The organism is Methanofollis liminatans DSM 4140, assembly GCF_000275865.1.
Lineage (GTDB): Archaea > Halobacteriota > Methanomicrobia > Methanomicrobiales > Methanofollaceae > Methanofollis > Methanofollis liminatans.
The window spans coordinates 1,736,077-1,793,293 of sequence record NZ_CM001555.1; the positions used below are offsets into that span (position 1 = coordinate 1,736,077).

General features: G+C 60.5%; 55 protein-coding genes and 3 tRNA genes (2 of these 58 running past the window's edge). 26 read left to right on the plus strand and 32 right to left on the minus strand.

The window, feature by feature from the left end; translation table 11 throughout:
- Positions 1-1,114 carry the 5' portion of an AMP-binding protein gene (locus tag METLI_RS08560; protein WP_004039487.1) on the minus strand. The gene continues 587 nt to the left of window position 1, outside the view, so only the first 1,114 of its 1,701 coding nucleotides appear in the window; its start codon is at positions 1,112-1,114; the stop codon falls past the left edge of the window.
- A 97-nt stretch (positions 1,115-1,211) separates the two neighbouring features.
- Here METLI_RS08560 and METLI_RS13195 point away from each other — a divergent pair.
- A tRNA-Trp gene (locus tag METLI_RS13195) sits at positions 1,212-1,381 on the plus strand.
- Positions 1,382-1,650: 269 nt separating this feature from the next.
- Positions 1,651-2,832, plus strand: coding sequence for a bifunctional 5,6,7,8-tetrahydromethanopterin hydro-lyase/3-hexulose-6-phosphate synthase (locus METLI_RS08565; protein WP_004039488.1), 1,182 nt, complete (start codon positions 1,651-1,653; stop codon positions 2,830-2,832).
- A 559-nt stretch (positions 2,833-3,391) separates the two neighbouring features.
- Here METLI_RS08565 and METLI_RS08570 read toward each other — a convergent pair.
- The 3 genes from METLI_RS08570 to METLI_RS13200 all read right to left on the minus strand — a co-directional run bounded on the left by METLI_RS08570 (position 3,392) and on the right by METLI_RS13200 (position 6,216).
- A complete protein-coding gene (locus tag METLI_RS08570) occupies positions 3,392-4,324 on the minus strand; it encodes a mechanosensitive ion channel family protein (RefSeq protein WP_004039489.1) in 933 nt (310 codons plus the stop codon).
- Entirely contained in the window at positions 4,325-5,038 is a 714-nt protein-coding gene (locus METLI_RS08575; protein ID WP_004039490.1) for a DUF432 domain-containing protein, read from the minus strand.
- 563 nt (positions 5,039-5,601) lie between these two features.
- Positions 5,602-6,216 (minus strand): hypothetical protein, encoded by a 615-nt coding sequence (locus tag METLI_RS13200; RefSeq protein ID WP_004039491.1) that lies wholly within the window; start codon positions 6,214-6,216, stop codon positions 5,602-5,604.
- Positions 6,217-6,444: 228 nt separating this feature from the next.
- Here METLI_RS13200 and nifS point away from each other — a divergent pair, with 228 nt between their 5' ends.
- Entirely contained in the window at positions 6,445-7,611 is a 1,167-nt protein-coding gene (nifS, locus tag METLI_RS08580) for a cysteine desulfurase NifS (protein ID WP_004039492.1), read from the plus strand.
- Positions 7,612-7,652: 41 nt separating this feature from the next.
- Positions 7,653-8,036, plus strand: a complete 384-nt coding sequence (locus METLI_RS08585) for an iron-sulfur cluster assembly scaffold protein (protein WP_004039493.1) — start codon at positions 7,653-7,655, stop codon at positions 8,034-8,036.
- A gap of 36 nt (positions 8,037-8,072) precedes the next feature.
- On the opposite strand, the gene METLI_RS08590 is transcribed toward METLI_RS08585, so the two are convergent.
- Positions 8,073-8,726, minus strand: a complete 654-nt coding sequence (locus tag METLI_RS08590; RefSeq protein ID WP_004039494.1) for a metal-dependent hydrolase — start codon at positions 8,724-8,726, stop codon at positions 8,073-8,075.
- A 53-nt stretch (positions 8,727-8,779) separates the two neighbouring features.
- Entirely contained in the window at positions 8,780-9,388 is a 609-nt protein-coding gene (locus METLI_RS08595) for a hypothetical protein (protein WP_004039495.1), read from the minus strand.
- Positions 9,389-9,820: 432 nt separating this feature from the next.
- Between METLI_RS08595 and glyS the strand changes: the two genes are divergently transcribed.
- Together glyS and METLI_RS08605 are read left to right on the plus strand one after the other, a co-directional pair.
- Complete coding sequence (gene glyS, locus METLI_RS08600; protein WP_004039496.1) at positions 9,821-11,542, plus strand: glycine--tRNA ligase; 1,722 nt, start codon at positions 9,821-9,823, stop codon at positions 11,540-11,542.
- Positions 11,539-13,755, plus strand: a complete 2,217-nt coding sequence (locus METLI_RS08605; protein ID WP_004039497.1) for a DEAD/DEAH box helicase — start codon at positions 11,539-11,541, stop codon at positions 13,753-13,755. Before glyS ends, METLI_RS08605 begins: the two co-directional genes overlap by 4 nt.
- On the opposite strand, the gene METLI_RS08610 is transcribed toward METLI_RS08605, so the two are convergent.
- Entirely contained in the window at positions 13,746-14,075 is a 330-nt protein-coding gene (locus tag METLI_RS08610) for an Sjogren's syndrome/scleroderma autoantigen 1 family protein (RefSeq protein ID WP_245529349.1), read from the minus strand. The two genes, METLI_RS08605 and METLI_RS08610, sit on opposite strands and share 10 nt — an antisense overlap.
- A gap of 100 nt (positions 14,076-14,175) precedes the next feature.
- Here METLI_RS08610 and METLI_RS08615 point away from each other — a divergent pair, with 100 nt between their 5' ends.
- Entirely contained in the window at positions 14,176-14,439 is a 264-nt protein-coding gene (locus METLI_RS08615; RefSeq protein ID WP_004039501.1) for a UPF0147 family protein, read from the plus strand.
- Positions 14,440-14,468: 29 nt separating this feature from the next.
- Here METLI_RS08615 and METLI_RS08620 read toward each other — a convergent pair whose 3' ends face one another.
- From METLI_RS08620 to METLI_RS08655, 8 genes are all read right to left on the minus strand, one after another.
- A complete protein-coding gene (locus tag METLI_RS08620) occupies positions 14,469-14,885 on the minus strand; it encodes a secondary thiamine-phosphate synthase enzyme YjbQ (RefSeq protein WP_004039504.1) in 417 nt (138 codons plus the stop codon).
- Between the two features lie 45 nt (positions 14,886-14,930).
- Positions 14,931-15,671, minus strand: coding sequence for an MIP/aquaporin family protein (locus METLI_RS08625; protein ID WP_004039505.1), 741 nt, complete (start codon positions 15,669-15,671; stop codon positions 14,931-14,933).
- Between the two features lie 5 nt (positions 15,672-15,676).
- On the minus strand, positions 15,677-15,883 hold the full coding sequence (locus METLI_RS08630) for a DUF2180 family protein (RefSeq protein WP_004039508.1): 207 nt from the start codon (positions 15,881-15,883) through the stop codon (positions 15,677-15,679).
- Positions 15,884-15,893: 10 nt separating this feature from the next.
- Entirely contained in the window at positions 15,894-17,393 is a 1,500-nt protein-coding gene (locus tag METLI_RS08635) for a DUF2193 domain-containing protein (protein WP_004039509.1), read from the minus strand.
- 350 nt (positions 17,394-17,743) lie between these two features.
- Positions 17,744-19,687: a methyltransferase domain-containing protein gene (locus tag METLI_RS08640; protein WP_004039511.1), complete on the minus strand. Its 1,944-nt coding sequence runs from the start codon at positions 19,685-19,687 to the stop codon at positions 17,744-17,746.
- Between the two features lie 223 nt (positions 19,688-19,910).
- Positions 19,911-20,435 (minus strand): ferritin, encoded by a 525-nt coding sequence (locus METLI_RS08645; protein ID WP_004039513.1) that lies wholly within the window; start codon positions 20,433-20,435, stop codon positions 19,911-19,913.
- Between the two features lie 86 nt (positions 20,436-20,521).
- Positions 20,522-21,361: a thiamine pyrophosphate-dependent enzyme gene (locus tag METLI_RS08650; RefSeq protein ID WP_004039514.1), complete on the minus strand. Its 840-nt coding sequence runs from the start codon at positions 21,359-21,361 to the stop codon at positions 20,522-20,524.
- Positions 21,361-23,004, minus strand: coding sequence for a 2-oxoacid:acceptor oxidoreductase family protein (locus METLI_RS08655; RefSeq protein WP_004039516.1), 1,644 nt, complete (start codon positions 23,002-23,004; stop codon positions 21,361-21,363). The genes METLI_RS08650 and METLI_RS08655 overlap by 1 nt, the downstream gene beginning before the upstream one ends.
- A 96-nt stretch (positions 23,005-23,100) precedes the next feature.
- On the opposite strand from METLI_RS08655, the gene METLI_RS08660 reads away from it, so the two are divergent.
- Complete coding sequence (locus METLI_RS08660; RefSeq protein ID WP_004039518.1) at positions 23,101-23,598, plus strand: hypothetical protein; 498 nt, start codon at positions 23,101-23,103, stop codon at positions 23,596-23,598.
- Here METLI_RS08660 and METLI_RS08665 read toward each other — a convergent pair.
- A complete protein-coding gene (locus METLI_RS08665) occupies positions 23,584-24,288 on the minus strand; it encodes a 2,5-diamino-6-(ribosylamino)-4(3H)-pyrimidinone 5'-phosphate reductase (protein WP_004039519.1) in 705 nt (234 codons plus the stop codon). The two genes, METLI_RS08660 and METLI_RS08665, sit on opposite strands and share 15 nt — an antisense overlap.
- Before the next feature lie 156 nt (positions 24,289-24,444).
- Here METLI_RS08665 and METLI_RS08670 point away from each other — a divergent pair, with 156 nt between their 5' ends.
- Positions 24,445-25,878 (plus strand): sensor histidine kinase, encoded by a 1,434-nt coding sequence (locus tag METLI_RS08670; protein WP_004039520.1) that lies wholly within the window; start codon positions 24,445-24,447, stop codon positions 25,876-25,878.
- Positions 25,868-26,245, plus strand: a complete 378-nt coding sequence (locus tag METLI_RS08675) for a response regulator (protein WP_004039534.1) — start codon at positions 25,868-25,870, stop codon at positions 26,243-26,245. The genes METLI_RS08670 and METLI_RS08675 overlap by 11 nt, the downstream gene beginning before the upstream one ends.
- A 189-nt stretch (positions 26,246-26,434) precedes the next feature.
- Here the strand turns inward: METLI_RS08675 and METLI_RS08680 are convergent, their stop codons facing one another.
- From METLI_RS08680 to METLI_RS08705, 6 genes are all read right to left on the minus strand, one after another.
- On the minus strand, positions 26,435-28,123 hold the full coding sequence (locus METLI_RS08680) for a radical SAM protein (RefSeq protein ID WP_245529350.1): 1,689 nt from the start codon (positions 28,121-28,123) through the stop codon (positions 26,435-26,437).
- Positions 28,124-28,193: 70 nt separating this feature from the next.
- Positions 28,194-28,835 (minus strand): class I SAM-dependent methyltransferase, encoded by a 642-nt coding sequence (locus METLI_RS08685; RefSeq protein ID WP_004039542.1) that lies wholly within the window; start codon positions 28,833-28,835, stop codon positions 28,194-28,196.
- Positions 28,832-29,638, minus strand: a complete 807-nt coding sequence (locus METLI_RS08690; RefSeq protein WP_004039543.1) for an ABC transporter ATP-binding protein — start codon at positions 29,636-29,638, stop codon at positions 28,832-28,834. The genes METLI_RS08685 and METLI_RS08690 overlap by 4 nt, the downstream gene beginning before the upstream one ends.
- Positions 29,639-29,640: 2 nt before the next feature.
- Positions 29,641-30,747, minus strand: a complete 1,107-nt coding sequence (locus METLI_RS08695) for a FecCD family ABC transporter permease (RefSeq protein ID WP_004039545.1) — start codon at positions 30,745-30,747, stop codon at positions 29,641-29,643.
- Positions 30,747-31,832 (minus strand): ABC transporter substrate-binding protein, encoded by a 1,086-nt coding sequence (locus METLI_RS08700; RefSeq protein WP_004039547.1) that lies wholly within the window; start codon positions 31,830-31,832, stop codon positions 30,747-30,749. The genes METLI_RS08695 and METLI_RS08700 overlap by 1 nt, the downstream gene beginning before the upstream one ends.
- Before the next feature lie 1,199 nt (positions 31,833-33,031).
- Positions 33,032-33,105, minus strand: a tRNA-Phe gene (locus tag METLI_RS08705).
- Positions 33,106-33,192: 87 nt separating this feature from the next.
- Here METLI_RS08705 and METLI_RS08710 point away from each other — a divergent pair.
- Positions 33,193-34,158, plus strand: a complete 966-nt coding sequence (locus tag METLI_RS08710; RefSeq protein WP_004039549.1) for a DHH family phosphoesterase — start codon at positions 33,193-33,195, stop codon at positions 34,156-34,158.
- Here the strand turns inward: METLI_RS08710 and METLI_RS08715 are convergent.
- Positions 34,151-34,933 carry a hypothetical protein gene (locus METLI_RS08715; protein ID WP_004039550.1) on the minus strand — a complete coding sequence of 261 codons (783 nt, stop codon included), beginning with the start codon at positions 34,931-34,933 and terminating at the stop codon, positions 34,151-34,153. The two genes, METLI_RS08710 and METLI_RS08715, sit on opposite strands and share 8 nt — an antisense overlap.
- Before the next feature lie 50 nt (positions 34,934-34,983).
- Here METLI_RS08715 and METLI_RS08720 point away from each other — a divergent pair, with 50 nt between their 5' ends.
- On the plus strand, positions 34,984-35,856 hold the full coding sequence (locus METLI_RS08720; protein ID WP_004039551.1) for a GNAT family N-acetyltransferase: 873 nt from the start codon (positions 34,984-34,986) through the stop codon (positions 35,854-35,856).
- 46 nt (positions 35,857-35,902) lie between these two features.
- The gene (gene metG / locus METLI_RS08725) at positions 35,903-37,903 is read left to right on the plus strand and encodes a methionine--tRNA ligase (protein ID WP_004039552.1); all 2,001 of its coding nucleotides are present in this window, start codon (positions 35,903-35,905) and stop codon (positions 37,901-37,903) included.
- A 343-nt stretch (positions 37,904-38,246) separates the two neighbouring features.
- On the opposite strand, the gene METLI_RS08730 is transcribed toward metG, so the two are convergent.
- The 4 genes from METLI_RS08730 to METLI_RS08745 form a co-directional block, all read right to left on the minus strand.
- Complete coding sequence (locus tag METLI_RS08730) at positions 38,247-38,726, minus strand: hypothetical protein (protein ID WP_004039553.1); 480 nt, start codon at positions 38,724-38,726, stop codon at positions 38,247-38,249.
- Positions 38,727-38,767: 41 nt separating this feature from the next.
- A tRNA-Arg gene (locus METLI_RS08735) sits at positions 38,768-38,842 on the minus strand.
- A gap of 53 nt (positions 38,843-38,895) precedes the next feature.
- The gene (locus tag METLI_RS08740) at positions 38,896-39,294 is read right to left on the minus strand and encodes a DUF473 domain-containing protein (RefSeq protein ID WP_004039554.1); all 399 of its coding nucleotides are present in this window, start codon (positions 39,292-39,294) and stop codon (positions 38,896-38,898) included.
- 6 nt (positions 39,295-39,300) lie between these two features.
- A complete protein-coding gene (locus METLI_RS08745; protein ID WP_004039558.1) occupies positions 39,301-40,056 on the minus strand; it encodes a proteasome assembly chaperone family protein in 756 nt (251 codons plus the stop codon).
- 179 nt (positions 40,057-40,235) lie between these two features.
- Here METLI_RS08745 and METLI_RS08750 point away from each other — a divergent pair, with 179 nt between their 5' ends.
- On the plus strand, positions 40,236-40,547 hold the full coding sequence (locus METLI_RS08750; protein WP_004039559.1) for a DUF5611 family protein: 312 nt from the start codon (positions 40,236-40,238) through the stop codon (positions 40,545-40,547).
- Positions 40,548-40,659: 112 nt separating this feature from the next.
- On the plus strand, positions 40,660-41,370 hold the full coding sequence (locus tag METLI_RS08755) for a DNA alkylation repair protein (RefSeq protein ID WP_004039560.1): 711 nt from the start codon (positions 40,660-40,662) through the stop codon (positions 41,368-41,370).
- Positions 41,371-41,715: 345 nt separating this feature from the next.
- Here the strand turns inward: METLI_RS08755 and METLI_RS08760 are convergent, their stop codons facing one another.
- Genes METLI_RS08760 through METLI_RS08780 form a run of 5 tightly spaced genes read right to left on the minus strand, consistent with a single transcriptional unit; the run spans position 41,716 to position 48,238 of the window.
- On the minus strand, positions 41,716-42,216 hold the full coding sequence (locus METLI_RS08760; protein WP_004039561.1) for a GNAT family N-acetyltransferase: 501 nt from the start codon (positions 42,214-42,216) through the stop codon (positions 41,716-41,718).
- A gap of 60 nt (positions 42,217-42,276) precedes the next feature.
- The gene (leuS, locus tag METLI_RS08765; protein WP_004039562.1) at positions 42,277-45,069 is read right to left on the minus strand and encodes a leucine--tRNA ligase; all 2,793 of its coding nucleotides are present in this window, start codon (positions 45,067-45,069) and stop codon (positions 42,277-42,279) included.
- A 27-nt stretch (positions 45,070-45,096) separates the two neighbouring features.
- The gene (locus METLI_RS08770) at positions 45,097-47,046 is read right to left on the minus strand and encodes a PINc/VapC family ATPase (RefSeq protein WP_004039563.1); all 1,950 of its coding nucleotides are present in this window, start codon (positions 47,044-47,046) and stop codon (positions 45,097-45,099) included.
- Positions 47,047-47,073: 27 nt separating this feature from the next.
- Entirely contained in the window at positions 47,074-47,436 is a 363-nt protein-coding gene (gene hisI, locus METLI_RS08775; protein WP_004039564.1) for a phosphoribosyl-AMP cyclohydrolase, read from the minus strand.
- Positions 47,437-47,440: 4 nt separating this feature from the next.
- Positions 47,441-48,238: an A24 family peptidase C-terminal domain-containing protein gene (locus tag METLI_RS08780; protein ID WP_004039566.1), complete on the minus strand. Its 798-nt coding sequence runs from the start codon at positions 48,236-48,238 to the stop codon at positions 47,441-47,443.
- A 108-nt stretch (positions 48,239-48,346) separates the two neighbouring features.
- On the opposite strand from METLI_RS08780, the gene METLI_RS08785 reads away from it, so the two are divergent.
- The 11 genes from METLI_RS08785 to METLI_RS08835 form a co-directional block, all read left to right on the plus strand.
- On the plus strand, positions 48,347-48,592 hold the full coding sequence (locus METLI_RS08785) for a 4Fe-4S dicluster domain-containing protein (protein WP_004039567.1): 246 nt from the start codon (positions 48,347-48,349) through the stop codon (positions 48,590-48,592).
- A gap of 8 nt (positions 48,593-48,600) precedes the next feature.
- Positions 48,601-49,155 carry a hydrocarbon binding protein (contains V4R domain) gene (locus tag METLI_RS08790; protein ID WP_245529352.1) on the plus strand — a complete coding sequence of 185 codons (555 nt, stop codon included), beginning with the start codon at positions 48,601-48,603 and terminating at the stop codon, positions 49,153-49,155.
- A gap of 6 nt (positions 49,156-49,161) precedes the next feature.
- Positions 49,162-50,079, plus strand: coding sequence for an NADH-quinone oxidoreductase subunit B family protein (locus tag METLI_RS08795; RefSeq protein WP_004039569.1), 918 nt, complete (start codon positions 49,162-49,164; stop codon positions 50,077-50,079).
- On the plus strand, positions 50,076-51,479 hold the full coding sequence (locus METLI_RS08800; RefSeq protein WP_004039570.1) for a Ni/Fe hydrogenase subunit alpha: 1,404 nt from the start codon (positions 50,076-50,078) through the stop codon (positions 51,477-51,479). The genes METLI_RS08795 and METLI_RS08800 overlap by 4 nt, the downstream gene beginning before the upstream one ends.
- Before the next feature lie 9 nt (positions 51,480-51,488).
- On the plus strand, positions 51,489-51,836 hold the full coding sequence (locus tag METLI_RS08805; protein ID WP_048104189.1) for a roadblock/LC7 domain-containing protein: 348 nt from the start codon (positions 51,489-51,491) through the stop codon (positions 51,834-51,836).
- 34 nt (positions 51,837-51,870) lie between these two features.
- Positions 51,871-52,521 (plus strand): roadblock/LC7 domain-containing protein, encoded by a 651-nt coding sequence (locus METLI_RS08810; RefSeq protein ID WP_169313810.1) that lies wholly within the window; start codon positions 51,871-51,873, stop codon positions 52,519-52,521.
- A complete protein-coding gene (locus METLI_RS08815; protein WP_004039575.1) occupies positions 52,522-53,115 on the plus strand; it encodes a hypothetical protein in 594 nt (197 codons plus the stop codon).
- Between the two features lie 123 nt (positions 53,116-53,238).
- Positions 53,239-54,024 carry a cell division ATPase MinD gene (gene minD, locus METLI_RS08820; RefSeq protein WP_004039577.1) on the plus strand — a complete coding sequence of 262 codons (786 nt, stop codon included), beginning with the start codon at positions 53,239-53,241 and terminating at the stop codon, positions 54,022-54,024.
- A 115-nt stretch (positions 54,025-54,139) separates the two neighbouring features.
- On the plus strand, positions 54,140-54,766 hold the full coding sequence (locus METLI_RS08825) for a hypothetical protein (RefSeq protein WP_004039579.1): 627 nt from the start codon (positions 54,140-54,142) through the stop codon (positions 54,764-54,766).
- A complete protein-coding gene (locus METLI_RS08830) occupies positions 54,759-57,122 on the plus strand; it encodes a type II/IV secretion system ATPase subunit (RefSeq protein WP_004039581.1) in 2,364 nt (787 codons plus the stop codon). Before METLI_RS08825 ends, METLI_RS08830 begins: the two co-directional genes overlap by 8 nt.
- Positions 57,115-57,217, plus strand: the beginning of a protein-coding gene (locus METLI_RS08835) for a type II secretion system F family protein (RefSeq protein WP_004039582.1). 821 nt of this gene lie beyond the right edge of the window; only the first 103 of its 924 coding nucleotides appear in the window; its start codon is at positions 57,115-57,117; its stop codon lies beyond the right edge, outside the window. Before METLI_RS08830 ends, METLI_RS08835 begins: the two co-directional genes overlap by 8 nt.

Here is a 57,217-nt window from a genome sequence, read left to right on the forward strand (position 1 = left end):
CCCGCTTTTCCAGGGGGTCGTCCACGGTGGTCATCGTCACGCCCGGCGAGAGTTCGGTCTGGCCGTAGACGATGACGATGTCGCGCATGTTCATCAGGACGTTGACCTTCTTCATCACCTCGATCGGGCAGGGCGAGCCGGCCATGATCCCGGTGCGCAGGGTCGAATAATCGTATTTGCCGAAGTTCGGGTGGGAGAGTTCGGCGATGAACATCGTCGGCACGCCGTGCACGGCGGTGCACCGTTCGTTCTGGAGCGCCTGGAGCACAGCCTCGGCGTCGAAGACCGGGGAGGGGATCACCATCGTGGTGCCGTGGGTGACCGACGCCATGTTCGAGAGGACCATACCGAAGCAGTGGTAGAAGGGCACCGGGATGCAGAGACGGTCCTTCTCGGTAAAGCCCATCCCCTCGCCGATGAAGTAGCCGTTGTTCATGACGCCGTGATGGGTGAGGACGACACCTTTCGGGTAGCCGGTGGTGCCGCTCGTATACTGGATGTTGATGGCGTCGTCGAAGTTGAGCGACGCCTCGCGCTCCCTGAGTTCGTCCGGGCTGATGCCGGCGCCCTTCTCGATCATCTCGTCCCAGGTGAACATGCCGTTGTACGGGATGTCGCCCATGAAGACGACATTTTTGAGGAAGGGGAATTTTTCAGAGGATATCCTGCCGGCGCGGGCGTCGATCGCCTCGGGACAGGCCTCGTAGAACATCCCCACGTAGTCCGAGTTCTTGAATCTGCCCTGCACGATCAGGGTAGAAACCTCGGCCTGCTTGAGGGCGTACTCGAATTCATAGACCCGGTAGGCCGGGTTGATGTTCACCAGGATGGCGCCGATCTTTGCGGTGGCGAACTGCGTAAGCGTCCACTCGGCATAGTTCATCGCCCAGATCGCGACGCGGTCGCCGCGCTCGACACCGAGGGCCATGAGGCCCCTGGCAAGGGCGTCGGCCCTCTCGCAAAACTCCCTGTATGTCCAGCGGATGTTCTGGTGGACCGAGACCATCGCCTCGTTGTCCGGGTATCTGGCGGCGATCCGGTTCAGCATATCGCCGATGGTCTCCCCCATCAGCGGTTTGACCGAGTGTCCGCATGCGTAACTGCCGGTGACCATATGATTCGAAGTACATGGGGAAGGGAGACCATATATGATTACTGTTCTGGAAACGTAATCATTAAATCAGGGAAAGCCGATTCTATAAGGTACGTAAGGGGTCGTGGCCTAGTCCGGAATGGCGACGGGCTCCAGCGGTCTTTGCGTGTGATGAACAATGGGTCTGCTGATGATGATGATGACCCGTTGGAGCACTGATGCGAGTCATGCTCCCCGCGCATGTTCGGAGAGACCCGTCGATCGTGAGTTCAAATCTCACCGACCCCACGTTTCTGTAACATCGTCTGCTTTTGTCTGTCTGTTCTGCTGACCGTAAGGGCAAGATACCCCGTTGCTCCCGGCCGGTTTGCCGCCATATCCGCCTGTTGACTGCCAGGAGGGAGCGGTCGCCGGGACGAACTACCCGGGGTAGAACCGGAAGATTTTCCCCGCAAACCAACGGTTTTCCCGTGTCGCCAACCGGGCGGGACCGGCGGCTCCCGTCACTTTATCTATCAGCCCGCCCCATCTTCATACAGCATTTGAAGGGATTGTCCATGTATCTGATAGGTGAAGCTCTCGTAGGAACCGGTGCCGAACTTGCGCACATCGATCTCGTGATGGGCGACAAGGAAGGGCCGGTCGGGATGGCCTTTGCGAACAGCATCTCGCAGCTCTCCGCAGGCCACACCCCGCTCCTCGCCGTTGTCCGCCCCAACCTTCTCACCAAGCCCGCCACCCTCGTGATCCCGAAGGTGACGCTGAAGAAGGGCGAGCAGGTGAAGGAGATGTTCGGCCCGGTGCAGGCGGCGGTCGCAAAGGCGGTCGCCGACTCCGTGGAGGAAGGCGTGTTTGAGGGTATCGATATCGAGAATACCGTCATCCTCGCAAGCGTCTACCTCGCACCCGAAGCACAGAACTACAATATGATCTACCGCTACAACTACGGCGCCACCAAGCTCGCGATCCGCCGGGCCCTCCAGCAGTTCCCCGACGTCGACACCCTCGTCTACGAGAAGGACCGCGCCGCTCACGCCGTGATGGGATTCAAGGTCCAGCGGCTCTGGAACCCGCCGTACCTCCAGGTGGCGATGGACCTCGTGGACCTGAAGAGGGTCGAGCAGGTGCTCACCGCCGTGCCGGAGAACGACCACGTCCTCTTCGAGGCAGGCACCCCCTTGATCAAGCAGTTCGGGCTCAACGTCCTCTCTGAGATCAGGCGCATCCGCCCGAACGCATTCATCATCGCCGACCTCAAGACCCTGGACACCGGGAACCTTGAGGCGCGGATGGCCTCGGACGCCGGCGCGGACGCCGTCGTGATCTCGGGCCTCGCCCCGAAGGCGACGATCGAGAAGGCGATCGAGGAGACGAAGAAGACCGGCATCTACTCGGTCATCGACATGCTCAACGTGGACGACCCGGCAGCCCTGGTCGCCGCCCTGAAAGTGAAGCCCGATATCGTCGAGCTCCACCGCGCCATCGACGCCGAGGGCGACGAATACGCCTGGGGCAATATCCCGGCGATTAAGAAGGCCGCCGGCGGCAAACTGCTCGTCGCAACAGCCGGCGGGATCAGGCAGGACGTCGTCGCCAAGGCCGTCGCATCGGGCGCCGACATTCTGGTCGTCGGCCGTGCGATCACCGCGAGCAAGGACATCCGCCACGCCGCCGAGGAGTTCATCGAGAAGCTGGACTCCGAGGAGATCGACCAGTTCCGCGTGATGACCGATTTCTAATCGGTCAGTATCAGGGTGCGCCCGGAGAGAATGCCAGGCGCAACCCGACCCATTTTTTTATCCGGTTTTTCGCCCGTTCACGATCGAGCAGGGCCTCCATCTGTGAAAAATGATGAGTGAGCGTGTTGGTGTGCTGACCGTTCCCGCTCCAATCGCGGTTTTGCGGGAGGGGGCGGCAGGCCCCGGGGTGGTGTCTGCTCGGGTTTTCTGGAACCCTCTCGCTCTCGGCGCCTGGATGTGGGAATAACTCCGAGGGTGGAGCGGACACCGTGCCGGGGGTTGCACCCCCGGACCCCTGCGTGCGATTGCCCTGGATATGCGAGGGGGGGACGGGCGGAGCATCTCTCGATGAAAAATGATGGAACGGCGTGCTGGCGCGGTTTTCCCGTCCCTGCCCCAATCGCAGTTCCGAGGGGCAGCAGACCCTCAGCAGCGGCGCACCAATCCCCCATCTGCTCCCGGAAACTGCTATACCCACACAAAAGAGAGGAGCCAGAAATATCCGGCGGCAGATGAGGGGGAGGTACGGCCAGACCTCCGCGCTACGATTCGTGCACCCTCACCAGTCGTGGGTCTCGCCGGGTCTGGGTTTGCCGACCTCCAGATGGTCATCCGCCTCCTGGTACGGCACCTCCCGGATCGGCGGCGGCTGGACAGTCTTCATATCGGTTTTTAACGTGTTGTCAAACCAGAGCTCCCGCTGCGGGAAGGGTATCTGGATGCCATTCTTCTCGAGCTCCACCTTGATCTTCCAGAGCAGTGCTGTCCGGAGGTCCCACCAGAAGAGAGAGGGCGCCCAGACCTTGACGACGATATTCACGCTTGAGTCATCGAGTTTGTCGACATAGACCGATGGACCAGGGCTCTTCAAGGCATAGGGCTGCCTGTCGATCAGATTTTTTATCAGGGCGATCGCCTTTGCCGCATCGTCCTGGTACCGGATCCCGACCGTGTACTCGAACCGACGCGCCGGATGGGCGACGAGATTTGTGATATCGCTGGTGAACATCTTCGAGTTCGGGATCCTGACAAAGATCCCGTCATAGGTCCGGACGATCGTCGACATGATCTGGATATTCTGGACGGTGCCGGTCAGGGACCCGATGGTGACATTGTCGCCGATCTTGATCGGCCGCTCGAACATGAGAAAGAGCCCTGAAACCAGGTTCGAGACGATGTTCTGAGTGGCAAACGCAAGCGCCAGAGCGACGATCCCTCCGGCGACAAAGAGGCCGGAGAGGTCGAAGTGGAGATAGGGAAGGAGGAGGAGGATCGTGATCAGGTAGATGAGGTAGGTCGAAAGCGTCATCACAAAGTCGAGATCAGACTTGGGGAGTTGATCCCCAAAACTCCGTTTAAGGCGATTTTTAACAATACGGATGATAATAAATGCGCCCAGGAGGATGAGAACGATTGAAATGATGTCGGTGGTGGTCGTCTCCCCGAGAAGAGAGATATTGTGGTAGTACTCGGCAACGGCATTGAAGACCACTCAGTGCACCCCCGCATCCATCGTAAAGGTGAGGGCGCTCTCGCTCAGCCCGATCGTGCGTGTATAGTAGAGCTCGATCGATTTGCGCATTCCCTCCCGGATCGGGGAGCGGATACAGCAGGTCTCTGCAATCGTCGACTTGATGACCCTCATCTGCGCCTTCATCGAGACAAGGCCCTGATCATAGTAGATCTTCATTCCGTAATTCTCCAGGACGACACGAGAGACCTCCACCCATCCTTTTGTCGTATTCACGATATCGAGTTCGACGACGCCCTCAAAGCAGGGATCATGTGCGGGCAGCGTAAAAGACACGGGACTCCAGTGATAACGGGTGATCACGCCGGTGTCCGTCGGGCCATAGAGGGAGTATTTTTGCGGGAGGCGCGAGAAGATGTCAATGCACCGGAACGCCGCCTTCTTCGAGATAAATATCCCGATCTCGATGGGGAAGGTGAGATATATCCTGCGAGTCGCCTCGGGTTCGATGATGATCGATTCGAACCTGATCTCAAGGAACCGTGTCACCTCTTCAGGGAGGTTCAGGGGCTCCACCGGGTTGATGATCACCTGCCCGCCGTCCGAGGCGATGATCCGCTCCATCGTCGAATCACCCAGCGTTCGGGAATAACGGACGACATCGCCATCTCTTGAAAAACAGATCTTTAAATCGTCTTTCTCGATGCAAAAGTCCAGGCTGTAGCGACCGTACACAGGAAAGATCTGGCACCCTTCGGTCAATAAATCTTGTCTTATTTAAGGATTCTTTCAGAGAAATAAAAATATATTGACCTTCGATCAGGATCAGGCCATGCGAGGATCTCCGGGTGGGGAAATGGATCAAGTCTCTGCTTAAAGAATTTCAGGGTTTGACATGCCAGATTCAGATGCCTTACCCAGCCCAATAGGAAAAAGAGAGATTAAGCGCACTATTCTTTGTGCGGGAATCTCTAAAATTCGAGCTCTGTTGAATCGCACATGAATCCAGGAAAGGGACTCAAACATACCCCATGAAGTGTTTTTCATGGTCGCCCTCATACCGATGTTGATGTCTCTCCTGTAATCGCAGGGCGGGAGCGCGGATCCCCCGCCTTCCCCATCTACTGTCTGCCGGGATTTTCACCCGGACCCCCACTTGCGATAGTCCCCTGGAAGAGCGAACAGGACATCCGAGGAGTGAGCGTGCCGTATCCCCACCTATCCTGAGCGGGGGTCAGGGAGCGTAGTCCCCCGGCGCAAGCACGCCAGAATAGGATTTAACGAGCCAAAATTTGCCTTTATTTTCTGGTTATTTTTACCACGTTTTGATACCCGGTACCGTGACAGTGTCTGCATGGGTCGGGCAATGGCAGTATGCTATCGGGATCCTTGCCGCTGCCCTTGCACACGGTGCATTTCTCTGGAGGATAATAGACCTGTACAGTCCCTTCCCCATGACAGGACGGACATCCCTGAAACAATGATAATGCCCCACGGCCTCCGCAGTAAGAACAATCGACACTAACTATCTTTTGTTTAACGGGCTTTTTCGATGTTTTTGATGTCCCAGCGTCATTTTTCTTGTTCATCTTTGCTTTGTAGTTTGCAATTTTCGTACCGACATCGCCATGTATTGTACCATGACAGGTTTTGCACATCAAGGTTAAATTTTGAGTGCGTGTATCCTCAGGATCCCCATTAATATGGTGGATATCGAATCCGTGAGGATTTTCCGCATATAATAAGCCACATTCTAAGACACATTTGCCCCCGCATTTTTGAATGACAGTTTTTCCTTGCGCACTATCAACCTTTACTCGGTCTTTTTTTCTTTCTCCAGAATCTAAACGCTTCAACTCTTCTTTGTAGAGCCTATCGACAAAATAATCTCGGTTCAATATTTTATCAGCCATTAATTGCAATTTAGGAGTATAATATATATTATTTTTTAATTTATCATGCTCATCAAAAAAATCAGTATTTCAATCTCAAAAACTCACGATCAGACACCAAGTCATTTCTTCTTCGAAAATATCACACACGGCTTGATAATGCCAACGATTCATAAAAAAAAGCAGTGACCCCTCCCTATCCGAAACCCCCATCTTCTTTCAGGCACAGACACTCCTGCAGGAGAGACCATGCCAGAAGACCGGATCAGATACTTCGACCACTCGGCCACGACCCCCACCCACCCCGACGTCGTGGCGGCGATGCTCCCGTACTTCACCGACCATTTCGGCAACCCCTCCTCGCTCTACGGCATCGCCGAAGAGTCGAGGGCGGCAATCGCGCGAGCGCGTTCACAGGTCGCCGCAGCGATCGGCGCAAGCCCCGAGGAGATCTTCTTCACCGCCGGGGGGACAGAGTCAGACAACTGGGCGATCAAGGGGATCGCCCATGCGCACCGCGACCGGGGCGACCACATCATCACGACGGCGATCGAGCACCACGCCGTCCTCCACACCTGCGCCTTCCTGGAAGAGCAGGGCTTCTCGGTCACCTACCTCCCGGTCGACCGGGAGGGGCGGGTCGATCCGGCGGCCGTGCAGGATGCGATCACCGACCGCACCATTCTGGTCACGGTGATGACCGCCAACAACGAGGTCGGGACCGTCCAGCCGATCCGCGAGATCGGCGCCGTCGCCCGCGAGCACGGCGTCCCCTTCCACACCGACGCCGTCCAGGCGATCGGCAACCTCGAACTCGACGTCGATGAGGACAACATCGACCTCCTCTCCCTCTCGGGCCACAAGTTCTACGGCCCCAAGGGCATCGGCGCCCTCTACATCAGGAACGGAACAAAAATCGCAAACTTCATCCACGGCGGCGGGCAGGAGCGGGGCAGGCGCGCCGGCACCGAGAACCTTCCCGGCGTCGTCGGCCTCGGGGCGGCGATCGAACGGGCGTGCACCGACATCCCGGCCCACGGGGCGCGGCTTGCCGGGCTGCGCGACCGCCTCCTCGCCGGCATCATGGAGGCGATCCCCGACGTCACCCTCAACGGCCACCCCACCGAGCGCCTGCCCAGCAACATCAACGTCTCCTTCGACGGCATCGACGGCGAGGCCCTGCTCACCCTCCTCGCCATGAAGGGCGTCTGCGCCTCAACGGGGAGCGCCTGCTCCTCGGGGTCTGAATCGCCCTCGCACGTCCTCCTCGCCCTCGGCGTCCCGCCGCAGCGCGCCCGCGCCTCCCTCCGCCTCACCCTCGGGGATCTCACCGCAGGAGAAGACGTCGACTATCTCCTCGCCCTCCTCCCCGACGCCGTCAAAAAACTCAGGAGACTCTCGGGCGCCGGTGCCTGATCGAGAAAGGTTTAGACGAGGGGCGCCAAAGAGAGATCAGCATGCAGTTCACAGAGAAAGTCATGGACCACTTCGAAAACCCGCGCAACGTCGGGGTGCTGGAGGACGCCGACGCCGTCGCCGAGGTGGGGAGCAAGGAGTGCGGGGACACGACCACCCTGTACCTGAAGATCCGGGACAGCCGGATCGTGGACGTGCGGTTCAGGACCCTCGGCTGCGCCGCCGCCATCGCCTCGTCGAGCATGGCGACCGAACTGATCCGGGGAAAGACCCTCGAAGAGGCATGGGCGCTCACCAACACCGACGTCGTTGAGGCGCTCGGCGGCCTCCCGGAGCCGAAGATCCACTGCTCGGTCCTGGCCGAAGGGGCGATCAGGGAAGCGATCAACAATTACCGGCGTTCGCAGGGGCTCGACCCCTGGTAACGCCCAAAAATCTTTTTTCTCAGGATAAAAAGGATTTTAGACCTCGACGCTCTCGCCCGGCGCCAGGAGGATCACGCGGATATCGGCGGTCCGTTCGAGCGCCTCCTTAAAAGCAGAGAGGTCCTGCTCGATCGCCGGGAAGGTGTTGTAGTGCATCGGGATCACGGTCCCGGCCCCGACGAACTCCGCCGCCATCATCGCCTCGGCCGGCCCCATCGTGAAGCGCCCTCCCACCGGCAGGATGGCAACGTCGGGGTGGTAGAGCGCCCCGATCAACTTCATATCGGAGAAAAGCGCCGTGTCGCCGGCATGGTAGACGGCGGTGCCGTCCATCCTGATCACATACCCGGTGGCCACGCCCCCATAATACCCGCCGCCCGCGCACTCAAGCCATGAGGAGTGGAGGGCCGGCGTCATCGTGAACGAGACCCCGGCGACCTCGATCGTCCCGCCGATGTTCATCGGCTCAGCCGGAACGCCGCGTGCAGCCAGGTACTTTGCAATCTCGTTCACCGCCACGGTGGGCTTCTGGAAGCGCACGGCCTCGCCGAGATGATCGGCGTGGCCGTGGGTGACCGCAACGATATCGGGGTCCGCCTCGATCCCGCCCTCAGGCACAAAGGGATCGATCAGCACGGTCCTGCTGCCCTCGAGGAGAAAACATGCATGTCCAAGCCATCGGATCTTCATGCCAACCCGTTCTGCACGCAGGGTTAAAAAAGGGGGGTGTGCACCCGAAGGGATCAGGTGACGTCGATCATCTCGGCCTCGGTATTGTCGATCGCTTCCGAGAGCCCGTCGTTTATAACACCGCGCGTCATCTGCTCGGTGAGGTCGCGGTCCTCGAGCACGTCCTTGATCCGCTCGAGATAGGGGTCGAGCGTGGCGTCCTCGTCCATTGCGATCACATGGCGATATTCACGCAGCGAGGACGAACTGATCCCCAGGATCTGCGAAACGTCGTTCATCGTCTTCCCGGAGTCGATCAGATCAGAGAGTTCACGCCGTTCAAAGGGCATGTCAAAATCTGAATCGCGGAAGAGTTTGATGCGCACTCTCGCCCGCGCCACCGTCTTGGCCAGTTTCTCGTTGCCGAGTTCACGGGCGATCTCGGTGTCATTTTTTCCTTCGTTGAAGGATATGACAAGGGTGGCAAGCTGGCGGGGCGAGAGCTTCGTCTGGAAGAAACCCTGATCGAGGATCTCGCGCATAATGAGAGCGACTTCCCGTTCGACCGCGTCCCGGTCCCTGAGACTTCCATGGATCTTCTTCATCGGCTCGACAATCTCGGTCTTGCTCGTGAGATCCTGGAAGAGTGCGAGGAGTTCCTTCTTTCTCTTGTCTGCAGGCATGACATTACCACACTAGGTCTGAAATACAATACGCCTTATTATATTTAAAAATTCTCAATATGGCCTGGGCACAAGGGGCGAGGGCATTTTCCATCTTCACGCACAATATAATTATATGACGGAAAAAGAATTTTAAAACAAAAAAGAAACTTTTAATAACCTGAAATAGATTTCATTGGATTTCCGGTGATGGGAGGGAAGAAGAGAATGAACTGCAGGGCAGATCCGGGAAATTGTCGCCCTGCGCAATCATATCGACGGCACAATACACTTATTTGTATATAATTATTTGCATAATAAATGCCGCCGTCCCTCGATCCATTGCACCCTGCACCAACCACTCTCCGACGTCCGGAGAGAAGACGCGGCTTTTTTGAAAAAAAGTCGCCTTTTTAATCTTCAAGTTAAAATAGAATACAGGGATTGATCGCAGTGAGTGACACGTACGATAAAGTCATAGAACTTGCGAAGCGCCGCGGTTTTGTGTGGCCTTCAGCCGAGGTCTATGGCGCTGTTGCAGGGTTCATCGACTACGGCCCCCTCGGGGCAATGATGAAGCGGCGGGTCGAAGAGATCTGGCGGCACTACTATGTCATCAGAGAGGGTTACTACGAGATCGAGTGTCCGACCGTCGGAACAGAGTCCATCTATATCGCATCAGGGCATGTGAAAGGGTTCGCCGACAAAATGTGCGAGTGCCCCCACTGCCACGAATATTTCAGGGCCGACCACCTGGCCGAGGCCTGCGGGATCGCGAGCGCCTCCCACCTCACCAGAGAGGAACTTGCGGCGGCGATTGAAGAGGTGGCATGTCCCGGGTGCGGCGAGGTCTTCGGCAAGACCGAAGTCTTCGACTTCAACCTGATGTTCCAGACCACGATCGGCCCGGGCTCACAGCGGAAGGGATATCTCCGCCCTGAGACCGCACAGGGTATCTTCACCGACTTTTCCCGTCTCTCCCGCTTCTACCGGATGAAACTGCCCTTCGGGGCCGTCCAGATCGGCAAATCCTACCGGAACGAGATCTCACCCAGGCAGGGGATGATCCGCCTGCGCGAGTTCACCCAGGCCGAGGCCGAGATCTTCGTCAACCCGGAGAGCAAGCGCCACCCGAACTTCGGGCGCTATGCCGACTACGCGGTCGATCTCTGGGGGATCGAGCAGCAGCAGCAGAACACCGACCCGGTCAGCAAGACGATGCGCGAGGCCGTGGACGAGGGGATCATCGCCAACGAATATATCGCCTATTACCTCGCCCTCACCCACGACCTCCTCACCTCCATCGGGATCGACAGAAACCGCCTGCGGTTCAGGCAGCACCTCCCTGACGAGCGGGCGCACTACGCCATCGACTGCTGGGACGCCGAGGTCAGGTCTGAGCGCTTCGGCTGGGTCGAGACCGTCGGCATCGCCGACCGGACCGATTACGACCTCCGCGCCCATTCCGGCGAGAGCGGCGACACCATGACCGTCTTCGTCCCCTTCGACGAGGCGAGAACCGAGAAGAGAAAGAGGATCGTCGCCGACATGGGCGTGCTCGGCCCGAAGTACCGGGGGAAGGCGAAGAAAATCGCCGACGCCCTGGCCGAGACCTCGCCAGGCCCTGACGGCGCCGAGGTCACCGTCGACGGCGAGACATTCTTCATCCCCGGAGACCTCTACACCGTCCACGAGGAGGAGGTGGAGGTCAGGGGTGCCGAGGTGATGCCCCACGTGATCGAACCCTCGTACGGGATCGACCGGATGATATACGGCGTCCTCGAACACTCCTATGACGAGGAGATCGTGGAGGGCGAGGAGCGGCGGGTGCTCCGCCTCCCCGCCTGCATCGCCCCGGTGCAGGTCGCCGTCTTCCCGCTCGTGAACAAGGACGGCCTCGAGGAGATCGCACGGACGATCACCTCCGATCTGCAGGATGCCCGGATACTTGCCGACTACGACGACAACGGCGCCATCGGCCGCCGGTACCGGCGACAGGACGAGGTCGGAACGCCGTTCGCCGTGACCGTCGACTACGAGACGAAGGAGACGGGCACGGTCACCCTCAGGGACCGGGACTCCATGGAGCAGGTGCGCATCCCTGCAGGCGATCTCGTTGCAACCATCGGGTCCCTCATCAGGTGCCGCACCGCCTTTGCAGACCTGAAACAATGAGCCACATCAGCCACCCCCTCATCAGGGCAGAAAGCCTTGATGAGCGGCGGTACCAGCTCGCGATCGCCCTGCAGGCGCTCGACCGCCACACCATGGTGGTCCTCCCCACCGGCCTCGGCAAGACCGCCGTCGCCCTGATCACGGCTGCGTCGAGACTGTACCGCGAGGGTGGGCGGCTGCTTGTCCTCGCCCCCACTAAGCCCCTCGTCGAGCAGCACCTCCGCTATTTTTCCGAACGCCTCGCCCTCCCTGATGAAGGGACATGCGCCATCTTCACCGGCGACACCGGCCCGGACGAGAGAACGGCCATGTGGGAAGGGGCGAGGGCGATCTTCGCGACGCCGCAGGTGATCAAAAACGACCTGATCGCCGGGCGCTACACCCTCGCCGACGTCACCCTGATGGTGGTGGACGAGTGCCACCGGGCCGTCGGCAACTACGCCTACGTCTTTCTCGCCCGACGCTACCACCAGACCGCGGACAAACCCCTGCTCCTTGCGATGACCGCATCGCCGGGCGGGGACCACGGCAAGGTGGAAGAGGTGATGGCGAACCTCGGGATCGAGGGGGTCGAGACAAGGACCGAGTCAGACCCGGACGTCATACCGTACGTCCATGAGCGCGAGGTCGAGCACCGCCAGGTGGACCTCCCCGAAGACCTCGCCCTCGCCGTCGGCGACATCAATATCCTCATCGACTCCCGGCTTGCGGCACTGAAACGGGCCGGGTTCTTCGCGCCTGACCGGAGCAAACTCTCGATGAAGGCGCTCAATAAGATCAACGCCGAGATCCAGGGGCGGATCGCACAGCGGGACACCGCCGCCTTTACGGCAGCATCGATCTATGCCGAACTGATGAAACTCCGCCACGCCGTCTCCCTTGCCGAATCGCAGGGGAGCCGCGTGCTTGCCGGCTACCTCGAAAAACTCTCAAAGGAAGGGCAGTCAGCGACCGGGACGAAGGCAAGCCAGCGGCTTGCAGGCGACCCGGTCTTCCAGCGCCTCTGCCAGCGATCGGCGTCCTGGCAGGGCGAACTCCACCCGAAGGTCGGCCTCACCGTCGCGCTGGTGAAAGAGCAGGTGGCGCTCCACCCGGAAAGCCGGACGATCGTCTTTGCGACCTTCAGGGACACCGTCGCTCTCCTTGTCGAGGCCCTGCGCGAGGCCGGGATCGGCGCCGAACGCTTTGTGGGCCAGGCGTCGCGCGACGCCGAGAAAGGGCTCTCGCAGAAGAAGCAGATCGACGTCCTCCGCCGGTTCAGGGAGGGCGAGTTCCCGGTGATCGTCGCCACCTCGGTCGGGGAGGAAGGGCTCGACGTCCCGTCCACCGACCTTGTCGTTTTCTACGAGGCGGTCCCCTCTGAGATCAGGAGTATCCAGCGCAAAGGGAGGACAGGGCGGAGCGGCACCGGCCGGATCGTCGTCTTCACGACGAAAGGCACCGCCGACGAGGTCTACCGCTACGTGAGCCAGCAGCGCGAGCGCTCGATGCAGAAAGGGATCAGGGCGCTCGGGGGCGGCAGCACAGGAAAGGGGCAGACAAACTTCGGATCCTTTGTCGCCGCCGAGCCCGAAGGCCCGTCGATCACGGTCGACGACCGGGAGACCTCCTCGCGCGTTGCCGAGGTGCTCTCCGACCTCGGACTGCACATCGCCCTCACCCGCCTCGAGGTCGGGGACTACGCCGTCGGGGACCGCATCGTTGTCGAACGCAAGACCGTGCAGGACTTCGCCGACACGCTGGTCGACCGCGACCTCCTCGGGCAGGTGCGGGCCCTCGCCGCCGCGGCGCCGCGACCGGTGCTGATCGTGGAGGGCGACGGCGACCTCTACGCCGCGCGGGACATCCACCCCAATGCCATCAGGGGAGCCCTCGCCGCTATCACGGTGGACATGGGCGTCGCCGTGATCCGGACCAAGAGTGCGGAAGAGACTGCAGAGATGCTCGCCGTCCTCTGTCGACGTGAGGAGGGCGAACCTGGCGACCGCAGGGTGCAGACGAAGAAGACCTATACGACCGGGCAGGAGCAGCTGGAGAACATCGTCGCCTCGTTCCCCGAGATCGGCCTGAAAGGGGCACGGGCCCTCCTCGAACATTTCGGATCGGTGAAGGCCGTCGTCGAGGCTGAGAAGGACGACCTGACCGCGGTAAAAGGTGTGGGGAAAAAAACGGCTGATTCTATCTGGGAAACTGCACGCCGCCCCTACGGCTGACGCAGAAGCCTGAGCGCTTCGGCGCCTGCACGAACGGCCTCCATCAGGGTGAGGCACCGCCGTTCGTCCCCTTCTTCCGCTATGCGCGCGCAGAGCGAGACGATCGCCGCCTCGATACCGGCACCGGCCTCGCCGACAGGGGCGGCCGGCAGGAGAGGAAGTTCCGGGGCCGGGGCCTCTGGAGGAGCGCGCTTCTCGCCTCGCCCCTGTTCGGCACAGACAACGCAGAGCGTTTCGCCCTTGATCTCAAAGAGGGGCGAGCCGCAGACCTTACACTCCTTTGCGAGCATTTTCTCACCCTTCAGAAGGTGGTCAGCCATAATATCCTCGGGTTTTCTCTCGGTCAATGCCGTCACCTGCCGGTCGGACAAATCAATCTATATAAGAATGGCAGGGACATAGTATAAAGGGTGATTATGAATGGCCACTCCACAAGAAACAATAAACGTATGCATCCAGATGCTCCAGCATATATCCGACGATAACACGATTCCCCGCAACATCCGCAGAGTTGCCGACCAGACGAAGTCTCTTCTCACAAACGAACAGAAAAGCATCGGTCTGCGCGCCGCCGAAGCGATCTCCACCATCGACGAGATCAGCAACGATCCCAACATGCCGGTTCATGCCCGCACCCGCATCTGGGAACTGGTCTCTCAGCTCGAGAGCATACCTCTCGATTAACCGGATCTTTTTTCCGAGATACCATCTTTTTACGGCAGGACGGTGCAGACGACCGTCCGCTCGCGCCGCGGCCTGACATCGAGTTCGAGGAGGACGACCTGCTGCCAGGTCCCGAGGACCGGGGCGCCGTCGCGCACCGGCACGCTCAGCGCCGGTCCGACAAGCGATGCCCGAACATGCGACCGCCCGTTGCCGTCCCCCCACCGGCGGTCGTGGGCATAGACCGCATCCTTCGGGGCGATACGTTCGAGCGCCTCGCGCAGGTCGTCGAGGACGCCGTCCTCGTACTCGATCGTCGTCAGGGCCGCCGTCGACCCGACGACAAAGAGGTTGCAGACACCCTTCTCGATCCCGCTCTTCCCGACGCACCGACGCACGGACGGCGTGAGATCGACGATCGCACCCTCGCCGCCGGTACTCACGGCGATCTCTTCCTGGTAGACCATGCGAGCATCATCGGCATCGCGGTAAAAAAGGGTGCCGGCCCGGCATCACTCCTCGGCGATCCAGCGGTGGAGGTACGCCGCCGCCACGGCCCCGGCGATCGGGCCGACGATATAGATCGGGAAATATACCCAGAGGTTCGCCCCGCCAAGGAGCATGTCCCCGAGGTACGGCCCGAAGGTGCGCGCCGGGTTGAGGGAGGCACCCGCGATGTTCCCGGTCGTCGTGATGATCCCGGCGACCGTCAGCCCGATGATCAGCCCGGCAAACCCCGGTGGCGCCTGCCGGTCCACGGCCACGCCCATGATGGCGAGCATCAGGAGGAAGGTGCCGATCGCCTCGGCGAGGACCGCCGCCCCGTAGGTGATGCCCGGGAAGGGCGCCGTCGCCCCGAGCCCGCCGATCGTCGCCGCCTCGGGCCCGACGCAGGCGGCGAAGGCGAGGCTTGCGATCGCCGCGCCCACCAGCTGGGCGAGGATGTAGGGGGCGACCTCACGGCCCGGAAAGAGCCGTATCGACCAGAGGGCGATCGTCACCGCCGGGTTGATATGGGCCCCGGAGATCCGGCCGAAGGCGTAGATCACCGCCGCAATCGCAAATCCGAAGGCAAGCCCAATAGCAAGCCAGTCGCCAAGCCCGCCGAGGGCGCCGATCCCGATGTTGAAAGGGTTTGGCGGGGTGGACCCTGCAGCGATCATCAGGGTGACCGCTGCAGCCCCGGCCCCGAAGAAGACCAGGGCAAATGTCCCGATCAACTCAGCCACGCATCGTTTCGCAAGCGAGACCATTGCGATCACGCACCCAGCGCCTCGTGACACTCAGGGCAGAGGATCCTGGGCAGCTTCTTCTTCAGCTTCTGCGCCGGGAAGGGATAACCACCCTCCCAGACATCGGTATCCTCCCGGATCATATGCGCGGTGCAGAGACCCATGCCGCAGACGATACAGATCCCGGCAGCCTCCGTCTCCTTTCCAGCCTGTGCACAGACATAGCACTTCATGAAATAACCTCTATACGGCCTCTCTCCACTGGCAGTACTCGTGCCTGAAGTCGATCATCGAGGCCGAGGCGCAGTCCTTGCAGACGCGGGCCGGTGCCGCGATCTTCTCCGGCTGCAGGGCGATGATGTTCGTCATCATCGTCGCCGTCACCGGTTCGCTCGTGAGCAGGCATGGGTAATCGGCAAGGCGCATCAGGGCCGAGAACCTGACCGTGATCGCCGAGGCCGGATACGCATAGCGCTGCGGGTTCATCAGCACCTCGTGTTCGTGGATCGGGGTGAGGTCCACCGGGAACCCGGCGACGAGGGGCGTCAGGATCTCGCCAGATCCGTTCCGCTTCCGCCTGGCCGTATCGAGCATCCGCCAGCCGCGCCAGATCATGTCCATGAAATCGCAGTTGTGGAGCTCGGCGGCGGCCCCGCGGGTCGGGTAGAGCTGGACATAGTTGTGGAAGCGTTTGGTGAGGAGGTCGACGACGACGGGAGCGTTGAAGCCGTCGAGTTCCAGAATGTACTCGGTCGCCGCCGCCGAGGCGCCGGTGGCGATCGAGAGGATCTGGTACTCGCTGCGCACCTTTTCGAGGGAGGCGCGCAGGCTCCGCTCCATCACGTCGGTCACCGCCTCGATCACCCCCATGACCACGTCATCCTTGCACATGTTGTAGGTGGACTGGGCAATGTGGTGCGAGATGTCGCCGACGCAGTAGGCCGGGACGGTGACGATGTTGCCGTAGTGGACGCCCCCGTCAATCGCCTTCTTCACAACCGGCTCCATATCCTTTTTGTAGCCCTCCATGTACTTCATGGGGTCGAACGAGGTCATCCCGGCCTTTTCCATCAGGTCGGCCTGGGCTTTTACCGGGTGGTCGTAGATCGCCTGGAGTTGCTTGACCTCTTTTTTCGTGGCGGCGGCCAGGGTGTCGCCTGCCTCGACGGCGGTTGCAAACGCCTCGCCGATGCCGTAACTGGTGTTCATCCCCCAGGACTTCGCCGCAAGGATCGCCTGTTTGTGCGCCTCCGGGATCTCCACCGTCTTTAAGATCTGGTTGACGACGTTGCTCGTGCTCCCCGGGATCAGGGCGAAGTCGACGACGCAGGTCGGGCCGTAGAACCCGGCATAGCGGCGGGCTGCCTCCCGCCCGATCAGGGCCTCGGCCTTCCCGATCGCCTTGATGAAGGCGTCCATGCTCTTCCTGAACTTCGGGTCCTCGGCATAGAGCACCTCCAGCACCGCCGGCGTCTGGTAGTGCTCGACAAAGGGGTCGTCCTCCGGCCTGACATAGTCGGTGAGTGCGGAGAGATGCTTGAAGTGGGCTTTGACCGACTCGACATGGAGATCGATCACCGCACGGCTCTGCTCGCCGGCGGGCTTCATGCCCTTGACGACGTCGACATAGGCCTTTCCGTCCTTGACGGCGTACTTCGTCCCGCGCTTCTTCTTCACCGTCTCGACGTCGGCGCGCTGCGCCGCCATCGCCTCGTTTACGATTTTCGTATAGATCTCGATCATAAGACTCGCCTCCAGATCGTTACGGTATCGTTTCAGATACCGGCCTGAATGCAGCAGCCGTTTCCTGCACCTGACGATCAGGGGTACAGGCAGTGGCAAGGGTGGAAAAAGAATGTCGGATCTTATCCTGTGTCGGCCCCGGAACCACCCGTTTCAAGGGCCGGACGATTGAATCCTGGCCTTTACAGGATCATCAGGCACGTGCCGCTGTTTGACAACCGAGGATGGGGCATTTCCATATATAATGGTATTCCAGATCGCATTTCGCCCGAAAAAAAGACTGAAACGATAAAAAGAGATAATATTGCGGGGAATCAGATCCACCACGCACTCGCCGGGTGCGTGCCTCCTCAGTCCCGTCCGCCTGCCGCGCGCTCCTCGCCCAGGATCCGGCGCTCGGCCGCCCGCAGGATCATCCCGATCATCCCGGGATAGGAGATACCGGCGATCCCCGCCATCTTCGCCAGGTGGCCGTCCCAGCACCAGCCCGGATTGGGGTTCACTTCAAGCAGCTTCGGCTCTCCGGCGGCACTCAGCCGCCAGTCGAACCTGCAGTAGTCCCTGCAGCCGAGCCTGACCGCAAGGCGTGCGCTCCACTCCACAATCGCCTTCTCGGTTTCCTCGGGGAGATCGGCCTTCACCGATGTGATCTTCCAGTACGGCGACTCGGGCAGCCATTTCGCCTCATAGCCGCATATCCGCGGAAGCCCCGCGGGCAGGGCCGAATAGTCCTCCTCGATGATCGGGAGCACCGTATAGGACTCGGGCGGGTTGCCGACGATCCCGACCGAGAGGTCGGGGCCGGTGAGGTACTCCTCGATCAGAACGGGGCGATCAAACCCGTAATAATCCCTGAACCCGGCGATCGCCGCCGAGAGATCCTCCACCGTCCATGCCACGCTCCGCTCGGTGATGCCGAAACTCGAGTCCCCGGCATTCGGTTTGACGATGGCCGGCAGCCTGAACGGGAGGTCGCAGATCGTCTCCCCGCCCCGCAGGAACACCGCTTCAGGGACCGGGATCCGCATCTCCCTGGCCGCACCCCGCACAAGAGACTTGTCATAGCAGGCGGCCAGACACTGGGGCCCGGCGCCGGTGTACGGGATGCCGAACATCTCGAGGAGCGCCGGGACGTGCAGCTCCATCCGCGGGTCGTTGAAATACCCCTCGTCGCAGAGGTTGAAGACATAGTCCACCGACCCCCGCAGTTTCCCGAGGTCGGCGGGCAGGGTGTCGTGGCCGTCCAGGAACCTGAACCGGTAACCCTTCAGTTCTCCGAGCGCCGCCTTCAACTGGTTGAGGGTGAAGAAGTCGTCCTCGTCGAAGACGCAGTCGGGTTTGATCTCGTCGCGCTGCCTGGGATCGCCGAAGACCACGGCCACCTGCATAAGACCGGTTTTCGCCCCGGGCGCAGCCGGCGACCAGGGCTTGTCAATCGCGGCGGTGACGATGATCCGCCGTTCCATCATCCCGAGGTCCTGCCCCCGCCCGGACTCGGTGGCGATCTCCCCGTGGACCTGCACTCCGGAAAAACCGGCCGCCGCAAGAAGGGCGACGATCTCATCGCGGGTGTACAGCCGTTCGGCATAGAACTGGTCGGCGATCACCCCATGGTCGGAACGGGTGATCACCTCGCGCGAGATGAGGCGCGTGCCGTCCGAGGAGAGGGAGCGTTCCCGGCAGACAAAGTGCTTTTTGTCGATCCACTCCCAGGAACGTTTCTGAAAATTTTCCTTCAGCCATCCCCCGTCTGCAATGTCGAGAAGGACGCGCCCACCCGGTTTGAGCACCCGCGCAACCCCTTCGAGCACCCGGCGATCGTCCTCGCCGCTCTCGAAGTAGCCAAAACTGTTTCCGAGGAGGAGGATCACGTCGAAGGAGTCAGGCCTGTACGGAAGTTTCCGCGCATCGCCCTCCCTGAACCTGACGTTCAGACCGTCCTGCCTGGAGGACGCCCTCGCCTTCTGCACAAGATAATGGGAGCGGTCGAGGCCCTCGGCGCGATAGCCCCGGCGTGCGAGTTCCAGGGTGTGCCGCCCCTGCCCGCAGCAGAGGTCGAGCACACGGTCGTCTGCCTTCAGGTCGAGCGCCCTGCAGAAAAGGTCGGTTTCCCGCCCTGTCAGGAGGGCGTCCCCGACCACATCCCCGTCTGTCTTGAGATAGAGGTGGTTGAAGATCCCGCGCCACCATTCGGGCCGCACATGGGCCTCCAGATTTTCAACCGGCCCAAGAGAACACCCCTGCACCCGCTTTTTTTCCTTATCAACCGAGCCGTTCAATTTGCCTTTGTTCATTCCGGCAGCACTCCGCCTTGACCTGATGGAGAAACGCGACGATTATCTCCTGATTCCAGATTGCCAGGAGGTCCGCCGGATTTCATTGCCATCTGCTATCGGTGGTGGGGCAACCGATATAGGGCTTTGCCGGTAGGGGCGGGATGTGCAGAAGATGCCCGGCATTGCCGCGAGATAAGCCCCGGCCGGAGAGGTGGAGCGCCGAAAAAAAGGAGCGATCTGTTCAGGGTGCGCTCTTGCCGCCGGTTGCAGGCGGCGTGAATACGCGCGTCGCCAGTTCGCGGTCCAGCATGAAGAGGGCGTTTGTTTCCTCCCTGATCATCTTCAGCCTCTCGATGATCCCGGTATCGTTCGCCTCCTCCTCCACCTGCTCGTTCACGTACCACTGCAGGAAGTTATAGGTGGCGTAATCCTTCTCTTTCTGGGCGAGTTCGACGAGGTCGTTGATCATCGCCGTCACCTTCTGCTCGTGGGCATAGGTGGCCTCGAAGACCGCAAGCGGGGACTCCCATTCAGACGGCGGGGCCTCGATCGCCTGCATGATCAGGCGTCCGCCCCGGGCGACGACATAGTCGTAGAACTTCAGGGCATGGAACTGCTCCTCCTGCATCTGCACCCGCATCCAGTTCGCAAATCCCGGCAGGTTCCGGTTCGAGAACCATGCCGACATCGAGAGGTAGAGATAGGCCGAGTAGAGTTCCCGGTTGATCTGGCGGTTCAGCGCCTCAACCATTGTCTGGCGGATCATGATATCACGATTCCCGCATGGACCCATGCCATATAAATAAGTTATGACCGGGTGCTGCCACACCTCCAGGCACCCGGAGGGAAAGATCAGGTCTTTTCCAGCAGGATCCTCCTGATCTCCTCAGCCCGCTCTTCCGCTCCCCCGCCGTTCATCCGGGGCCAGGGATCCGATGGAGCCTCTGCATCGTAGATGACGCCGAGAGCGATGGGTGCGTCGGCCGAGTAGTCCCATTCCCGCGCCAGCCGCATCGCCGCATCGAAGTTCCCGGCGTCGTGCCCCTCGACCTCGTAGACCCGCGGGGCATAATAGTCGGTGAGGTTGTTGTAGGTGGCGCAGATCTGCAGGACGTCGATAAAGGAAAAGCCGCGGTGGAGCATGGCCGCTTTCAGGACTGTCTTTAAATGGTCGATCTTTCGCGTATAGGCGCGCGCGACAAAGGTCGCCCCTGAGGCGAGCATCAATTCGAGCGGGTTGATCGGGCGCTCGCGGACGCCTTCAGGAGTGGACCGGCCCCTGAACCCCTCGTACGACGTCGGGGTGTACTGGCCGGTGGTGAGGCCGTAGACCCGGTTGTCATGGACGATCGCCGTCATCTCCGTGTTCCGCTTTGCGGCGAAGATGAGATGATCGAGCCCTTCCGCGTAGGCGTCGCCGTCGCCGGCGCAGGAAATCACCCGCAGGCCGGGATTTGCAAGGGCGATCCCGCCGGCAACCGCCGCACCCCTACCGTGGATGGAGTAAAAGGAGTTCATCGCCATGTAATCGGCGATCTTGGCGTGGCAGCCGATCCCGGAGACGAGCACGAACTCTTCAGGGCGCATCCCGCCGGCGGTCAGGTCTTCGAGGACCGCCTTGAGGGCGTGCTGGATGGCGAAGTTCCCGCAGCCCGGGCACCAGGTGTTCTGCGCCCCGGTGATCCAGGTCATCAGATCACCTCCCCGACCCGGCGCTCCAGGTCTTCGAGGAAGAAGGGGCGCCCGTCGTATTTGCCTATCCGCTCATCGACCCGGACGCCGCGGCATCCGACGAGGCGGGAGAGCTGGCCGTCGATGTTCTCTTCAACGGCGATCAGCCGGTCCACGCCAGAAAGCGCCGATGCGAACTGCTCTTCCGGGAAGGGCGAGAGCACCACCGGCCGCACCACCCGGAGGCCGAGGCGCCCGGCCACCTCGGTGCAGGCACCGGCGACCGAGCCCCAGCAGAGAAGAGCCGTGGCGGCGGTGCGGTCGCCGGCGACTTCCACGCACGGGTATGCCGCAAGGGCTTTTGCCGCCGTACGCTCCTTCTCCCTGCGCTTCTCGGCCATCGCGGCGATCGTCGCCGCCTCCTCGGTGGTGATCCCGTCGGCGTCGTGGGCATAGCTGTTCACCTTCACCGTGATGCCTGATTCTCCCGGAAAGGCGAGGGGGGAGATACCGCCCGGACCGTCCTGGTAGCGCCCGTACGTCCCGTGCCCCTCCCGGAGCACCGGGGCAAGCGGCGGGCGCGGCGGCGCCCCGGCAAAGGAAAAGAGCCCCTCGCCAAGATTTTTGTCGGTCAGCAGGATCGAGGGGGTCTGGAACCGCCACGAGAGGTCCATCAGGGCCCCGGCCCAGTACCATGCCTCCTCGACGCTCCCCGGCGCCGCAACGATGCGCGGGAACTCGCCCTGCCCGGCGGAAAGGGCAAAGAGCAGGTCGCCCTGTGCGGAGTAGGTGGGTACACCGGTGCTGGGGCCGGGCCGCTGGGCGAGCACGACCACGACCGGGAGTTCTGCCATCCCGGCAAGGGAGAAGCCCTCGGTCATCAGGCAGAACCCGCCGCCCGAGGTGCCGACCGCCACCCGCCGTCCCGCATAGGCGGCGCCGAGGGCCATGAGCATCGCCCCGGTCTCGTTCTCCGGGTGGACGACGCTGATCCCGAACCGCCCCGCATACGAGGCGAGGGTATGCAGGATGCTCGACGACGGCGTCATCGGGTAGGAGATGTAGCCTTCAAGCCCGGCCTCCACGAGCCCGAAGGCGACGCCCTCGTTGCCGGTGAGGACCGGGAGGGCTTCCCGGCCGTTCACCCGGATCCCCTTTCCGGCCGGCGCGGCGTCATAGCCCCGGCGGGCCACCCTGAGGTTGGCGTCCAGCTCCCGCGGGATCGCCCGCGCAAACACGGCCTCAACGGTCGCCCACGGGATCCCGGCCGTCCTGCAGAACCCTCCGATGATCCCGGCGTTCCGCGTGATCGCCGGCGCCTCCTCCTCCTTCACAAAGGCTTCGAGGGGGAGGCCGGTGCCGTCGGCCTTCACGACCCCCGAGTCATAGATGACGGCCGTATCCTCCCGCACCATCCCTGCATGAAGACGGATAGTCTCCTGGTTCAGGGCGAGCAGCACATCGACCGTCTCCCGGGTGCAGAACGTCTGATCGTCCGCGGCCCTGATGACAGCAAAATTGTTCCCGCCCTTGATCAGGGAGGGATAGTCGTAGTACATATACACACAAAGACCACAGGCCGAGAGCAACCGTGCAATCACCGAACCTGCGATATTGATCCCTTCACCCGCCTTTCCCCCGATGAGTACGGAAAAATCTTGCATCCTCCACCTCATCCGGTCAATGTGCCGGGGCCGAAATATATCTTTTGCCACCAGAATTCCGAAAGCCTCAAATACCAGCAGTTCGCACAAACGCGCATGAAAAGAGTAACCATTCTTCTTGTTCTGGCGGTGCTCGCCGTCACGGCCCTCGCCGCCGGCTGCACGGGCACATCACCGGATACAACGCCCGCTCCGACCACCCAGTCCCAGACCACCACAGCTCCCGCCAGTACCACAGCAGCGCCGATCTCCCTGGTGCCTGAACCGACCGACGCGATGCCGGCCGACTACACCGTTTCGGCGACCGCGCAGAAGGACCCGATCTATAAGACCATCACCGTCACCTTCAATGGAGGCAAGGGTCAGGAGAACGTCCGCCAGCTGACCGCAACGGTCACCCGTTCGGACGGGACCACCGAGACGAAGATCCTGACAAAACCCTCGGGTGCGTCGCTCTCCCGCGGCCAGACGATCGAGTTCACCGGGACGGCCGCACAGGACCGCATCCAGGTCTGGGTCACCATGGACCGCCCGCTGGGGCCGAACAGCGCCACAGAGTTCAAGATCTACGACGTCGTCCTACCCCCGAAGTGACCGATCTCCCTCCTCTTTTTTCACCTGCCAGGTCAGGAGCACGCCGTCGTCGATCCGCTCCACGCCGGTCAGCGTGAGGCGCGGAAACTCACTTTCTGCAAGAAAGCCTTCGCCGTCCGCCGGTGTCGGCGCCCCAGAACCGCCGATGACGACCGAACCGACATAGGTGCGCAGTTCGTCGACAAGACCGGCCTGGAAGAGCCCCCAGATCAGGGTACCGCCCCCTTCGACCATCAGCCGCCTGATCCCGATCCCGGCAAGGGCCTCCATCAGGGCGGCGAGGTCGACCGTCTGCTCGCCGGCAACGACGACCTCGGCGCGCTCCTTGAGGGCATCGACCCGGCCTGCGGGCGCTGCCGCCGATACGGCAACGATCCTCTTCCCGGACCCTTTGACGAGGATATCGGCGTCGACCGGGGTTCTCGCCATCGAGTCCACGACGATCCGGGCAGGGTTCTCTTCCCGTCCCGCGGCCTTCCGCTCCCCTTTCCTCCTCGCGGACTTCACCGTGAGCGAGGGGTTGTCGGCAAGCACCGTCCCGATACCGACCATGATCCCGTCGGCGTCCGCCTTGATCAGGTCCACCCGTTCAAAGTCTTCAGATCCTGATATCTTCACCTGCCGCCGTTCCCGCGTCGAGATCTTCCCGTCCGCACTCATGGCAAGGTTGACAAAGACATATGGGCGCATGAAAGGATCTTGGACACACCACTTTTTATCTTGTGGGGGCAGAGCGTGAAAACACCGTCCGGCAGGTGCAGAGCAGTTCACGCCGTATGGCACAGGAGAACGCCGCATCAAATGAAAGCGCATAAATAACGCCGTACCTAATACCTCTTCATTCCAATGGCCGAACGGGGATTTTGTCCGGAACCTGCTTTTTTACCCCCGTGTGGTTCCAGACTGTACAGAATAGGGATTAACGGCGGCTTTATTGCGATTCTTGCCATAATTCTGATATATTCCATCCTTTTTGCCGCCGGGATCGCCATTTCACATCTCTATTACATCCCCCTCGTCGCGATCGCCGTCTGGTATTCGAACCGTTCCATCTGGACGGCGGCCGCGCTCTCCATCGCATACGCCATGGTGACGCTCTACCTCGCACTCGGCGGCTACATCCTCGATCCGGTCATGATCTTTCTTTTTACGCTTCTCTACCTCTGGGGAATGACAGCGGTCACCCTCTTCCAGCCGCGCGGCTTCCAGGATATGACGAGAAGCACCAGGAACAATCCTGCGTTTACGCTCGACCGCTCCTCTTTGATGATCACCAGTGCAACACCCGCTTTCGCCACACTCCTCGGATACACCAGGGAGGCGCTGGAAGGGACAGATATCGGCCGGATCTGGACCAGCGACAGGGACAGGCAGGCGTTCTGCGGCATGCTCGGCAGGGGCGTCGAAGTAAGAAACTTCGAGACCGTCCTTACCGGTATGGCAGGAAACGCCGTCCCTGTGCTCCTTGCCGGCCGGCCCGACCAGATGGAGCACTCCTGTTCGGCGCTCGATCTCTCATCGCTCGCCTCGTACAGGGCCGCACGGATGGGCGAGGAGGAGGCGGCCAGAAAGATCGCCGTCGAGGAGACCTGGAGACAGGACTTCGTCACCACGGCTGCGCACGAACTGAGGACGCCCCTTCAGCCGGTCCTCGGCTATCTTCATCTCCTCCTCGAAGATCGCGAGCGCTACGGCATTGGCGACGATGCCGGTCGTCTCCTGAAGATCTGTCTGGACAATGTCCACCGCGAGCGCATCATCGTGAACCGGATGCTCGAACTCTCCCTTCTCGATAGCGGAAAGGTTGCCTGCGCCACTGAACAGGTGCACCTGCACGGCCTGGTCTGCGAGGTGCTCGCCCACCATGACGTCAGAAGCACCGCAGAGGTGTATCTCGATATTCCAGGCGACACCTGCATCTCGGTCAATCGAGAGCAGTTCTTCCTTGTGCTGGAAAGCCTTGTGCTCAACGCCGTGCAGTACAACGAGCCCCCGCGCCGGATCGAGATCAGGTACCGGGAGGACGAGGACTACCAGGCCATTATCGTGAGGGACAACGGTATCGGGATCGAGCCTGAAAAACTGGAGGCGATCTTCAAACCGTTCTATCTCGCCGACGAGCAGGACCTCAGCCGCGACTATGACCGGATGGGACTCGGCCTCCCGATCGCCGAACGCTACGTACGCCTGAACGGCGGGACAATCGCCGTGGAGAGCAGGATCGGGGAGGGCAGCACGTTCACCGTGGTCCTGCAGAAGAGGGGGGGAGATGGGACATAACGTCCTTGTCGTGGACGACGACCGGGTCACCCTCGAAATGATGGACCTGATCCTCCACAGGATCGGCTATGAACCGTTGATCCCGCAGAGCATCCCTGAGGCGCTGGAGATCGCCAGGAAAAGGAGGCCTGACCTGATCCTCCTGGACGTGCAGATGGCGCCGGTGGACGGATGGGGGTTCCTCGACGCACTTTTGGAGGGGAGAGCGGGAGCGGATATCCCGGTGATGCTCTTCACCGCTCGCCACCTGCTGCCAGAAGAATATGCACGATACGGACGGCGCGTCGTCGGTGTGCTGGAAAAGCCGATCTCCCCCCTCGAACTGAAAGAGGCGCTGGACGGCTACTTCTCTGAAGGAAGCGGATGAGACAGCAGGGGGCTGAGAGGCGCACCGGCATCTTTACCTGGAGCCGAGGCCTGGCCAGGGTTCATCGCTGAAGTGGCGAACCGCCATGCGGATGTGGAGAGACACCTCTCGCCGACTGCTGCACCCACGCCCCCACGGTCTGCCTGGAGAAGAGAGAGGGTCAAAAAACCGGATTCGCAGGGCGCCCCGTTACCGGCGCTCTGCTCCAGGGTGGGCGAACGAGCGGTTGGAAGCCACCGCCCGATAGGGCACCCCGTAGAACCGGCGGTAGAACCTGTCCGCTTCTTCCTCGATCGCAAAGGCAAAGCGGTCGGGGTGGAGGAGATTTGCAATCGTCATCAGGCCGAGGATCCACCTGGGGCTCCCAAAATCCCAGGAAGGATGCATCGAGTAGACCCGCCCATTTTTGACCGCCGGCACGTCGAGACCGTGCTCCGTGCAGTAACGGAGGGAGTCCTCCTCCGGGGAGGTGAGGAAACCCGACGTGAAGAGGTACTCGGGCGCGAGTTCGAGGAACTCCTCGCGGGAGATGCTGACGCCCGGTTTACCCTCCCGTACGATGGCGCGGTTAACGTAGGTGCCGCCGGCGGCCTCCACGAGTTTCCCCTCAAACCGGCCCGCGTTGAGGGCGAAGAGCGGGTGTCCCATCGCGTAGTAGACACGGGGCCGCGGTGCGTCTGCCGTTCGCTCCCTGATATAATCCAGCCGTTCCCGGATGTATCCACAGAGATCACGCCCGGCCTCCTCGCGCCCGGTCTGGTGCGCGAAGTCCATGACAAGGTCAAGATACGCATCGATGTTGTTCATCCGGTCGTGCAGTTCCTTCCCGAGCATCCCGGTCCGGAGCACCCTGGCCCAGATCCCGGCGAGGACTGATTGGTCCTGCACACCGAGGCAGTTCAGGATCGCCCAGACCATCTCCAGCCCCCGGGTGACCCGGTACCCGCCCATCATCCCGGGTTCGTAGAAGATCTCAGGACTGATAGGGCCCTGGACAGGGAGGGCATGGCCGCACGAGCAGACCGTCCTGGCCTCTCCGGAGAGGTGGGTGCCCATCGGACCGAAGAACTCCCGTTCGATACAGGATGTTCCGCAGGCCGGGCAGAAGGTCGTCAGATATCTCGTGCCCGGCGAGTTGAAGAGGTAGACCCAGGGCAGGATCGCGCGGAGCCGGTCACAGAGTCCCTCGCTCGCGTAGATTGTCGGTTCCTCCCCAGGCCCCGCGTCGCCAAAGGGGACGAACCGCATCACCTGCAGGGGGATATCGGGTGAGATCGCCGCAATCATCCGCGCCGCACCGAGCACCTCGTCTTCCCGGCCCCGCCGGTAAACAGCAGAGATCTCGACATGCACCCCACCCTCGTGGAGCAGCCTGATCGTGCGCAGGACCGGCTCAACGCTCCTGGCCCCGCAGGCGCGGTAACTCTCTTCGGTTACCCCCTTGAGACCGACGTTGACAAAATCCACCAGCTCCCGGAGTCGCAGGGCGGACGCTTCGGTCATGTAGCCGTTCGTTGAGCACCCGACTGAGAGCCCCTCCTCCCGTGCTCTCTCCGCGAGTCGGCAGAAGGTCGGGAAGGAAGCGATCGGGTCGTTCAGCGCGAAGGCGATCCCGTTGCAGGCGTGGGAAGCGGCGAGGCCGAGCAGATCGTCGATGGTGAGGGCCGTGCCTGAGGCTGCAAGCGACTCCGCGTGCCCGACGAGGATCTCCGAGACGCACCCGCCGCACGAGAGGTTGCACCCGACCGTGCAGACCTGGAGGAATTTCGCGCCGGGGAAGAAGTGAAGCACCGGCAGCGTCTCGATTGCAACGGGGAAAGCGGCGAGGAAGGCGTCCGGAAAACGTTCAACGATCCCGTTGCCATCGTTTTTGTACATCCGGCACCTGCCAGTTCCTCCTGGTGGAATATCGCATCCGACCTCACAGATAGTGCAGCGCATCTCTCAATCACTTCCGCATGATGATCCAGAACCCGGCCTCGTCCTCGCGGACCTCGCAGGCAGCGATACCGGCCTTCTCCAGGTCCTGCCTGACGGCGTCCAGGTTCCTCCGGGAGAGCCGTTCTGCGGCCTTCACCTCCCACTCGGGGTCGATCTCGCGCATCTTCGCCGTGATCTCCGCCTTCAGCGCGGAGGTGCCGAACCCGCCGCCCACAAACGTCCTCCCACCCGGCCTGAGCACCCGGTAGATCTCAGAGAACGCCCTGACCCGGTCGTCCCAGAAGAAGAGGGAGCCGCGACTCACGACCAGGTCGATGGAGCCGTCATCGTAGGGCAGGTCGTGGACGTCGCCAGGGACCGGGTGTACCCGGTCGGTCAGTCCGGCCTCCCGAATATTCTGCTCTGCGATCGCGAGCATATCGCCCGATGCGTCGAGAGCGTCGATCTCAAGGCTGCTTGCAGCCCCGAGCGCCAGGGCAAGGTGACCGGGCCCGCACCCGATATCGACACATCTACCCTCCCTGATCCCGGAGGTCTGGATGGCCTGCCTGGCGATGACCGGGTATATCGGTGCAAATGGTCCTTTCGCGATGGCATCCATCCTTCCCGCACCCTTGCCAAAAAACTGGTCATGTGGTTGCTCTGTCATGGTGTTCCTCTTCTAAATGTCGCTGCCACGGGCACGCAGATCCGCCGGTTGATCGGGTCGCCGAGGTGCACGATCCGCACGTCAGCCCCATAGGCCTGGTGCATGGTATCCTCGCGGATCACCTCTTCCGGGGGCCCCATGGCAAGAATTCTCTGGTCTTTGAGGATTGCGACCCTGCTCGATGTCAGGAGTGCATGGTCAGGAAAATGGGTCGCAACAACAATGGTCATCCCGTCCTCTGCGAGTCCCCTGATGACATCGAGCACCCGTATCTGGTTGCCGAGGTCCAGGTGCGACGTCGGTTCGTCGAGGAGGAGGATCCCCGGACGCTGCGCGATCGCCCGCGCGATCAGGACCAGCTGCCACTCGCCGCCGCTGATCCCGGTGCACGGTCGTTCGGCGAGGTGGGAGATCCCGACCCTGTCCAGGGCATCGGCGGCGATGGCTTCGTCATCTCCCGATGGGGCCGCAAAGACGCTGAGGTGCGACGCTCTGCCCATCAGGACGATGTCCCTGACCAGGAACGGGAACGGTGAGACCTGTGTCTGCGGAACAAATCCGATCCGCCGGGCGATCTCGTGCGGCTGCATCTCTGAGATATCCCGCCCATCGAGGACGACCCGGCCGTGCGAGGGGGCGATGAGCCCGCCCATGCACTTGAGGAGCGTGGACTTCCCGGTCCCGTTCGGGCCGAGGAGAGAGTATACGCCACCATCCTCCACCGTGAACGAGATCTCGGCAAAGACCGCTGAACCGCCAGGGTAGCTGAATGTGACGCCTTCCAGACCGATGCTGCTCCCCATGCCTACCACCCCGGGTTGTTCCGCCTGAGCAGCACCGCAAAGATCGGCGCCCCGATGATCGCGGTCAGGATCCCGATCGGGATCTCAGAGGGGGCTGCCGTCCTCGCAACGGTGTCGACGGCGATCAGGAACGCTCCGCCCAGGAGAACCGAGACGGGCAGAAGGTAGCGGTTGTCCGGGCCGACGAGCATCCGCCCCATGTGCGGGATGACGAGCCCGATCCACCCGATGATCCCGCTCATGCAGACCGCTGCAGCGGTGATCACCGTCGAGAGGAGGATGATCACCAGCTTTAAATGCTCGGTGTTCACCCCGAGTGCCCGCGCCTCCTCATCGCCCATGGTAAGGACGTTTATCCGCCATCTGACCACGAGCAGCCCGGCGATCGAGACGGCGATGATCGGACCGAGGACCATCAGGTCAGGCGCCGAGACGTGGTTGAGCGACCCGAGCAGCCAGAAGACGATCGCCGGCATCTTGTTCATCGGGTCGGCCACATACTTCACCATCGAGGTGAGAGCCGAGAAGAGCGAGGCGATCACGATGCCCGAGAGGACGAGCATCAGGATCGGCGTTGTGCTCCTGACCCGGCTGAGGCCGTAGGCCGCCCCCACGGCGAGCAGGCCGAAGACGAACGAGAGGACCTGGACAAGCACGAGGCTGTCCGAGATGAGGATGCCGATCGCCGCCCCGAAACCAGCCCCGGCCGCCACACCCAGGATCTGCGAGGAGACCAGGGGGTTCCTGAACATCCCCTGGAACGAGGCCCCGCTGACGGCGAGACCGGCCCCTACGAGAAGGCCTGCGATGATCCGCGGTATGCGGACGTTAACGACGGCTGAGGCCGCTGTGGGCGTCCAGGTCTCCTCGATCGGGAAGACCGAGCTCAGGACCACCGCAATCACCGTATCAGGCGGGACCATATACCGCCCGGCCATCAGGGCGATGAACGCGACAATGCCGAGGACGCCGAGCAGGAGCACCTGGACGGTGCCGGGGTGCTGCTCGCCCCAGCTCCTGCTCTGGACCTGTTTCGGCGTGGCCGTCCCGGTTGCCCGGGCGCCTTCACCGGCATGCACGCCCCGGCCGTCCGCAGGTTTCAGACTCATCAGGACTGCTTCACCTGGCCGAATGTCACACTTCCGTAGGTGCCGTCGATGACCTTCTGCGCCTGCTCATCGCTGATGGTGTACCCGAAGATCTCGGCGTAGAAATCCTTCACCCGGTCGGTGAGCGGCACATCGTCGAAGCGGTCGGGGTAGGCTGCGTAGGCAAGCCAGAGTGGGTAGAGAACGGCGGACTCGGCAGACGGGCGGCTCCAGAGGAAGAGTCCGGTCGGTTCTTTGTAGATTCTGCCTTCTTTGACGGCACGGAGTTCTTTCCAGCGGGCGTCAGCCGCAAGGTCGGCAGGACGGCCGGTATCGATGATGATGATATACGGGTCGACAGCGAGGACCTGCTCCATCGAGATCTCGTTGATGCCGGAGTGCATTCCCTCCTGCTGCCCCTGCGTAGTCTCGATGGCGGATACAGCGTTTGTGCAGCCTGCAGCATCGGTCCACTCGGTGAAGAACGTGTCGCCTCCGAGCGTCTGGAGGTGGCTCACGCCCTCGCCGAGGAAGACGGTGACCCGCTCGTCTTCGGGGATATCTGCGGTGCGCTCACGGAGGAATGCAAGGGTGTCATCAAGGTAATTGATATAGGCCTGCGCTCGTTCGGGTTTCTGGAAGACCTCGCCCATGAAGACGATCTCCCGCCGCATCTCATCGAACCCATCGCTCATCGTTCCGGAGAGGTAGATGACCGGGATGTCGGTATGGGACTCCACGATCTCCCCGTCGACATCGAATGCGATGACGCAGCCGGGGTTCGTGACCAGGAGTTCTTCGATGTTCACGTTGCCGTTCGTCGTGCGCGGTGCCGGTTTATTGACGATGCCCGGGTCCATCTCCTGCATCATCTCCATCATCTGCGGCCCTTTCGTGACGGCAGTGACACTGGCGTTCGCACCGAGGAGGTAGGGCACCTGGCTGATGGGACCGCCAAAGACACCGAACGTCGCCCCTTCAGAGGGGAGCACGATCTGGTTCCCCTCCATATCGGTGATCGTCCGGGTTCCGGGCGTAGCGCCCTGATCCCCCGATGTTGTCGTTGTGCAACCGCAACAGAGCAGACCTGCTGCGAGGATAAGCATACAGAAAACGAAACTCACTCTTCTCATAAATTCACCTTCAATCTGGCATTTAGCGGGAAAAACTGGTTTTTATGGACACTCCCGCTGAATTTATGAGAGTTAATTCTCGAATAATAAAAAAGTTATCTTTTTCATGAAGTTAATTTTATTTAGTTAACTGAACCGGAATTCTAGAGGGATCAGGGCGGAACACGCAGAAGATCCGTCCTCTGGTGCTCGATCCGCCCCTCCCGACCGGTCACAAACACCGCTTTCTGTGCTCACGCTCCTATTCCCGTGGAGAGGTGCAGATCGCGTGAGCCAGTGGTGTCCCTTCCCCCTTATCCCGTCAGGGAGGTCACCTGCCAGCCCTCAGGGGACGAAGATCCGGAGAGCGCGCAAAAGAGATCCAGGCGTTGATTCATCGCAGGTGACGGAAAACAGGTTCAAAGCCAGAGAAAGACGAAGGAAAAACTGGCTTTGTAGAATCATCACTTTTCCGGATGCGAGCATGATTCATTCGCCTTTCCCTATCTTCGCGCTGGGGGCTCTGCCCCCGGACCCCCGCGCGCATGATTGCTCCTGACATGCGGGGAAGGGCCAGGCTGAGCATCTATCGATGAAAAATTATGGATAGGCGTGCTGGCGTGTTTTACCGTTCCCGCCCCCATCGCAGTTCTATGGGGCGGTAAGCCCCCCCGGCAGGGGCCTGCTCGATCTTCAGGAACCCTCACGTTCTCGGTGCGAAGATGCGATAATTACTCAGGGTGGAGAGGACACCGCGCCGGGGGTTGCACCCCCGGACCCCTGCATACGATTGTCCCGAATATGCGGGGACGGGAGAGGCGGAGAATCTGTCGATGAAAACGGATGTACCGGCGAGCCGGCGTGGTTTTCCCATCCCTGCCCCAATCGCTGTTTTGCGGCGCACACATTTCCCATCTGCTCACGGAAACTGCCAGGGAGTGGCTTCGTCCAGACCATCTCGTCGCCTGGTTCCACGATAAAGGGGAAGATCTATGACTAACCTCACCAGGGCAAATTCAAGCGATCTCGATCGTAGTTGGAGGGGATCTTTTCAACAGGGCCCCGAAAAAGTATATTTTCCGGTGGAAGATACTACCGTGTCAGGCAAAACGAGGATCTCAATTGTCAAAAAACTCACAGAAAATGAGAGCACATAAACAGTACTTAAAAAACATTGATAAAATTGCTTGGAGTGCCCCAGCCCGGATTTGAACCGGGGACAACCAGATCTTCAGTCTGGCGCTCTCCCAGTCTGAGCTACTAGGGCGACCTATACATGTTGTCATTTCAGATTAATAAACCGTGCGGTTCCCACCGCCGCCCTTATTATGCCACCGCCCCCAGAATGTAGGTAATGGTAAGTGTCATTGACGGACGGAAGACCACCGACGAGGACCTCACCGGCGCCGTCACCGGAAGAAAGGCAGGAATCGTCCACCTCACCCACAACGATCTCGACGCCGCCGGCGCCGACGCCATCCACCGGATGAAATACGGGACGATCACGACGATCTTCTCCTCGGTCGGCAGGTACTCTGCGATCTTCGCCCTGATCGCCACCCTGCCCGGAAAAGGGGACATCCTCTCCATCTCCGACCTCGGCTACCAGAGCGCGATCGAGGAGACGGTGAAGGCGGCGGCAGAAAATGGGTGGCGGATCGAGTGGCGGGATCACCACCGCTGGACCGACGCCGAGGCAGACGGGGTCAGGCCGCACTGCGCTCTCCTCCACATCGACACCTCGGTCTGCGCCACCGCCGTCGCCGCCCGCGACCTGATGCCCGGCGACGCAAAGGCCGAAAAAGTCGCCCGCCTCGTCTGCGACTACGACCTCTGGAAAAAGGAGGATCCGCAGGCCGACGTCCTCGGACAGGTCACCCAGCGCCGCCAGCACCTCACCTATGTCAGGAACCTCCTCGCTCAGGGGAAGGTCACCGACCGGCGCGTGGAGGGGATCTACGCCGAGATCCGCGCGGGGATGGACGCCGATATCGGGGCGAGCATCAGGCAGGCAAAGATCTACGGAAAAAAATACCGGATCGCCTTCGCTCCGCTCCACGGCTACCCGAGCGAGACGGCACACGCGATCAGGGACGCCATGAAAACCGACATCGAGGTGATCGTCTCCGGGAACGGTCGGTTCTCGATCAGGTCGGTCCCGCCGGTCAGTCACCTCATCGCCCGCCACTACGGCGGCGGCGGCCACCCGAACGCCGCCGGCGGGACGTTCTCCTTCAACCTGATCGACCGCTTCCTCTTCTGGCTCCTCAAACGGAACCGCCACTTCAACGACCTGGCCAGGATCGCCGAAACTATCTGAGGATATACGCCCCGGCACGGAGAAGGGCCCAGCGGTCCTCCTCACCCTCCGCCGTATAACCCCCGGCCGTGATCTCCTCGGGGTCGAAATACGCTACGGCCGCCGCCAGGTCCTCAGGGGTCGGGTGCAGGAGGGAGAGTTCCCGCACCTCATACCGCTCTGCAAGCGCCTCCAGACGGGAGAGCGCCCCCGGGTCGAGGGGGAGGAGGCCCTGGTGTTCGAGGAGGGCTTCGAGACAGCGAACATCCCGCACCGTCGGGAAAAACACGACTTTTTTCCCGGCCAGACCTTCCAGTTCGGTATCGACGACCCTTCCAGCAATGAGCACATGGCCCCCGGCGCCGGCGTCCCGCATTTCCCGTATCAGCAGGCGGAAGGCCCGCATGACATCCTCTTCCATCTCGTCGGGATCGCCGTAGCAGGCGTCCTCGAGTTTGAGAAGGGACGGGGCGGGCAGGGCGAACCTGACGCCCTTCTGGCGCCGCACCAGAAACCGCACGTCCTCCAGCACGGCCGAGGGCTCGACGCCGACCTCCCCGGTCACCCGCCGCCCCTCGACGCCGGCCAGGCATTCGAGCAGGCGTTCGCCATAGAAGAGCCCGCCGGCACAGGGCAGATCGATCCCCTCCTGAAGGGCGAGCGAGCGTTCCAGTTGAAACGACAGAATGTCGCCGCCGATACCGCGGCGGGCCGGGAGCATGCGGGCGAGGTCGCATGCCTCCGGCGCCCCGGCTTCTGCACCGAAGGCGCGGGTCCTGACCGGGATCTTTTTCATGACAAGAGAATAGCCCCTGGCCCATATAGACCTGATGAAGAGAAAGGCAGATGAAAGAGGCCGACCCAGGGGTGATCATGGAAGATGACTTCTCGATCAGGAGAATGGAGCGCGAAGACGTCGATTTCGCCATCGGGCTTGCACGGAATGAAGGCTGGAACCCGGGCATCCACGACGCCGATGCCTTCTATGCCCAGGACCCGGACGGCTTTCTCATCGGCGAGGTCGACAGCGAACCCGTTGCCTGCGCCTCCATGGTGCGCTACAACAACACCTTCGCTTTCTGGGGCCTCCTGATCGTGAGGGAGGAACACCGCGGGCGCGGTTACGGGCTTGCCATCTCGAACGCCGCCCTCGACCACGCCGGGGATCGGATCATCGGCGGCGACGGCGTCGTCGCCATGCAGCAGAAGTACCGCGACCGCCTCGGCTTTGAGATCCTCTACCGGAACATACGCTACCGGGGCATCGGCGGGGGTGAAGCACCAGAAGAACTCATCCAGGCATCTGAGATCCCCTTCAACGACCTCTGCGCCTACGACGCCACGATCTTCTCAGCGCCCCGGCCCCGTTTCCTCAGGCCATGGCTCTCCCAGGAAGACGCCACCGCCCTCGCCTCCACCGGCCCTGACGGCGAGGTCAGGGGCTACGGCGTCATCAGACGATGCTTCGACGGGCACAAGATCGGCCCGATCTTCGCCGAAACCCCGGCAATCGCCGCCGCCCTCCTGGACGGCCTCACCGCCGCCGTTCCGGGCGAAACGTTCTTCTTCGATGTCCCCGAACCCAATGCCGCCGCCGTCGCCCTCGCACAGGAGCGAAAGATGGAGACGGTATTCGAGACCGCCAGGATCTACCGGGGAGGAGCGCCCGCCGTCCCTCTGGAACAGGTGTTCGGCGTCACCACCTTCGAACTCGGGTGAACCGTTTAAATAATCTATGTATATCTTCACCACCAAGAGGATACGAATGAGTGGCAAACCGTTGCTGGTGACATGCGGCCTCCCCTATACAAACGGCCCCTGTCACCTCGGGCATCTGCGGACCTATGTCCCGGCCGATTTTTACGTCAGGTACCTCCGCCGCTGCGGCGAGGACGTGGTCTTCATCTGCGGGTCAGACAACCATGGGACGCCGATCGTGATCAGCGCCGAGCAGGAGGGAGTGAGCCCGCGGGACCTTGCCCTGCGCTACCACGACCACTTCGACCAGACCTTCAAACGGATGGAGATCGCCTTCGATCATTTCGGGATGACCGACGATCAGGCCAACCACCACCGCACGCAGTCGATGGTCAGGGCCCTCATCGACAACGGCTATGTCTACGCCGAGAAGATCCAGCAGAGTTACTGCCAGAAATGCAAGCGCTTCCTCCCCGACCGCTACGTCGAGGGGATCTGCCCGTACTGCGGGGCCAGTGCGCGGGGCGACGAGTGCGACCGCGGCTGCGGCCGCCACCTCGAACCCGGCGAGATCAAAAACCCGGTCTGCAAGGTCTGCGGTTCTCCGGCCGAGATGCGCGAGCAGGAGCATTTCTTCTTCAAACTCGGCGAGTTCAGGCAGTACCTGCTGGACTACCTCGAAGGGCTCTCGGGCACCTCAAACGCCCGAAACTACGCCATCGGCTGGGTAAGAGACGAACTCCACGACTGGTGCATCACCCGCACCCTCGACTGGGGCGTGAAGTTCCCGGGCAGGACCGATCTTGTGGTCTACGTCTGGGTGGACGCACCCATCGGCTACATCTCCTTCACCGAGGAGTGGGCGGAAAAGACCGGAAACGACTGGAAGCGCTACTGGTGCGGTGACGGCGAGATCACGCACTTCATCGGGAGCGACATCATCTACCACCACTGCATCTTCTGGCCTGCCCTGCTCAAGGGAGCAGGATACGGCACGCCCCATGCGGTCGTCGCCTCGGGCATGGTGAAGATTGACGACCAGAAGTTCTCGAAGTCGAGGGGCTATGTCGTCTGGACAAATGACGACTACCTCGACCAGGGCCTCCCGGCAGACTACCTCCGCTACTACCTCCTCTCGTACACCAGCCACACCAAGGAGCTGAACTTCTCCTGGCAGGTCTTCCAGGAGCGGGCGAACGCCGAGATCGTCAACACCCTGGGCAACTTCCTGTACCGCACCCTGCACTTCGCCCACAAGTTCTTCGACGGCGTGCCCGATGTACAGCCGGGCGAGGAAGCGATGGCGGCGATCGGCCGGTGCCTCGACGAGGTCGACGCCGCCGTCCGCGGCTACGAGTTCAAGAGCGCCGTCGAAGCGATCATGGCGCTTGCGGCCTACGGCAACACCTACATCCAGAACACCGCACCCTGGAAACTCGTCAAGACCGACCGGGCCGCCGCTGCGCAGGTGATCGCCGACGGCCTCCAGATCGCAAAGGCCCTCACCCTCCTCATCGAGCCGGTGATGCCCGACGCCGCCGGGCGGGCATGGGCGATGCTCGGCCAGAGCGACGCCGTTTCCGCCCACTGCATCGGCGAGGCGACCGCACCTCTCACGGCAGGTCCCCTCCCAAAACCCGACCCCCTGTTTGCCAAACTCGAAGACGACCGCGTGGCGGTGCTCGAAGAACTCCTCCAGAAACGTGTGCGTGAAGCAAAAATGAGAGAAACACAACCCCAGGAAGAGACCGGCGAGGTCTCGATCGACGACTTTGCAACAATGGACCTCCGGGTCGCCCGCGTGATCAGCGCCGAGGCGGTAAAGGGCTCGAAGAAACTGCTGAGGATCATCGTCGACCTCGGCGGCGAAGAGCGCCAGGTCGTCTCCGGCATCGCCCAATTCTACACCCCGGAAGACCTCGTTGGTACCCTGGTCGTCATGATCGCAAACCTCAAGCCGGCAAAGATCTTCGGGATCGAGAGCCGGGGCATGATCCTGGCCGCCGGCGACGAGGCCTCCCTGCTGATCCCCCGCCGTGACGTGGCGCCCGGGACAAAGATCAGATAACACTTTTTTTTGATCTTCGCTCTTTCGCGTGGGTAGCCTGCCAAGGTCCGTTCCCTCTCCCCAATCGCAATGGGCCGGGGGTTTCGGGGGGCGGCCAGACTCCCCCCGTACAGGCCCAACGATCCTCCGTCCCGGGTAAGCAGACTAACCTGCCTTCTCCCCGCACGAGGAATGGACCGGGAAGGCAGGACAATAACCAGAAGGGACCACACACATCCCCCCAATCGTACCTGGCGGGGGCTCCGGGGCGGCATTCCCCAGGCACAGAATATCTATGGCGTTCTCTTCATGAAGCGATCGCTCCTCCGAGAAGGTAATCCGACCGGATTCAGGTCGGCCCTTCCTACAGCGCCACGCTGAGTTCAGAGGCGACCGCATCGTCACGCAGGGGCACGATCTCGATCATCCATATGCCCCGCGGTTCAAAGGGTTCGACGCTCTCAATATATGTCCGGGTGAAGACCATCTCAGTATCGTCGGTGATCCAGTATTCCGGCACTCCGGCCTCGGGGCGGCGATAGTGAAAGATATACCATACCTCGCTCTCCGACGACCCGACAACCCCTCTCCCGACGGCGTGATACATGCCGTCGGGATCGACCAGATAGATCCGGGCGTTGCAGAGATCGCCCCCATCCGGGCAGGGGGCGGTGATCTGGATCACAGGTCCGCCCTGGATCCCGGTCGTGACGGCTACTGCCCCGAACCCCGATGCAACGGCGTCACAGGGCCTGGAGAGATCGACAAGGAGGGGATAGCCGAACAGAATCACTGCCGAGATGAGACAGAGAAGAAGGGTGATGCCCCGCGGAGATTTCACCATGATGCTCTGTCTATCAAAAATATATGCCTTACAGAATCGAACGGGCCTGGAGGGATTCGAACCCTCGGCGTCCGGGTTAGAAGCCCGGCGCTATGTCCTGGCTAAGCCACAGGCCCAGCTGCCCAATACTTTTCGCACTCCAGGATAATAAAACTGTTGAAAAAACAATTCAGACGGCGCGATAATGCGCCGCCATAACAACATCGACCTCGGTCGGGTGGCAGAGAGAACCGGCGCTCACCGACTTCACCATCGAATTACCGCAGTATCTGACCTGTACTCTGGCTGAAAGCCGCTCGCGCTCCTCGTAATACACCGGGTGGATAATGTCGATCATCCGCTTCATCGTGATGTTGACCGAGAGCACCTTCACGATAATGCCCATATCGCCCGGCGAGATGTCCTCAAGATCGACGCTCGTGAGAAAGAGATGGGTGTCAGGCCCGGGTTCAAGGGAGGCGACGGCGACGACATTGTTTGCGCTCTGCAACTCGATGGTCCGGGGTTTTCCCATCTTCAGCTCCCCAATCACGGTACTGGAGATCCCTGTTAACGCAGTAATCTTCATCTCTGATCACCCGTACATCGGCAGGTTCTCTTTCTTCTGCATCGGCTCCGCGCTCTGGACTTCCTCTGCGAGTTTGTGCATCGTCGCCTCGATCTCCTCAGCCTGTTCGAGCAGGGGATCGATATCGATCTCAAGTCCGTAGATGACCTTGAGCACATTCAGGGCGGCTGCCGCCGATCTGGGGTCAGGCGTGGCGACCGTTTCGCCGAGGAAGCCGTAACCTGGAATATTCCGGATCTTGCACTCGGTGAGGACGCTCCCGGCGATCCCGGAGATGCTCCCCATCGGGAGTATGACCGTATGATCAGTGATCCGCTCCAGCATCTCCTCCTGCGTGGCGACGCCGAAAACACGTTTTTCCGGCTCGTTGGTGACGATACCGGCGATGGTGGCTACCTCTCGCACCGGAAAGGTGGAAAGCCAGTCGATGATGCCGTTTGCGACCTCATAGCAGATCATCGGGTGGATGGGAATATCGGCAACGATTGCCACGGTCTCTTCATTCTCATAGATCCTGACCGGGACGTTGATCACGCCCTTCGCCATCATGGCGACGGGCGGGAAATACTTGCTCGTGATATTCCCGATCTGGTTGAACTCCATCTGCTCCACGAGGTACTGAAGAGCAATGCTCCCGACGAGGCCACTCCCGGGAAATCCCATCAGAACTATAGGATTTTCCCCGCTGAGCGGCTTAGATGTTATTTTTATCTCTGGCTCGACCGTCATTACGTTACCATAGACAGCGTATAATAAAAACATTCTTCACCGCCCGGCCTCTCCAGGAAAGCGTCCACCCACCATCGGAGGGGGGGGCTCGGAAGAGGGCCTGCACAAAGCGCGGCCGATAAAAATGCGCTCATGAGTATATCAATGCGATCGGCGCACCAGGGAGGGAGTGAGCATGACAAATTTATGCAGGCGGATACAAAGAAGAAAGCATGCAGGAGTACCAGATCAAGCGGGGATTTAAAGACGGACTGGAAGAGCGGATGATCGCCTCCCTCACCGAATGTTTCGGGATTGAACCCGAGGAGCGGGACGGGCACCACATCATCTCGTTCGGTGCCCTCAAGCGCCTCAACGTCTGCCTCGGCCCGAAGGGAAACACCGTTCTCGTCGACACCGAGTCCGACCTCTCTGCCGACGACGAGACGATCCTGGATACAAACCGGCGGTTCAGGCGGTACCTCGACGCCGTCACCGGCTACAACTCCAAAGAGCGGGCAAAAAAGATGCAGAAAGCCGACTGAAAACAGGATTCTTTTTTCCTGCCTTCGTTTTTCGAACGTCGCGATCGGCCGTTCAGGCATTTATCGACGACACTTTCCCAAACCTTATCTTCTCCGCCCACAAGGTGCCATCATGGATCCGGTGATCGCATCCATCCGCAAAGAACTACAGGAACAGGCCGACCCAGAGATTCAAAAGACCGCTCGACGGTTTTTTAAGGAAGAAATCATCTGTTACGGCCTGAAGACCGCAACAGTCACCGCCATCGCAAAAAAATACTGGAAGGAAGTGAAAGGGCGGGAAAAACCGGAGATCTTCGCCCTCTGCGAAGAACTCTATCGTTCAGGTCATATGGAAGAGGCGTTCATCGTCTCGACCTGGGCGCACCTGCTCAAAGACCGCTACGAGCGCGAAGACATCGCCGTCTTCAGGCGGTGGATCGACACGTATATTTCCAACTGGGCAGAGTGCGACGGCTTTTGCAACCATACGATGGGCGAGTTCATCGAACAATATCCCGAATATATCGAGGAACTCAAACGCTGGACGCATTCAGGAAACCGGTGGATGCGGAGAGCGGCGGCGGTCTCGTTGATCATCCCGGCAAAACACGGGCGGTTCCTCGACGAAGCCCTCGAGATCGCCGATCTTCTCCTTTTAGATCAGGACGATCTGGTGCAGAAGGGCTATGGCTGGCTCCTCAAGGAGGCGAGCCGGAAGCACACGGACGAAGTCTTCTCCTATGTCATGCAAAACAGGAGGGCGATGCCGAGGACGGCGTTGCGTTACGCCATCGAAGTGATGCCGAAGGACCTGAAGGCAGAGGCGATGAGGAAGGACTGACAAAAATCTGATGAGAAATAGGTGGCTCTTCGCCGGTTCATGGGGATAACCCTCTCGCACCCCCCTATCGATCAACTGCCTCCCCACGCTGTCCGCCAGGGTTGCACCCCATTGGAGCGGACTGAACCGGAAAGGCACACGGATAAACCGCTTTTCCTTCCGAAACACTCCCCGCCTCTCATCGCGGCCGATCTTGTAAGGTCAGCCCATCATCCCGGGTCGCCCGAGCAGCGTCAGAAGATGGTGTCATGGCTACCTGCACACGATAGAGAAGAGCCAAAAAAGATTATATCATTTTTCAGACTTCGACGGAAGTGAAAGGGAGGCTTCGTCGAACGCAGCAGGCTAGACGACCGTGCCCTCGATTCCTTCGAGCGCACCCTCCACCAGTTCGAGCGCCATGAAGGCCCGGTCGGACACGGAAAACGGGGCAGTGATCCCGTAGCCTGACGCCGGCACACATCCGAACCCGGGATAATAATCAGGGTGGCCAAGGACGAACACGGCGCCGTAGCCGATGGACGCCGCCGCGGTGAGGGCCGCCCGTATAAGGGCCGAACCGATCCCCATCCGCTGGAAGGCAGACAGAACGGCGACAGGAGCAAGGGCAAGCGCAGGGACGTCCCGGTCAGGGGCCTGGATCACGATGCGGGAGAGGACGATATGGCCGACAATCCTGCCCTCTGTTTCGGCAACCAGGGAGAGGCGGGGGTCGAACCCCTCAGAAGACCGGATCCGCCCGACCAGTCTGGCCTCTTCATCGCCGCCAAACGCCGCAACGTCCAGATCGAATACGGCCCCATAATCTGCCTGGACCTCGGGCCTGATACGGACTGATGTTCTCATGCTCAAAGCACGGTTCGCTGCCCGAGCAGATACATCTTGCCCATCCTCAAAAAAAGGGGGTTATTCGATCACAATCGCGGGCTTGAACGGAAGGGCGGCGTCGGCCTTCGCCTCCATGCTCCCCTCGGCGTCCAGGATGTTCACCTGGACACCGAACTCGCGCTCCAGGAACTCGCGGGCGGCGGTAAAGACCGCCTTCTCGTCGACGTTGCCCGAGACGAGATCGGCGACGAACTGCGGTGGGAGGCGGTGGATGAACTTCGTGATCTGGCGGGCGGCGTTCACGGCCGCCTTGCCGCGGGCCTTCAGCCCCTCGTCTGCCATCACCAGACGGACGGCGTCGGTCCGGTCCTCGGCGGCGGCGACCATCTCGAAGATCTGCCGTTTCCACGCCGGCGCCACATAGAGATTGATCGCTTTCGGCTCCATCTGGATGAGCTTGATGATCGACTCGAGATCCTCGACCGTCCGGGCAAGGACCTCTTCGGCGATTTCGGCCGCCATATCGATCTTTGCAGCGTCCTGAGCCGGCCAGGGGGCAAAGGCCACAGAACCCTCGTTGCCCATCAGGTGCCAGAGTTCCTCACAGGTGTACGGAACGATCGGGGCGAGCAGACGCACCCATGCCGAGCAGAGTTCGCGGACTGCAGCCGAACCCGGCGCGATCGTCGGAAGGCGGCGACGGTACCACTTCAGATCGGCCTCGATCCCGAAGAAGCTCTCCTGCAGCGCCTGCCGTGTCTGGAAGTTCATCATCGCACTGGTGGCGTTCTCGATCCGGTGCTGCAGGCGCGAGATGAGCCAGCCGTCGATCTCGCGGCCGTCGTTCTCCTCGACGGCGATCCCCTCCGTGACTTCGTTCCAGAACCGCTCGATCTGTTTCTTCGCCCCGATCACCAGTTCGTTCCGCCAATCGAAGTCCTGCCAGGGCTCGGCCGAGCCTATCAGGAACATCCGCACCGTGTCAGACCCGAACTCGTTCAGGGCGTCTTCCAGCAGGACGACATTGCCCTTGGAAGAGGACATCTTCGCCCCGTTCAGGAGACCCATACCGAAGATCACCATGCCCTTCGGCTGCCTGTCCTCGGGCAGGACCGCAAGGTGGTGGAAGAGCTGGAAGGTGAGGTGGTTCGAGATGAGGTCCTTTGCCGAGAAGCGGTATTCATAGGGGTACCAGTAGAGGCACTCCTGCCTGATCGCATCGAGGGTCTCTCTCGGAACGCTCGTCGGATTCCCGGTCCCGAAGACGATGTACTCGAAGACGTCGGGCGTGAGTTTCTCCGGCTCGATCTTCTTGATATGGTGGGCGATCGTGTAGAAGAGCATGTACAGGGTCGAGTCCGAGAGGGGCTCGATGATCCATGCCGGGTCCCAGGGGAGCTTCGTCCCCAGGCCGACCCGCCGGGTGCACGCCCAGTCCTTCAGCCAGTCCACCGTCCGGTCGAACTCGGCACGGGTCTCGGCCGGCACGATGCTCATCCGGTCGATCTGGCCGTGGACCTGCTCCTTCCAGACAGGGTCAGAGTACTGGAGGAACCACTGGTCATGGAGGATCTTCACATAGACGCGACCGCCGCAGCGGCAGATCACGGCGCGGGTATCGAAGTCGAACATCTCCTTCGAACCGTATTCTTCGATCATCAGGGCGGCAATCGTATCACGCCCTTCTTTGACCGGCTTCCCTGAAACGACACCACAGGTATCGAGCAGCCTTCCCCTGAGCAGTTCTGCCCCGTATACCTCACGCGTGACCTCGTCCATTCTCGGATCGTTCTGGTTCAGGATGCCGGATTTTTCTACGGCATCCTTCGCCGGGAACTCCCCGTACCCCTCGGTCCTGATGATCGCCACCGGGGCGATCTCCCCATACCGCCCCTCCTTCTGGAGGTCGCGGAGGGCGATGTAGTCGAAGGGCGCATGGGCCGGGACGCTCATTACAAGACCCGAGCCCATATCGGGGTCGACGAAATCCGCGGGCAGCACCGGCACCTCGCCGCAGAGCGGGTGCGAAGCCTTCGACCCGACGAGTTCTGAGCCTTCAACCTCGCCGGTGACTTCGACGGTGTGGTCCTGCATCTCAAGCTTGTAGGCCGCCTCGCGGGAGAGCACCCACTCTTCCCCGTCCACCTTCGCCCGCACATATGTGAGGCCCGGGTTCGCCCAGAGGTTCGTGACGCCGTAGATCGTCTCGGGCCGCAGGGTGGCGCAGGGGATCTTCGCACCCTGCCAGTCGAATACCACCAGGGTGAACTTCATGATCTCGGCCTTATCGCCCTCGAGCAGGTCGTGGTCGCCGACCGGGTTGTCGCAGGAGGGACAGTACTTCACCGGGTGGACGCCCCTGACCACATGCTCCCCTTCGTGGAGGTGGTGATACTGCCACTCGATGTACTTCGAGTACTGCGGGTCGACCGTGATGAACCGGCGCCGCCAGTCGATCGAGAGCCCGGCCCGGCGCATCAGCCTCTCGTACTCGCCGGCGAAATAGCGGACGATCGTCATCGGGTCGTCAAACCGGTCAAGCACATCCTGCGGCACACGATAGAGGTCGCGATAGAGCCGGATCGTCCCGGCATCCCCTTTTGCGATCCGGCGCGATATCCCGATCACCGGCGTGCCGGTCACGTGGAAGCCCATTGGGAAGAGTACGTTTTTCCCCTGCATCCTCCAGAAACGGGCGATCACATCGGGGACCATATAGGTGCGGCCGTGCCCCACATGCATCGCACCGCTCGGGTACGGAAAGGCAACGTTCAGGTAAAACTTCTCTCTTCCATCAGGATCTGCCTCGAATGCTGCAGGCCAGATATCCCGGTACTTCTCTTCCAGTTTCTGTATATCCCATTCAGCCACGCTTTGTCACTCCCAAGATCTTTCACGTCATACCGGTCTCAGTCTGATCGTCTCGTTGTCGTTGTATCTGCGTATCAATTCCTGTGCGATGCTGCTGCTTTTCGCAAGTTCAATCTCGCCTTTCTCATTCACCGTCGCCGTAAAGAGATACTCCTTGCCGGAGAACACATCGACGATCGCTTCCTTAAACTCAGGGGCGACCAGGGTGAGGTGTCTCTTCTCGATACGGATCTTCAACCCGCCGCTTGCAGGCACCTCTTCGACCTGGTTGATCTCAGGGGGCGGGAGTTCAGATCTCGGTCTGATATCGATCCCGATCCCGAGTTTGTTCACGATCCCTGCAATATTCTTGCCGCCGCGCCCGATAGCGGCCGGGACGTCCTTGTCCTCGATATAGGCGACGGCCTTGGTGTCGCTCTTCATGAAGACGTCGACAGGGCCGTCGGTGAACCTGGAGAGTTCACGCTGAATATCGCGCTCTGATGCATGCCAAGGGGTATCTCCGGTTTCCTCCTCAGGCAGGGAGGCATACCGTTCTTCGGGTTCAGCCTGGACGGGTTCTTCGATCTGCGCCTCAAGAACAGGCGTTTTCTGAACAGGGGATGCCCGGGCAGGGGCCTCCTTCTGGAGACGGCGTGCCGGCATCACAATCGTCTCGCCCTCATATTTGAAGACCTCACAGGCGATTGCACCGGTTGAGGTTTCCCTGACCGTCGTCACCGGCCTCATATGCAGTTCGGGGTGCATTCCTTCAGGCACCTTGATCGAGAAATCAAGATCGTATACGCCAGTGATCTCGCCGCTATCCACAAAAACGATGGTACCGATGATCTGAGGCAGAACACCGGCTTCAATCCGCTCGATGACCCGCTGGACGGCGTCCTGCACCTGCATCGCGTGGACGACACCGATCATGCCCACACCGGCGAGACGCATATCGGCAAAGACCCTGAAGTCCTCGCTCTTCCGGAGTTCGTCAAAGATCACCGCATCGGGGCGGACCAGAAGCAGCACCTCGGCGGTGTTCGTCATGCTCCCCTCAAGGGCCGTGTACTGGGTGATGTTGTCGGGCACCTGAAGGTCCCGCGGCGCTTCCATGGTCTTGACGATAAAACCGCTCTCCGAAAGGAATGTGGCGATGCTCTGGGCAAGCGTGCTCTTGCCGGCACCGGGCGGCCCGGCGATCAACACACCGCAACGGTTGTCGGTGATCCGCTCCTTGATCAGATCTGCCATGGCATACTGTTCAAGGGCGACATCAACGATCGGGCGGACGGCGGTGATCTCCATCCCGTCCGAGAACGGACGGCGAGCGATGGAGATTCTGATCGACCCGATCTGGACGACAGTTATCCCGCGGCGTTCGACCTCGATAAAGCCGTCGGGATCGCGTTTAGCTCGTTCGAGGATCTCCTGCGCCATGGTGCGCAGTTCGTACTCGGTCATGGGAGCGTCCCTGATCTGCACAAGGTGCATCTCATGCATGGTGCCTTTCTTTGCCACGGGAGGAACGCGCTCTTTGAGGTGTACGGCGATCGTATTTTCGTCGAAGAAACCGTCAAGAATGAGCGGGGTCGATTCACCGATCTGGGGTTTGAGATAGATGACGTCGAGCCCTTTCGCCTTCGCCACCTCGGACTGCACAACATCGCTGGTGATGAAGGTGGCGTCATATTCAAGAGCGACGTTCCGGATCAGGGCGTCGATCTCCCCACCGCTCGCCAGCTTCACCTGATCAAGGCTTGGGCGCACGCCGACATATCTGAGTTCAACAGTTCCTTCGGCCGCCATCCGGGAAAGATTCTGAAGTTCTGTCAGTCCGGAAAAGCCGATCTCGCGCCCCTGGTTCGCCTGGGCTTCGAGCTCGGCAACCACTGCCTCCGGAACGATTATTGTGGATCCTGTATATTCCCCGGTTTTTATCATTGAGGTGATGCGTCCGTCGATGACGACACTCGTATCAGGCACTATTTTCATAAAAAATTCACCATATTTTACGTGTCTTTATTCCTTATTAGCATATACTTCTGATGGATCGATAAGAGGGCGGGCGAGTTCCCCACCGTCGATATCACGGTAAAAACAGGAGTAATGACCCGTGTGACAGGCGGCACCCTGCTGCTCGACGAGGTAGAGGAGTGTGTCCTCATCACAATCGACCCGAATCTCGCGCACAACCTGAAAATGTCCGCTCTCCTCGCCCTTTTTCCAGAGCCGTTTCCGGCTGCGCGACCAGTAGTGGGCATACCCGGTCTCCCGCGTCAGCCGCACTGCTTCCTCATCAGCCCATGCAAGCATCAGCACCTCGCGGCTCGCCTGATCCTGCACAATCACCGGGACAAGCCCGCCGGTATAGTTCAGTTCCATTGTTCTAGACTCCTGCAAGCATCTTCATGATCATAAAGACGATATCGCCAATAAAGAGTGTCCAGAGGAAGCCTGCGGTGATCGGAATGATGAAGGGGACGGCATAGGAGATCCAGACCGTTCCTGCCCGTCGGTACAGGGCGAGCTCCTTCCGGTAGCGCTCGGGGTGCTCGCGCAGGTCTTTTGTGTACATCCGCCGCTCGCCCCCGCGCACCGTCCGTTTCAGCATCTCTCGAAGACGCATAAACCTGCGGACGAGCGTTCCGTTCTCGTCCTCCCCGATCTCCTCCATCACAAAGCCGAAGTGGCGCTGGATCTCACCGCCCTCCACCGGGTAGCCAAGGAACATAAAGGGGAACGGAGCCCTGTTGCCCCGAAGGAGATTGTAGCAGAAGAGGATGAGCGGCGCCGCAAGGTTGAGCAGAAGAGCATTGACCAGCACGGAGAACGGGAAAAATCCCGTCGGCGGGACGCCCCACAACGGTTCGAGGGGGAATGCCGGGACAGTGATGCAGAGGAAGATGAGCGCCCAGGCGTCGGCCCCGCCGAAGAGGTGGAAGACCCCAAAGGCGTAGAAGAGAGCAGAAATGAGCAGGGAGAGGGCGATCAGGTACAGGGCCGTCCCGCCATTTCCTCCCATGACCAGACCGGCATAGAAGAGGCAGACAGACGGCACGGCGACGGCGAGCATCGGATACCAGGTCACAAACGGGACCCGGCGATCGCGGTGGTCGAGGACCGATGCATACAGCAGCGTCAGGCCCACTGCAGCCGAGGCAATGGCAAGCGGAAGCGATATCATCTCGATTTCTCCATTTTTGTCATGTTATAGGAGCAAACAATTATCAATAATTATTAATACTGGTGAATAGGACAGTTGATGTATCCTGTACTGTATCTGGTGGTGTGAGTGATAGAGATATCTGTCGATGCTGCTGCCTGCAACGGCTGCGGCCTCTGTGTAAAAGACTGTCCGATGCGGGTTTACGAGCTCAAAGATGGTGTCAGCGTCCCGGTAAGGCCTGAAAACTGTATGGGCTGCCTCTCCTGTCACGAGATCTGCCCGGCCCAGGCGCTCGAGCATCGCGGCGTCTACCCCTCGAAACGTCATTATATCGATATACGCGTCTGCGAAATGATCAACCGGGTGTTATGATGACAGAAATGACCGTTGACGAAATGAACCGTCAGTTCAAGACCGGCACGGTCTTCCGTGCCGAAGACGTCCCGATGTCCTGCTCTCCGAGCGCAAAGGACATGGAGCAGACCCTCCACGGCGTCATGAAGATGAACGGACTGATCATCAAGTCCCTCGAAGAGATTGCCGGACGGGGCGCGAACGCCGTCACCTACCGGGCGGGAAAGAAGTTCGGTCATGAGGTGGCGAAATATTTCCGGAAGAACGAGGACATCGAAGAAGCACTGCGCGAACTCTCCTACATCCTCCACGGCCAGTACACCTTCGAACTCTGGAAACCAGAGGACAAAGAAAACTACGTCGTCACCGAGAACGGCGAGACCTTCATCTATCTCGTCTTCCACGACTGCATCGTCCGCCAGACCCTCCGCCGCAACGGGATGGAGCAGGGCGGCCCCCTCTGCCAGACACTGTACGGCTATGTGGTCGGAGCGATCGAGGAGATCACCGGTCGGCGGGCGAAACTGGAGATCGTGCACACCGGCCCGAACGCCTGCCTGAAAAAACTGATCCTGAAGTGATTGGCCATGAAAATCGCAATCGAAGAACTGGCCGGGTGCTCGGGCTGCACCATCTCCATCCTCGACCTCCATGAAGCCCTGCTCGACGTGGTCGCTCAGGCCGATATCGTCTACTCGCCCGTGATCATGGACGCCAAAGAACCCCCCGAAGGGATCGACATCGCCTTCGTCACCGGGGCGGTGAGGAACGAAGAGAATGAAGAGCGCCTGAAACTGCTCAGAAAACGCTCGAAGAAGCTCATCGCCTTCGGCACCTGTGCATGTTACGGCGGAGTGTCAGGCCTCTCCATGCTCGGGAAAGCGGAAGATCTTTTTGCCTGCGTCTACCAGGGCGTGGAGACCGCAGAGAAGGGGAATATCATACCAAAAGACGTCCCCGCATTCCTGTACCGGGCGTTTGCGGTCGGAGACCTTGTCAAGGTGGACTACTATATCACCGGATGCCCGCCAAAGGAGAAGTTCCTCAGGACGATCCTCCCGGCCCTTATTGCCGGGGACCATATCGAGCTCTCCAAGAAATCGGTCTGCTCGGAATGCGACCGGAAGATGGGGGACGTCAAAAACTGGCACCTGAAACGGCGCTACGAGGAAACGCCCGATCGAGAACACTGCCTCCTCGGGCAGGGCTATCTCTGTCTCGGCCCGGTCACCTTCGGCAGGTGCGGGGCCGCCTGCCCGCACAACAACATCCCCTGCCACGGCTGCAACGGCCCGTCCCTCGATATCCTCAGGGAGCCCTGCCGGGACATCCATAACATGATGGTCAGGCGGATCGCCGACCTCACCGATATCCCTGAAAAAGAGATCGAAAAACAGCTCTACGACGTGGCGCACACGATGTATCCCTTCACCATCGGGAGCCTGATCATGGAAGACAAGGAGATATCAAAGATACGCGACCTCGTCAAGGGGGGTGGCGCATGACCCGCCTGACCATCGCGCCGGTGACCAGGATCGAAGGGCACGCGCAGGTGCGCATCGACCTCGACGAGAAAGGCGAGGTCTCGTCCGCTCACTTCAACGTCGTCGAACTCCGGGGGTTTGAGAAGTTCCTGATCGGTGCGGCCATCGAGGAGGCGCCCCGGATTACCCCTCGGATCTGCGGCATCTGCCCAACCTCCCACCACGTAGCAGCGGCACGGGCGACCGATCAGATATTTGGCGCCCAACCCCCGCAGACCGGCAGGATGTTGAGAGAACTCCTGATGGCCGGGCAGTTCATCCACTCGCACGCCCTCCACTTCTTCATGCTCGCCGCCCCGGACTTTCTCCTCGGCGACGCCGCACCAGAAGAGCGCAACGTCATCGGGCTTGCGAAACGCTCTCCTGAGATCGCGAAGAAAGCGATCGAGGTGAGAAAACTCGGCCAGCGCATCACCGAGGCCGTCGGCGGCAAACCGATCCACCCTTCAAACGCCATTCCCGGCGGGATGTCCCGTCCCCTCACCACCGATCAGCAGCAGACGCTCCTCCAGTCTGCAAAGGCAGGCCTTATGATCGCCGAAGAGGGATGGGAGATTGCAAAAGGCATGATGGACGGCTTCGACCCCTCCTTCGGGGCCGTCGAGACCGCCTTCATGGGCATGAGCGAGAACGGAACCCATGCGATCAGCGGCGGCGAGGTGCAGATCGTCGGGAAAGACGGCAAACCGCTTGGATCTTTCACCGGCGAGGACTACCTGCACCACGTCAGGGAGTACTCTGAGGACTGGTCATACCTGAAATTCTGCAAACTCGCATCAGGGGAGTACTACCGGGTCGGCCCCCTGGCGCGGCTGAACATCGTGGAGAGGATGGGCACGCCGAAGGCCGACGCAGCCCTTGCCGAATACCGGAAGGTGTTCGAGCGTTTCTCCCAGGCAGCTCTCGCCTACAACGTCGCCCGCTACGTCGAGTTCCTCTCCGCATGCGAGCGGACGGTCGAACTCCTCGAAGACCCCGGCATCACCGGCACCGATGTCCGCACCCGGACAGGCGGCGTGGTGCAACGGCGGGGTGTCGGGATCATCGAGGCACCCCGCGGCACCCTCATCCACGATTATTCGGTCGATGAGAACGGAATCATCGAGCGGTGCAACCTGATCGTCGCCACCTGCCAGAACAATTATGCCATGGACCGGGGCGTCGAAGACGTTGCCAGAAAAGTGATTAAAAATGGCGAGCTCACGGAAGAGGCATCAAACCGGATCGAAACTGTCATCCGTGCCTATGATCCATGCATCTCCTGTGCGACCCATGCGATCGGCCGGATGCCCATGCGGATCGAAGTGTGCCGTCCAGACGGCAGAGGGGGTACAAAAGTCATGATAAGAGAGGTGAACTGAGGAATGGAGATACTCAAACAGATACTGATGGAATTTCTCAGGCTGGATGGCGTAACAGCTGCCGTCGTCGTCGGCCGTGACGGTTTCGTGATCGAAGACGCCATTTCGGGCGATATCGACACCGACGCCCTGGGCGCCATGGCATCCACCGGCATGGGCACGTCAGAGGCGATGGGTGCCGAACTCGGCAAGGGACAGCTGAACCAGATGCTCGTCGAGCTGGAAAACGGCCCCATCCTCCTCTCACCCCTCTCAGAGGACGAGATGATCGCGATCGTCGCAAATGACGGCGTGAACATCGGCAGGATCAGGTACGAACTCAAAAAGAACAGGGAAAGGATAATTGCAGCACTCTAACATGACTCTGCCTGAAGGAAAGAATTTCGGGAGCATGAAAGCACCGATCGATGAGGTGCTGCCCTTCACCGAAGCGTTCTATGCAATCGTGCGGATCCAGAGCGGAGGAGGGGAGGGATTTATCCTCTCAGAGAGAGGCAACCCTGTTGCCGCCGGATTTAAAGACAGAACACGCGATCTTGCCGCAGACCGTGCGATCTCGTTCCTTGCCGATGAAAAGTCCCCGGCATGCATGCTCTTCAGGTACGACGAGAACGAGTACCGGGAAGCGCTCCAGCTGTGCAGAGAGAGCGGGCATGCCCTCATAAAAGAGTCCGAGGCCCCGCCCTGCGCCGTCCCTGAAGAGAGATCTGCCCCGTCCCTGACCGACGGAGCCCTCGACCTGATCCTCTCGCAGCCCGGCGTGATCGCCGTCTCAGCGTTTTTTGAGGGGTTCGCAGTCCAGTCTGCCGGGGCCGCAGACTTCGATCGGATCGCCGCCGTCGCTGAGGATCTGCTCAGGGCAGGGTCGAAGATCGCCAGGGACCTGGAAACCGGAGATCTTGACCAGATCATTCTTGAAACGCCCGGCGGAAAGCTGATCATCGCCCCGTTCGGCGACCTCTCTATCTGCATCCTCACCGCCTCGAATGCAAACCTCGGGCTGGTCAGGCTTGCTCTCAGGAGCATACGATGGGGTGAATAAGTGCGCCTCCCAATATCCGGCCAGCCTGCCCATTCCCTGAGGCTTCCTCTAAAAGAGATCATCTCACGGTGCCGGAGCAACGGCTTCACAGGAGCGCTGGCCTTTGGCGCCGGCGATCTCAGGGGCGCGGTGCTGTTTAAAGCCGGCGTTCCGGTCTGTGCAGAAACGGGCGCCCTTGCAGGCCGGCAGGCACTCAGGGAGATCGAGACCTCGACCGTCGTCGTCAGGGCCGGTCTCCATGCGTTTCCAGCACATGACATCGATACGCTCATCCTGTTCAATGAAGGCATGAAGATTGAGGAGGAGGAGAATGGTCCCGGGGGAATGACCACCATAAAAGCGGTCAGAATAGGTCACAACACACGGAACGCCACCATACGGATCATAAAAGCAGATGAAGCCGAGAAAAATACTGAAAACCGGGTACAAAAACACGATATCTGCCATGAACCCGATAAAAAACAGGTCCTGAATACATCGTCCATAGAAGCCCTCAAAAAACTCTCTGAAAATTTCGAGGCCGACGCATCTGACCTGCTCAGGGAGATGCATATGGAGCACCTCATCTCCCGGGAGAGAAAAGAGGACCCCTGACCCTTAACCCCTCATTCTAAAGTTCTTTGCTCTAATGTTAGATTAATGGACAGTAGCGGCCAGCGACAATTTAAAAATTTTTAAATACCATAGTTCACAATCAATGGAGTAGAAGGTGTCGGATTGATCAGGGCATTTACCATCGCATCCGGGAAAGGGGGGACCGGGAAGACAACCGTAACCGTCAATCTCGGGACTTCTCTTGCCCAGCTCGGCAAAGAGACCTATATTCTTGACGCTGATATCGGAATGGCAAACCTGGGGCTGGTCCTCGGGCTGGAAGATGCACCGGTGACGCTGCATGAGGTTCTCGCCGGCAAAGCAAAGGTTGAGGACGCCATCTACGAAGGCCCGAACGGAGTAAAGGTTGTGCCGAGCGGAATCTCTCTCCAGGGCTTCCAGAACGCCGACCCGGATCACCTGCGCGACGTCATGCGTGACCTTGTCGACCGGTGCGATTATCTTCTCGTGGACGCCGCCGCCGGTATCAGCAAGGACGGCGTCGTGGCGCTGGCCATCTGCGACGAGGTGATCCTTGTCGTGAACCCGGAGCTCTCCTCGATGGCAGACGCGCTCAAGACGAAGATCCTCACCGAAATGGTGGGAGGAAAAGTCTACGGCGCCATCATCAACAGGTCGGGAATGGAAAACACCGAGATCAGGAGACACTCTGTTGAAGACGTGCTTGGCGTGCGGGTCATCGATATGATCCCCGAAGACCCCAATGTCAGACGTTCGGCCGCGTACAAGACACCCGTTGTCGTCAAATATCCAGCATCGGAATCCTCACGGGCCTTCAGGCGCATTGCCGCAGATATTGCAGGCGTGGAGTATGCCGAGGAGACCGAGGAGAGAAAACAGAACTTCATCGACAGGCTTGCCCACACCCTCTTCGGAGGGGGCCATTAAAGGGCCCGGCCGAATCTCCGTTTTTCCGCAGGAGCGGGCACACGTAAAGCCTCTGCCAGGAGCAGGTCGGCGATAACGGAGTGGTCGGGTATGATCCAGAACAGGGGAATGGACCATGGAGATCATGGACGTTATCAATGAAATCCTCGGCCAGTCGCGTTATCTGGGGTCATACCCCTATTTTGCCACGGTCAAGCAGGGAAGGAGCGAGGGCGGTGCAATTGCGATCGTCGTCGACGGCGACAGGAGCGCCGTGATCCTCTTTTCCCGCGGTGAACCGACCGGCGCGATCTATAAGGACAAACTGGGAGCGCTTTATGGAGATTCGGCAGTATTGAAAATATCAGACCAGGACGACTACGAACTCTACGCGGTCGACAGAAAGGCCGTCGAGATCGTGGTCGCACACTGCCGGGTATTCAACCGCGGCCATTTCCCTCACCAGTTATCCGCAGATATACCGGAGATCGGCGCGAAGAGAAGAATGCCCGGCGTGCTCTCACTTTTCATCGTCCGAAACGATCTTCAGCAGTCAGGGGTTCGGGTATCGATCAGAAAAGGCCGGCAGGTCATCGCGAGCGACGTGACCACCGGGGACGGGAAGGTCTCGTTCAGGCTTATTAACGGCCCTTATGACGTCGTGGTCGCCAGCAGGACAGGGGAGACGTATTCGTTCCTTGTCGATTTCAACGGAAAGAGGAGTGAACTCATCATAGAACTGGACGGTATGACCGATGACTAAGAACACAGGCTCAAGAAAACGGTTGCACGACATCCTGACAAAGATAAACCGGACTGAGGAGGACAAAGCGGCACCTGCCGATACCCCGGAGCAGAAACCTGCTGTGGGCGGAGGGGATGATTTTGATGTGCTCAAATCCATGGTCGGGAGAAAAGATCAGTTAAAGATCACCGACCTGATCAGAGACCCGCGCGAGATGGGCCCCATATCGGACAAAGGGCCAGAAGAGAGAGAGGCCCAGCAATACCAGGACATCTCCCATGAAGATGCCGGAGAAGAGCCTGAAAGCCTGGAAACTCCCGTGGGCGCCCCGGTGATCGATCCTGAAAACCTTGAGGCGCTGAAATCGGTCGTCGACGCCCTCTTCAGAGAAGAAAAAACCGCGGAGATCCCGGCCGCTGAGGAGGGGGGAATTGATCCGATGCCGGCGTTGTCAGGCGAGGCCCTCAAAAGCGTATGTGCCGCCCTTCCCGGAGCCACCGCACCCCGCTCCCGCACCACCAGGTGGTCAAAAGGGTCGGCAGATCTGCCGGCCGATGCCGTACCCGGGATCGCCGATGCAGATGACATCGACTCCCTCTCCGAACTCATCCTGCCCAGAGCGGCGACCTTCGACGTCGAAGAACTCGCCCTTGACTTTGAGACACGGACCCATACCCCGGGCGTGAGCGGCGTTCCGCCCGAGATCGATAGCCTCTGGAACAAAAATTTCTCGAATATTACCGATGAGGCCAGAAACGTCGTCATCGGCAGGGACGACGAAGATACCGGCGGTCTTCTCAAGAAGTTCAATCTGTTCACCAAACTCCGCCACAGCGTCGAGGAGTACAACCCCCGTCTCCACGGCCCCCTCGTCGACCTCACCTTCACCCCGGCGCCGGGGATCGAGGAGATCGAACTCTATCCGGTCAACGAGCCCTACGCCTACGTCAGGATCGTCTACGACAACACGTCGCATGAATACACCTACGAAGTGATCGAGCCCGAGATCACAGAGGCCGAGAAGGAGTTGCTCGGCGAGATCAAGGACCGCCTCTTCGAACGCCTCGACGTCAACACCAAAGAGGTTTCTCGTACCGAAGCGCAGAACCTGCTCCGCACTTATTCGGACGAGATCATCTCGGATTACGGCATCAATCTCACGCCAGTCTCCAGAGAGAAGATACTATACGCAATCGATCGTGATTTCCTCGGCGATGGACTCATCGATGCCGTCATGCACGACAAGTATATCGAGGACATCTCATGCGACGGTCTGGACAACCCGATCTTCATCTACCACTCGGGCTATGAGTCGATCAAGACGAACCTGATGTACACCGACGCCCTTGATCTCGACTCGTTCGTCACCAAACTCGCCCAGCGGGCCGGCAAATACATCTCGATCGCAGAACCGATGCTCGACGCCACGATGTCAGACGGGTCGCGTATCCAGATGACCCTCGGCAAGGAGGTCACCGCCCACGGTTCGACCTTCACGATCAGGAAGTTCAAGGACGAACCGATCTCGCCGACCGACCTGATCGAGTGGGGCACCTTCTCGCCGCTCTCCATCGCATTCCTCTGGCTTGCCGTGGAGTCGGGGAACTCCGCAATCTTCGCGGGCGGCACGGCGTCAGGTAAAACGACGTCTCTCAACGCCATATCGCTCTTCATCCCGCCGCAGGCAAAGATCGTCTCTCTCGAAGACACCAGGGAACTCAAACTCCCGCACCCGAACTGGATCCCCTCGGTGACGCGGGACTCCTTCGACACCGGCGGCAAGGGCGAGATCGACATGTACGAACTCCTCCGTGCCGCTCTCCGTCAGCGTCCCGAGTATATCGTGGTCGGTGAGGTGCGCGGCAAAGAGGCCCAGACCCTCTTCCAGGCGATGTCAACCGGCCACGTCACCTATGCTACGATGCACGCCGATTCGGTCGCCTCTGTCGTCCACCGGCTTGAAAACCCGCCCCTGAATGTCCCCAGGAACATGCTCAACGCCCTGAACCTCGTCTGCGTCCAGGTGCAGGCGCGCGTCGGCGGTCAGCGGATCAGACGGAACAAACACATGATCGAGATCCTGGACATCGACCCGAGGACAAACGAACTCATCACGAACGAGGTCTTCTCCTGGCACCAGGCGACGGACGAGATCAGGTACTCGGGCAAATCGTATGTGCTTGAGGCGATCATGGAGACGCGGGGATGGAGCGAGGCGAGGATGCGAGAGGAACTGAAACGGCGGCAGGAAATCCTCGAATGGATGCGCATGAAAAAGATCAGGCACTACCGCGACGTCTCGAAGATGCTCATCTCCTACTTCCGCGACCCGGACGCAGTGATGAAGATCGTCAGGGGTGATCTCTATGAATAGCTTTGAACGGTTCAGTTTCAACCTTCTGGGAGCGCGGGCGAAGAGCAGAAGGGACGATTTCGTGGAACTCAGGAGCGACCTGATGCAGGCGCGGA

What these genes read in the sequence shown, in the direction of transcription:
- METLI_RS08825 (WP_004039579.1), top strand. Translation starts at nt 54,140, where the DNA reads ATGGAGATCATGGACGTTATCAATGAAATCCTCGGCCAGTCGCGTTAT.
- METLI_RS08590 (WP_004039494.1), bottom strand. Translation starts at nt 8,726, where the DNA reads ATGAAGATCCGATGGCTTGGACATGCATGTTTTCTCCTCGAGGGCAGC.
- METLI_RS08605 (WP_004039497.1), top strand. Translation starts at nt 11,539, where the DNA reads ATGAGCCACATCAGCCACCCCCTCATCAGGGCAGAAAGCCTTGATGAG.
- METLI_RS08665 (WP_004039519.1), bottom strand. Translation starts at nt 24,288, where the DNA reads ATGCGCCCATATGTCTTTGTCAACCTTGCCATGAGTGCGGACGGGAAG.
- METLI_RS08655 (WP_004039516.1), bottom strand. Translation starts at nt 23,004, where the DNA reads ATGCAAGATTTTTCCGTACTCATCGGGGGAAAGGCGGGTGAAGGGATC.
- METLI_RS08710 (WP_004039549.1), top strand. Translation starts at nt 33,193, where the DNA reads ATGGTAAGTGTCATTGACGGACGGAAGACCACCGACGAGGACCTCACC.
- METLI_RS08620 (WP_004039504.1), bottom strand. Translation starts at nt 14,885, where the DNA reads ATGGTCTACCAGGAAGAGATCGCCGTGAGTACCGGCGGCGAGGGTGCG.
- METLI_RS08645 (WP_004039513.1), bottom strand. Translation starts at nt 20,435, where the DNA reads ATGATCCGCCAGACAATGGTTGAGGCGCTGAACCGCCAGATCAACCGG.
- METLI_RS08585 (WP_004039493.1), top strand. Translation starts at nt 7,653, where the DNA reads ATGCAGTTCACAGAGAAAGTCATGGACCACTTCGAAAACCCGCGCAAC.
- METLI_RS08680 (WP_245529350.1), bottom strand. Translation starts at nt 28,123, where the DNA reads ATGTACAAAAACGATGGCAACGGGATCGTTGAACGTTTTCCGGACGCC.
- METLI_RS08640 (WP_004039511.1), bottom strand. Translation starts at nt 19,687, where the DNA reads ATGAACAAAGGCAAATTGAACGGCTCGGTTGATAAGGAAAAAAAGCGG.
- METLI_RS08780 (WP_004039566.1), bottom strand. Translation starts at nt 48,238, where the DNA reads ATGATATCGCTTCCGCTTGCCATTGCCTCGGCTGCAGTGGGCCTGACG.
- METLI_RS08745 (WP_004039558.1), bottom strand. Translation starts at nt 40,056, where the DNA reads ATGTTTTTATTATACGCTGTCTATGGTAACGTAATGACGGTCGAGCCA.
- METLI_RS08615 (WP_004039501.1), top strand. Translation starts at nt 14,176, where the DNA reads ATGGCCACTCCACAAGAAACAATAAACGTATGCATCCAGATGCTCCAG.
- METLI_RS08715 (WP_004039550.1), bottom strand. Translation starts at nt 34,933, where the DNA reads ATGAAAAAGATCCCGGTCAGGACCCGCGCCTTCGGTGCAGAAGCCGGG.
- hisI (WP_004039564.1), bottom strand. Translation starts at nt 47,436, where the DNA reads ATGGAACTGAACTATACCGGCGGGCTTGTCCCGGTGATTGTGCAGGAT.
- METLI_RS08695 (WP_004039545.1), bottom strand. Translation starts at nt 30,747, where the DNA reads ATGAGTCTGAAACCTGCGGACGGCCGGGGCGTGCATGCCGGTGAAGGC.
- METLI_RS08565 (WP_004039488.1), top strand. Translation starts at nt 1,651, where the DNA reads ATGTATCTGATAGGTGAAGCTCTCGTAGGAACCGGTGCCGAACTTGCG.
- METLI_RS08595 (WP_004039495.1), bottom strand. Translation starts at nt 9,388, where the DNA reads ATGCCTGCAGACAAGAGAAAGAAGGAACTCCTCGCACTCTTCCAGGAT.
- METLI_RS08770 (WP_004039563.1), bottom strand. Translation starts at nt 47,046, where the DNA reads ATGAAAATAGTGCCTGATACGAGTGTCGTCATCGACGGACGCATCACC.
- METLI_RS08730 (WP_004039553.1), bottom strand. Translation starts at nt 38,726, where the DNA reads ATGGTGAAATCTCCGCGGGGCATCACCCTTCTTCTCTGTCTCATCTCG.
- nifS (WP_004039492.1), top strand. Translation starts at nt 6,445, where the DNA reads ATGCCAGAAGACCGGATCAGATACTTCGACCACTCGGCCACGACCCCC.
- METLI_RS08630 (WP_004039508.1), bottom strand. Translation starts at nt 15,883, where the DNA reads ATGAAGTGCTATGTCTGTGCACAGGCTGGAAAGGAGACGGAGGCTGCC.
- METLI_RS08810 (WP_169313810.1), top strand. Translation starts at nt 51,871, where the DNA reads ATGAAAGCACCGATCGATGAGGTGCTGCCCTTCACCGAAGCGTTCTAT.
- METLI_RS08670 (WP_004039520.1), top strand. Translation starts at nt 24,445, where the DNA reads ATGGCCGAACGGGGATTTTGTCCGGAACCTGCTTTTTTACCCCCGTGT.
- METLI_RS08675 (WP_004039534.1), top strand. Translation starts at nt 25,868, where the DNA reads ATGGGACATAACGTCCTTGTCGTGGACGACGACCGGGTCACCCTCGAA.
- METLI_RS13200 (WP_004039491.1), bottom strand. Translation starts at nt 6,216, where the DNA reads ATGGCTGATAAAATATTGAACCGAGATTATTTTGTCGATAGGCTCTAC.
- METLI_RS08610 (WP_245529349.1), bottom strand. Translation starts at nt 14,075, where the DNA reads ATGGCTGACCACCTTCTGAAGGGTGAGAAAATGCTCGCAAAGGAGTGT.
- METLI_RS08740 (WP_004039554.1), bottom strand. Translation starts at nt 39,294, where the DNA reads ATGAAGATTACTGCGTTAACAGGGATCTCCAGTACCGTGATTGGGGAG.
- METLI_RS08685 (WP_004039542.1), bottom strand. Translation starts at nt 28,835, where the DNA reads ATGACAGAGCAACCACATGACCAGTTTTTTGGCAAGGGTGCGGGAAGG.
- METLI_RS08690 (WP_004039543.1), bottom strand. Translation starts at nt 29,638, where the DNA reads ATGGGGAGCAGCATCGGTCTGGAAGGCGTCACATTCAGCTACCCTGGC.
- METLI_RS08700 (WP_004039547.1), bottom strand. Translation starts at nt 31,832, where the DNA reads ATGCTTATCCTCGCAGCAGGTCTGCTCTGTTGCGGTTGCACAACGACA.
- METLI_RS08760 (WP_004039561.1), bottom strand. Translation starts at nt 42,216, where the DNA reads ATGAGAACATCAGTCCGTATCAGGCCCGAGGTCCAGGCAGATTATGGG.
- METLI_RS08720 (WP_004039551.1), top strand. Translation starts at nt 34,984, where the DNA reads ATGAAAGAGGCCGACCCAGGGGTGATCATGGAAGATGACTTCTCGATC.
- METLI_RS08635 (WP_004039509.1), bottom strand. Translation starts at nt 17,393, where the DNA reads ATGATCGAGATCTATACGAAAATCGTAAACGAGGCGATGGCGGCGCAG.
- METLI_RS08750 (WP_004039559.1), top strand. Translation starts at nt 40,236, where the DNA reads ATGCAGGAGTACCAGATCAAGCGGGGATTTAAAGACGGACTGGAAGAG.
- metG (WP_004039552.1), top strand. Translation starts at nt 35,903, where the DNA reads ATGAGTGGCAAACCGTTGCTGGTGACATGCGGCCTCCCCTATACAAAC.
- METLI_RS08625 (WP_004039505.1), bottom strand. Translation starts at nt 15,671, where the DNA reads ATGGTCTCGCTTGCGAAACGATGCGTGGCTGAGTTGATCGGGACATTT.
- METLI_RS08755 (WP_004039560.1), top strand. Translation starts at nt 40,660, where the DNA reads ATGGATCCGGTGATCGCATCCATCCGCAAAGAACTACAGGAACAGGCC.
- METLI_RS08830 (WP_004039581.1), top strand. Translation starts at nt 54,759, where the DNA reads ATGACTAAGAACACAGGCTCAAGAAAACGGTTGCACGACATCCTGACA.
- METLI_RS08790 (WP_245529352.1), top strand. Translation starts at nt 48,601, where the DNA reads ATGACCGTTGACGAAATGAACCGTCAGTTCAAGACCGGCACGGTCTTC.
- METLI_RS08660 (WP_004039518.1), top strand. Translation starts at nt 23,101, where the DNA reads ATGAAAAGAGTAACCATTCTTCTTGTTCTGGCGGTGCTCGCCGTCACG.
- METLI_RS08650 (WP_004039514.1), bottom strand. Translation starts at nt 21,361, where the DNA reads ATGACCTGGATCACCGGGGCGCAGAACACCTGGTGCCCGGGCTGCGGG.
- METLI_RS08800 (WP_004039570.1), top strand. Translation starts at nt 50,076, where the DNA reads ATGACCCGCCTGACCATCGCGCCGGTGACCAGGATCGAAGGGCACGCG.
- METLI_RS08795 (WP_004039569.1), top strand. Translation starts at nt 49,162, where the DNA reads ATGAAAATCGCAATCGAAGAACTGGCCGGGTGCTCGGGCTGCACCATC.